Source organism: Candidatus Weimeria sp. HCP3S3_B5, assembly GCF_052064335.1.
Taxonomy (GTDB): domain Bacteria; phylum Bacillota; class Clostridia; order Lachnospirales; family Lachnospiraceae; genus Weimeria.
The window spans coordinates 1-57671 of the sequence record NZ_JBQHVU010000017.1; the positions used below are offsets into that span (position 1 = coordinate 1).

Sequence of the window (57671 nt, forward strand, 5' to 3'; positions counted from 1 at the left end):
AAAAAAGCGTGCCGCAAAATGCAACACGCTCTGGTAGGAATATTTAGTTAACTCAGATAATAAAATGCAGTTTTTGTGACGCCGGAGGGAATTTTAATTTGGCGTATGACACTAATGGCAGGTCAGTTTTATTTGTGAATCACCTTATTTACACTGAAAATTGACCCATCTGGATCAGATCTTTTCACACTTATTTAATTCGGTTGAAGCCACGCCCCTTTATGGGGCGTGGTGATTGACTACTTATTCGCTCAACAGAGCTGTGACTTTATCGGATAATTCTGCAACCTTTTCAGATATAGTCTTATCCGTATCTTCTATCCTAGATTTTGGTGCTACCAGTTTTATTCTTTTCAATCTCTTTAGTATTGCCATTCTTCCGTAAAAGAATCTCCACCTTTGCATGTTTATCTGCGCCGCAAACCAAACCAATTCAGAAAAAGTCATCTTATACTTTGGTATCAAAACTCTTACAGCACTGCCACCATTTCCACGAGCCATAAATCTCCATGGTTGAACACTAGCTCTTCCAAAACAAGTTACAGTTATAGCACCATTTTCAAATACTTCTCCGTCAACATCTGCCACCAATCTAACGATACTATTCAATGGGTCTCCTGAAGAAATATAAGGGCAAGAGCCATCGCTATAATTACTCTCACCACTAGATTTTCCGCCTTTAACATGAAAGAATTTTTCAATACTGCCCTCTTTCCCATAAGGCATATCGGGAAGTTCTGGCAGTTCTGGAAAGTCTGGTATTACTTCATCCGATATGTCCTCAATACTCACAGCGGCTTTAAGTATTGATTTCACGATATCTTCCCTATATTTTTCCTGTTCCTCCTCCGGAAAATCTGGTTGAGGTAAATATTGTTCAGGACAAAATTCTGCACCCTCCTTTAAAATTTCTCCTGCTTCTATTACCGTTACTAAATTCGATGAAGTCTTCCTTCCTGTTCTAAACTTTTTGAACTCTGATAAAACCTCTCCTAATTGCGAACCAGAAGTCTCAACTCTTTTGCCCTTTAGTTTTTTATACCCATCATTCCATATTTTAGCCATGAAAACTTTATCGGTTGTCTCCTGAGGTCTCTTTGCCCATGCTATCATGATCGTTGTATCTACCGCAGTTGGATAAAACAAATCTCCTGGCAAACTAATCATCCCCAATAGTGTATGTTTCTTTAGAAAGCTATTTCTCCATAAAGAATTATCATCATCTGCAAATATCCCCGATTTTACAACAACAGCCATTAGTCCTAAAGTTTGAAGTGTATCCATAGCTGCATCTATAAAATCTCTTTCCGGTTCATCTTCCTGAGAAAACGGAGGATTCAACAACGCCTTTGTAAACCTACCAGATACTGCTTTTTTACTTTTATCATCAAAGCAACTCGCATTTTCAATATTACTTTTTCCATCCCCCCTAAAAAACATATTCAATGTCGCAAGAGCCCACACCGTAGGGTTTGTGTCAAATCCATATAAAGATTCTCTGATAACGTTATGTGGGATTCCCATTTCTTTATATGTTGAAAGCATTCTGTCAAAAGCTGCCACTAAGAAACCACCAGACCCACATGCAATATCAATTACTTTATCTTTAGCAGTTACATCAATCAGCTCTGCACAATACTTCGTAATATGTCTCGGCGTAAACACAATTCCCAAAGAATTATTGTCATAACCATAACGGATAAATGCCTCGTAAAGCAATCCCAAAAAATCAGTGTCAGTCTGAAGAATAGATCTAATATTCAGCATTTTGAGAATATATATAATCTTTCCCATTCTAGGAGCTAATCTTGAATAATCAGCTTCTGACATCTTTAATGTTTCTATCAGTTGCTTCTTTTTTGTTCCCTCAAAATGATCGGTGGAGTTAATCGCGTCCGCAACCAACTGATTTATGGAATTTAATTCATTGCCTGCTGTTAAATCTATTTCTCCTTGATACATTGCAGTTATTACTGCACCCAACACTTTAGGCCTTAATGACGGTTCGATTTTAGCTGACCTTAATATTGACGAAAGTTCTATAGCAGTTGCGATATAATCCGAAACATTTGGTATAGACACTTCTGTTGTTCCATTATTTGTAATTATTGCATTATCTACTTCCGCTACACTTGGAAAACTTGTAAGAACAAATCCACGCGCAGATAAATCTATCCAGTCCTTACCATTGAAATACTTTGTAACAAACAAATACCCGTTATCTTCTTCGCCTGCAACACCAACTGCAATATTTACTTTATATTTTCCATGTTTGTTTATGGCATCCGCATATCCTATTGCTTCGTTTACTGCATTGTCTATTTTATTCTTTTCATTTTTAGCCTCAACAACTACTATTGGCTGATAATTTTTACATACTAAAAAATCAGGCTTTGTCTTTCCAAGCCCTGAATCTGTAAAATAATCTTCTATCTCTTGCTCTTCGAGAAATTGTCCCCCTTTCTGTGGATGCCTGACATCCCATCCTTTTTGAGCAGCAACTTTTCTCACAAGATATCGACATCTCGATTCAGCTCTTTTACTTCTCGCCATTATATCTTCTCCTTTTTCGTTTTCGGCATTACCAAATCGCCTTCCGCTACCTGTCATCCGACTTGTACCATGCGGGAGTCGGAAGCAGGGTTATCCCATAATCGTTGTAGGCGTCGATACGGTTGCCGAGCATAAGGTTCCATATCTTACGGCAGCAGCCGAAGGTCTTTGCAAATAAGATTTTCTGGTCGGCTGTAGGGTACAGCCTGTAAACATATGCTTTGTTCATAATGATATTATAACATATCTGAGCCAATAAGAAAACGAACATTCTGTTCTTATCTGCTTCAGATAAGCACTATTTACGGGCTTTCATCTCGGGAACAAGTTCCCGAGAATTCCCGCCCGATTACTTAAACACAAATTTCTCTGCTGATAGGTCTTTGTTTGTTTAGAGCCACCTTAATTTTTTAAGATGAAAAAAGAAAAACTTTTTGAAAGAATTTCAAAAAAACTATTTACAGAAATCAGATTTATGAGATAATAATTATAGTAAAAAGTAAACAAAGTTTCATGTTTTAAGATAAGGAGAAAATATATATGACAAAGAAGAAATCTACAAAGAGGATTAAAGTAATGGCGATTGTGATGGCACTGTCTGTTATTGTGTGTGGTGTCGCCGTAGGGGTTGCTGCGAGTACGAAATCTGATTATAGTGGTTATTACATTCCGACTGCCGATGGGCAGGATATTGGCAAAGGTATTCCTTATGAGGAAGATACTGATATCAAAAAATTTCTGGACAAAGATAGGCAGTTCAATAGATATGCCTATCAAGAGGTCATGGAATATAGCCATATAAACGCAATTGCTTTATATGAATTACACGCTAAATGGGTTTATGATAAAAGTGATCAGATATATAAAATTTCTTTTACGCCTGACCCTAAAAATGCAGCAACGTATTCCATACTACAATATAATTCAAAATGCCATTATCTGAAAAAGTTTTTAAATAGAGATAATCTTACGCCAGAACAGATAGAGAAGATAAAGAACTTCAAGTATCCTGAAGGCTTCTGAATAACTAAAGTCACGGGTGTCAGCCCGCATGAGCATAAAAAGAACCATCCTTTTCTCGATTGAGAATTGGATGGTTCTTTTTTATTAAACTATCAGACGTTTGGAAGAAGTGACCAGACTGACTGCTATCTATTCACCATCAGCAGCTTCATTATCATCGTCATCATCATACTGACTGCCATCATCTGCATCGTCGATTGCACCACTGTAATCTATATCATCTATACCCTCGTCTTGTTCGATATTATAATCGTTATCGTACAGCTCGGGCTCTTCAGATATATCTATCAGTGTTTCATCATAGTCATCATCTTCAGTCTCAGTAACCTCCGATACTTTATTTATGTCGGTTACGATCTTATCAACCATCATTCCGCCATTTTCCTTGTCTTTTACAACCTGATAATAGCTATCATTTATTCTGATAATACCATAATGCACTTTTCCATTTGATGATACATAATACGGCACTATGATAATATTCTTCTGATCCTTCTTGAATTTATCATCCTCACGTACATTTTTTACAGATGTTATAGTCGGAATCAGATATGATTCAATATCTTCATTTCTTTTGAAGGCAGTCTGATGATTGTCTTCATGTGAGATATCGATATCTTGACTATTTTTATCGTCTTTATCTGGTTCGAAAAAACTATGCTGCTGGGTCAGCAGGGGAATATCTCCCAGGAGATAGTTGTCTATATCAGCCTCAGAGCTGTCTTTATCAAGCCATATTGTCCTTTCTTTTACATTGTTGATATTGTAGTCTTTCTTGTTAAAGTGTACCTCTCCTGTATCATTAAGAGTCCTCATGAATGCTACATATCCGGATACACCATCTTTATTTCTGTTGTTCCATTTCAGACGGAGCACTGACTGTCTTATCTGCTGAAGCGTGGTATCCTGATTTTCGGTGGTATAGTATCCTCTTTCGAGCATATAGCCGTCAACATACCTGTCACCGTTCTTATACTTACCATAGCCTGCTACAGTAGGATCGTTGTTCAGCTCCTCAAAATCGAAATCTCTGTTGTTGACATCATATATGCCTACATAGGTGATAGAGACAGATTTAGAGTCAAGACAGACAGCAGTAGGATCTTTCTGTTTGTCGCTGAATTTAGCCCTGCATCCGGTATTTGTTCCCTTGCTGTCGTCATTTCCGTCAACATGTTTCTTTGATTCAGCCTGCTCCTGCGACAGCTCTGAACGACCAGACTTATAATACACAGCTCTTACAACATATACATATTCACCAGTCTTTGCATCGTCAGGCATTATATCTCTGAACAGTATGTAGTTCTGCTTCTTCTGGCTCTGATTATTACCACTTGATGCACTATCTTTTTCTCCAGACTGACTGCCTTTATTCGTGCCTTCTGTCTGTTCTTTTTTATCCTCATCATCTTTTACTGTATAGGTGACTTCAGACATATCAGATGCAGTGATATTCGGATCGTAGTCATAACTTGGCTTTCCAGAGAACACAGGTGTTGCGTCTTCGTCCTTGCTATCTCTTACAGTATCGTCGTCATTTACATATTTACCGTTGAGCTTACGCCATCTGTAAATATCGTAATGGTCTACTTTACCGTCAGCAGGTTTTCTCCACATAAGGAAGTTTACTTTGCCGTTGGACTCGGAACGGATTTTGGTTATGCTTTCAACGTCGCTCTTTATCTTGTCACTCTTCTGACCTTTTTCCTTTTTATTCAGAGCTTTGCTGTAGTCATTACTGTAATTTGATGCATTGATACGTCCGAAGTCATATTCGCTGCCTTTTTTCTTTTTGCTGTTCTCTACAACTTCATTGGCATCAGCCTTCTCACCGCTGCTGTAAGTGTCATAGCTCTCATGCAGATCGAGTCCGTTAGACGAATTCTTTTTGTCATATGTAGCAGGTCTTTCAAGGAAAGCTGTCCTCTGACGTACAATCTCATGGCTTGAACCAGTATATACCGACCTTTCAGGAGCGGATTTATACTCGTCCAGAGCTTTTGAACTGATTGCCATGTCACCGGATCTGCTGTTCTTTACTCTCTGCTTCACCGAATCAGAACCATCAATAAGATTTACCAGATCTTCAAGCTGAGTGCTGGTCTCAGGTATAAGCTTATAATATGTGCTGTCAGCATCCTGAGCACCTGCTCTGTCACTTCTGTCATCCGCATCGTAAGGTCTTCTGCTATATTCCTTATGCCCGGCATACAGCTCACCATAAGCTATAGCCTGTACTCTTACATCATAAAGAGTATAGTCGGTCATATCCTTATCGTTAAGTTCATATCCGTACTTGTCCGTAAGGGTTGACTTATCTTCTGAAAGTTCATCATCGATAACATTTTCAAGACTGGCTTTCAGATATCCTTTATAATCGCCAGTCCTTTCAAGTTTTCCTTTTACGTATGCAGTGTTAGCTTCCTTGCCCTTGAGTGGACTTTCATTCAGCTCGTTCTTGTCATACTTGACAGTTTTTGCATAAGTAATCTCGTACTCATCGGCATTGGTTACAGGTTTCCAGTAAACAGTCAGTGAACGGTTGCCTTTGACAACCTTTACATCTTTGACTTCCGGTAAATATCCTGCTTCTGCATAATCGCTTACTACGGAATGGGTAGCTGCCTTGTCAATGGCTGCCTGTCCTGCTGCTCCGTCTGCCGGGGTTTCATGACCAACAGCTATAACCCGATACTGATATACGCCGCCATTTTTAACTGGTATATCAGAAGGAGAATCTTTTTTATCAAGCCTGTCAAGGAACACGGCTTCGTCATGCTCCATATAATAATATTTGTTCTGATTATTCTCATCTTTTGAAGAAGTATCAGTGATTCCATCAGGCATATCAGGAGCACTGTAGTTTACTCCATTATAATTCTGATTTTCCTTGTCATCTTCATCTACGAGTACAGAATATGCATCTTTGTTGATTTTTGCAATATTTACCCAGCCACCAGTGCCGTTTGTTGCACTGTACTTTCTTCTCTGGATGTAATATCTGTCAGCAAGACCATCAGTTGTAAAGTGAACCTTTACTGCATAAAACACCTTTATCCTTAAGTCTCTTTACGTAATATTTGATCTGATCGACCTTACAGTCCAGATTTTCGGCAATCTTACTCTGAGAAACTGATGGTTTGATTCTCATCTGATCAATGATGCCTATTTCAATAGCTGATAGTTCCACATCACCTTGGGTAGTCTCCCCATCCATCTCGGCATCCAGCGGTACAATTAGATTAAGAGCAGGTATCTCCCGACTTTAGTCGGGAGATGAATGCGACAGATACTGCAAAATTTCATTTTGAATACTGATTCTGGATATATTTTTCAACTACATCTTTACTCATGCTGCCAAGAGTGCTCATAAAGTAACTATGGCTCCAGAGATGCCCACCCCAAAACCTGGATTTCTTTATTTCTGGGTGTGCTTTAAAGAACAGTCTTGCGCTGCCACCCTTTAAGGCCTTGACTATATCCGTGGGTGCGTATTTTGGTTTAAATGATATCAGCATGTGTATGTGATCCGGCATGACCTCCATAGTTTCGATCTCGACATCATTAAGGCTGGCTATATGCATTAAGATATCTTTCATTTCATCCACAAGCTCCGGGGTAGTAAAAGCCTTCTGCCTGTATTTCGTCACCCATATCAGGTGAAAATGAAAATTGTACACATAATTCCGTTCATAATGAGCACCTTCAACCCGTGGTTTGCGTTTCATATGTGTTACCTCCTAGTACGATAATTATAGCATATAATACTTTATTTTCAATCTCATATGTGTTATAATATCATCATAGAAAGGAGGCACTTCTTATGAAGGCTATGAAAGATTATAAATATCATGCCGGTATCGTACTGCGGATATATCCGTCAGACTGCCAGAAGCATCTGATAGCTGTAAATTCAGGCTGCCAGAGATATGTGTATAATCACCTCGTAGCTGTCAATAATGAGATATACCGCCTTTCCAAAACAGCAGAGTTCGTACCTTGCGACAGACAGCGTATAGACTACCTCAAAAGTGTACGGCACCATTCAGATATAGCGAACCAGGCACCGTTCCTTTATGGCAGCGAAGTCGATAAATATGTCATCGACAATGCGATCATAAATTACCAGACCGCATGGAAGAACCAGAAGGAACGTCATCTTGGAGCGCCTGTATTCCATAAGAAAGGCTATGCCCAGTCGTACCAGACTAACTGCCATTATAGTAAAAATGGCACGGGCAGCGTTCGTTTTCTGGATGAAAGCCACCTGATATTACCCATCCTGAAACGTATCCGTTTTGCAGGCTCGAAGAAGCGTATCTGGCAGATACTTGACCGCAGCCATGAAACTACGGATAACTTTATCCGTATAGGCACAGTCACGATATCACGTGACTCATGCGGCGAATATTATGTATCACTGGCACTTGCAAGTGACACCCCGTTCAGGGAGTGCCGTAAAAAAGCAACAAACAGTCCGATTGGCATAGATATGAACCTGTCAAACTTCTGCACGATGTCTGATGGAACTGTAGTTCCAAATCCGAAGTACAGGAAATCTGTTCAGTCAAAAATAGCCAAAGTGCAGCGGAAGGCATCCCGGCGCATGGGGCGGGCAAAAGCTGACGGGAAAGCACTAAAAGACGCAAAGAATTATCAGAAAGCCCGCAGACAGCTGGCACTTCTGCACAGACATTATACCAGACAGAGAGATGACTTTATAGGATGTACCTCTAACGATGCAGTCAAAAACCACGACTTCATCGCAGTGGAGCATCTTAACATAAAGGGCCTTCTTAAGAACCATAATCTGGCAATGGCGATATCCGATGCGGGATGGTATAAGTTTCAGACGGCAGTATCGCAGAAAGCTGTATCTGAAGGGATACCATTCATCCGTGTACCAGCAAGGAACACCACTCAGAAGTGCAGTCACTGCGGACACGTCTGTCACGGCGATGAAAAGATCGTTCTCGGCCAGGATAAATGGGTCTGTCCTGAATGCGGCACCCATAACCTGCGGGACGTAAACGCAGCGATAAACATACTCAAACTCGGGCTTCAGATACTGTCGGAAACCTGAAACAGTTATATCAGCTGGTTTGGCAACTCACCAGCTTAACTGTCCTCTAAGTGGCGGATCGACACTTTATATCCTGCGGGGTATCTAGCGAGTCTGCTGTATCTGGATAAGTTGTGGTATGTGATCATGTATCTTAAGTACCTGAGTTACACCCCACAAGCCCCCGGCTTTAGTCGGGACGTAGTTGACAACAAAGTGATCATCCTGATACCTCCATGTCACTTTTCATCAGAGTCGTCATGCCTGTTTCTTGACGGTTCTTCCTTCAGACTCCTGACTATCATGACCAGAACAAGCGGCCACAGAATCATCAACTGTAGATAAGCCAGAATTTCATATTATCAGAATGATGTCTTCCTGAAAACTTTTTCCTGATCCATGCCGCCGTATACCACCCTGGCAATCTGAATCTCATTATTTTCAAAATCCGCTATATAATATGCAATATAATTTTTTACAAGAAATTTGCGTACATCATCACGAATGATATACTCATTATTCACAGGTATTCCGCTTTTTGGCGATTTACAGATTTCTACAGCTTTTATGTCGAATTCATCAAAAAAAGCATCTGCAGCATCCGGATTTGATAAATTGAATGAAATATAATCATATATTTCTGCCATGTCTTCTTTAGCAGCATCAGACAGCCGATATGTGAATATTCCGGTCTGCATGCGTCCTCCTTATTTCGTCAAGGGCTTCTCTACCATCTGTCGTATGTCCCTGCTCAATATCCCGGAGACCCTTGTTTACAATAGAAGCCTCTCTGATCTTCCCCATCGTCCGTTCGTAATAATCCATGCTCATGACGACAAGGCTCCCGTATCCGTTTTTAGTTATATAAACAGGCCCGTCCGTCTCGTTGCACCTGCGTTCAATCTCTGTTGTATTCTTCAGATCTTTCATTGGTATAATAGGCATATTGCTTTCCTCCTTGTGGCTATATCATACACTATATTCAGCCATAATTCAACCCAGGATTTTGCTACTACATAATATTTGGCCGTTTGACAACCTTATCTTATACATGATATATTAAGAGTAGTATTTCGAGGAGGATAATATATATGTCACTTACTTATCTTGAATGGAACTGTCCGATGTGCGGGAAGAAGATGGTCTTATGTCAAGATTTAATACAAGTTAAAATGAGAAATTTTCCACATTAATTTGCTCCACTACGGATCTTATAGAATCCATATTTAATCATGCGATCAATGATCGCCGTAATGTCCTCTACATGCAATAATATAGAGCACCTCACCCTCAACATAATATACTATCCTATCAGCTTCATTGATGTGACGGCTCCACCATCCACTCAGATTTCCTTTAAGAGGTTCAGGGCTTCCCATTGCAGCTTCATTCATCATCCTCTAAAAGCTCATGCTCTGAAAAATGTGCCTTGCCATTATCTATGTCATTCCTGATTTCTTCAAGGTAATTAATATTTTCGTTAGAGTAGAATGGATCCGCTGTTACTGCAAACGGTATACGTCTCTCGCGGCCTACAGTCTTTGCAAATATTGTAAATGCAGCTGTCATTGTAATACCCATATCATGACATGCTGATTCCATATTTTTCTTGACAACCGGATCGAGCTTAAAATTTACGTTAACTGCTGTCTGCGACATAAATATCATCTCCTTCTGCTTTCTATAATAGCATCCAATAAAGCAAATGTAAAGTCATTTTCTTTATTATTCTGCTATGGATTTATACAGAAATCCTGATTTCTCAACATCCCAACTTACCTTTGGTATGGCACCTCATCCGGATGCCGCCTGCATAGCTCAATGCCATGATCCAGTGCCTCTTTTGCCTTATCCACATCTGAGAGTAATGACAGATTCAGAAGTTCTGTAAGCAGAGACAATATCTTCGCCTGAAAAATCTTATAGCATCCGCCTGAAAAGCGGGTGCTATATAAAGACACGTGTGACTGAATTTTCACTTGACAAATACAAAAATCGATCGACTGACTAAGTGGTCTTATGTCAAGATTTAATACAAGTTAAAATGAGAAATTTTCCACATTAACTTGCAATTTTTCTCTTCCTTATCATTTAACAATGATATCGCCGTTATCGGCTTCAAGCGTCATGTCCTTTGCGCCGTCGCCTGCTATTAATCCATTTCCCGAGTCGAGAGTTCCCTGATAGATTCCGTCGCCTATTCTGATATCTCCGTTTCCTCCGCTCAGATGATATCTGTAAGCCGAGCATCCATCAGAAGGGCTTATTATCAGATCACCGTTTTCACTTGAAAGATCCGAGGTTTCAAAGCTGATCCTTTCCGCGGTGATATCCCCGTTATCTGAGGAAGCCACAAGAGAGGCGCCAAGAATATTTCGCATGACTATATCCCCGTTATCTGAGGAAACAGTCAGCTTATCGGCAGACAGAGAAGGTGAAGGAGCAACTGTTATGTCTCCGTTTTCGGCTTTTACCGATATCTCAGTAAGCCTGACAAGCTTCTTCGGAACCGTCACTGTAAGAAGACCCTTCGGTTTTTTCTCCGAAGAAGGATCAGTGACCACAAGGGTTTTCTTATCAACCTCATATGAAGGGAAGAGTGACCCGTCACCCCTATAGGTAATCGAATATTTCTCACCGGAGCGCACACAAACATCTGCTTCCTTTAAATTTATATCAATGCCGGAAAACGGCCCGGTTTCTTTTCTTATTGACTTATCCCCCTCAGAGTGGTATCCGAAGAAGAAGTCACCGTCCGATACCGTAAGAGACGGAAGCCCAAAACGGATGAAGATCCCATAGCAGACAGCCGCTATTGTAAGAAGCGTAAGAACAAGTAAAAACACCCTTCTTTTTTTCATTACAGATTATCTCCTTTCTTTCTCCCTCACAGATTCCGTATCAGATTATAAGCTACAGCCGCGATCGGCCAGATGATCCAGGTGATATCCCATCTGAATGTAAGAAAGCTTATGATAAGATAGACGCAGCTTACTGTCGGCCAGTATACCGGCATGACTGCATCGAGAAACCGATTACCATAATGCACTTTCTTCTGTTCTTTATAGTAATAGCCACCCATCTTCTGACTGCTGTTAAGACCAAGGAGCGTGATATAGCTCTTTTCCCGGCCGGCAGCTGCGACAAGGATCCAAACTGCGATCCCAACCATGAAGAGAAGAATCGTGACTCCGATTCCTGAATTCACTGGATCATCGTCAATGTAATCAAGGACTATAAGAGGGATATAGCAGGAGCAGAACAAGAGTACGGCTATGGTCCGCTGCAGAACGAAAGAGCCGTGAGAGTTCCTCAATCCGTCATTTACCATTCCTGCCGTCGAGTAGTCGATACTGCACGGCATCCGCCTTATAAACGACCACCTGCCCATCCTGAGTGCGCTGTAAGTCAGCAGAGCAACTGCGGCTGCTATTGAACAAAACAGAAATACAAGACCGGCTGTCATCGCACCTTTGGCTGATGATGCATGATATGTCGCTGCCAGGATAGGTCCTGATGAACAGATAATTGCAAGGAAAATCCCGAACCCACGCAACAATCCGCAGAACGAAGCATCGTAAATATATGAGTGCACCTCGTCCTCAGTTATCTGTCGGATATTATCCGCATACACATTGTCGCCATGAAGGATATGACTGATGCCAAGCGCATCTGACAGCTCTTCGAGATTGCCGAATTCTGCTATTACCTGTGCCACAGCTTCATTATCTGATTTCCCGGCTTCTATAAGCTCCGAATACTTGTCCTCCATCATCTGTCCCAGCTCGCACTTCGCCCTGATCACTTCCTGTGTGTTCGGGAGCCTCGCAAACATCGATTCAAGATAATTATGAATAGTTTCCATTATTAGTCCTTTCTTATGAAATGCTCGATCACGCGTTTAGTAAGTTCCCATTCGCTGCACTTCTCACTATAATACTGATGTCCCTTCTCTGTAATCCTGTAATATGTCCGCCTCTTGCCATTATCCGCGTATCCGGGAAACGATTCGAGATATCCGTTCTTCTCCATCCTGGTAAACGCGGAATACAGGGTCGTTTCCTTAATGATATAACAGTCATCTGTCATATCCCGGATCCTCTTCGAGATCTCATATCCATAGGATGGGGAATCAAGTAGCAGACTCAGAATGATGGTATCATTATACCCTCGGATTACATCACTGCTGATTTCCAATCAATGTCCTCCTTTTTATATATTGCCTGTCGTACTACGTCAGTAGTATTACGACTGTCGTAGTATCATTGCAAAAAAATCATACTACATCAGTCGTAGTATGTCAAGTTAATAAAAGATATCCTGTCTTTGCAATGAGCAGAATTCCCCTTTGAAAATTAACTCCCAGCGTGTATACTATATGAGTGACCGTCTTCAATGATACCGGTCCTGTCAAGGAATGAAAGAATATGAACCGAAAAGTATGTTACTATTCACGGCAGGCTTCTGTGGGGGTTCACGACGGACGCACTTGTGCGGACGTTTGAATACCCACAGAAGCCTGCCTGTGAAGCAGGAACCTCCCCAGCAACCGCAGACTTTTAGCATCGAAGATGCGGCAAACGCGCGTAAGCGCGGTTGGTCTGCGGTCTGATTGGGGAGGTGCCGTGAATAGTAACAAAGTATCAGGGATTATGCTTACCATAGGATGCGCCGCCCTGATCACAGCAAGGCCTCAGAAGAATAATAATGCAGCAGATGATGAATGAAAAAACGAAATACAGACTTGCCGAATCCATGAAACAGCTCGTGAAAAAGAAGCGCATAGACGCCATCACAGTAGCTGAGATCATACAGCTCGCTGACGTCTCAAGGCCTACTTTTTACAGGCATTTCCGTGACAAATACGATCTCGTGAACTGGTTCTTCCAAAAGCTCTGCGACAGGTCATTCATGCAGATGGGCGTCTCTCTTACTATAACCGAGGCCCTGAACCGGAAGTTTGAGTTCCTTCGTGGCGAGAAGGACTTTTTTGCGGCGGCCTTTTCGTGCCGGTCGCAGAATAACCTGATGGACTACGACTACCATTGCATCTACCAGTTCTACTCCGACTTCATTAAAAAAGGCGGTGAAGCTGACTTCACTCCGGAGATCCGTTTTCTGCTCGAGATGTACTGCCACGGCTCGATAATCATGACGGCGCAGTGGGCAGTGAGCGGAATGACGACTCCACCTGATAAGATGGCCGCTTTTCTCGTGGAGGCTCTTCCTCCGAAGCTCAGGGAAAAGTTCATAAGTCTCAGCTGATGTTACAAAAACCCCGGAATGTTACATTTGAAACGTTTCGGGGCTTTTGTTATTTGAAAAATCGGCCAGTACGGATACAATGAAAATGTAAGGAAATTTTCAGCTGTTAAAAGGAGGAAATTCTGGAACGCCATGCGCGATTCTTGATCATGAAATGGACCAATGAACTGGAATCAGATCCGAATGCAAAGCCATGGGATGTATTCGAGAGTCTATTCCGCCATATAAAAAATCACCGGACTTTTTATGAAGTTCTTCATAAAACCGGAAAAGACTCCATTTTGCGGACATCTCTACGCGAGAAAATCGGAATGACAGGTAAACTCTCCAGTGAGGAGGCTTATGATAAGGTATTCTTTGCGGATGGGATCAGTGGATGGATTGAGGAATGGATAGAAAGAGGCATGCAGGAAACACCAGTAGAATTGAGCACAGCACTCTATCACTATTTCAATGAAGTCTTATCAAATCTCGGTAAGATATTCACATATGGCTAACAAGGAAGCTGTCTTCGTTAAGCTCGAACTTCGTCTTCGACTCGTTCTCGCTAATCTCAGACAGCGGCCTCGCTTGTGGCTTGAGCTGCGCTTTTGGCTTGCTCTCGCCTACAAGCTTTCGGCCTCACAGAACGACCTCGCATAGGATTCAGACTTCGCTATCGCTCGTCTTCATCTCTATGCTTTCGGCCTATATGAAGCGACAGCCAGTCCATATCTGACGGCGTCGTTATCTTTCTGTTATACTCATCTCCGGCAAGCGGATGAGCCTTTATTCCAGCTCCCTTTTCCATCACCATCACATCATCTGTGATCTCTGCCAGATCATACCCCTTGCTTTCCAATGAGGCATAAGCATTCAGGATATCATCCCTGAAGAAGGCCTGAGGCGTCTGCATGCCAAAAAGCCTGCTCCTGTCAAGAGCCGGAAGAAGCTCCCCGTCAGGAGCAAGCATCCTTATAGTATCCTTTACAGGAATCACCGGAACGACTGACCGGTATTTTTTTACTGCATCAATAGTATCAGCAATAAGCCTCTGTGAAATAAGAGGCCTGGCACCATCATGGATAAGTACGATATCCCCCTCGGAAGCATTTATCCCATTAAGGACTGAAGCAGCCCTGCAGGCTCCTCCGACCGTGATGCTTCTGCACTTGCTGATATGGTATTTTTCTACTATCTGGCTGCACAGATCCATATACTGCCGGCTGCTCACAAGGACGATCTGGTCAACAGGGCTTTTTTCAAAGGCGATCAGACAATAGGCTATCAAAGGCTTCCCCCCTACCTCGATAAACTGCTTGGGCTGATCCGTCCCCATCCTGCTGCCCTTACCGGCAGCAAGGATAACAGCACTTATACCCTTCATTATCTCCTCTTCCTGTAGACTACTACGACAATACCGCAGGCAATGAGCAGCACCGGTATGAATATACCGAAGAAAAAGCCATAGACCTTTATTACCTTTGCAGATACGGTAAGGGTTTCCTGACTTATGGACTTGGCAGGTATATTAAGTGACTTGCCGCTCTCTTCCGGAAGTATGTATGAGAATACATCTGAAAAAAGTGTCTCATTTCTTCCAGATACGACCTGGTTCATCGAATCGGTAAAGGCATAAGCAGATCCGAAGGCCGCTACCCATCCCTTGCCCTTCTTTGAGATCAGCCCCAGAGAATACCTGCCCTGAGTGTCATTGCCCTCCTTCTTTATCTTTGCCTGACTGTCAGAAACGGCAGCAGTCAGATCATCAGAAGACTGGCTGTTCTTTGCTATGGCCTTTTTACCTGTGACTGCCAGGTTCATGTATTTAAAGCCCTTATCTCCTGTCTTTGACAGACCTACCGAATAAGGTATAATGACCTGAAGAGTCCCGGTCACATCACTTGTGGCCTTTGTAGACTTCACCTCAGGAAGCAGCAGATAAGGACTCTGATAATAGTAATTCTCATCTGTCTCTGCGATTGCTCCGTCTGTTGTCGCTATCCCCTGATCCTTTAAGAATTTCCTCAAGTTCGTAAGAGATGAATTCTTCATTACATCAAGGGCTACGAAGACTCTGCCTCCTCCGCTCACATAGCTCTCAAGCTTCTTTACGTCATCATCGGAGAGATCGCTCTGAGGCCCGAAAATAAGCACTGCGGATGCATCGGAAGGTATCTTGTCATTCTTAAGCAGATTTAGATCTGCTGTCTCAGCATTAATCTTCTCAAGGGCTCTCTTAAATGTGGCATCGAGCTCAGGCTCACCATGCCCGCTTAAAAGATATATCCTTGACAGATCCTTAGCATCAAGATAATATATGGCCCCGCTGACCTGGCCCTCGATATCATAGCCCGATATCTTCTGCGAATAGGTAGTATAGTCAACAGATGACTTATAGAGATCATCTACCGGAATGACCTTGCTCCTCTTACCAGAAACAACGATAAGGCTTCCTGTGGAAAGATCCTCAGATGTATACCTTGATGCAAAGGTAGGATTCTTGTCAGGATCTACATACTTGACCTTTATATGGTCCGAGGCAGCCTGATACTGCTCCAGAGTCTTCTTCAGAGTGATCTCGTAATCATAGGTAAGAGATGACTCCTTTGCCATACAGTAGATAGTCACATCCTTATCAAGGCTCTTAAGAAGCTTCTTTGACTTGTCATTCAGTGTATAGTACTTCTCAGCAGTCATGTCAAATACAGCTGCCTTTGCCGGAACCTTTGCCATAGCAAAATTCCCAAGCACTGCTACTGCTGCGACAGCCACTAAGGTGACAAATGAGAATGCTGACAGGGAAAGCTGCTTTCTCGATACATTGTATCTTCTCTTCAGTATGATCTGGGTCGTAAGCACAAGGCAGACCATTATCACACTAAGGAAATATACCACGTGCCTTAGTGAGAGGCTTCCGGAAAGGAAGTCAGAAAGAGGCGTTATGAAGTCATACCATTTAAAGACCTTTGCCAGTGGTCCTGTCAGTGAAAAGGTGCTTGCAAAGGATTGTGATATATATCCTGCGAAGATCAGAAGAAATGATACTACTGCAGAAACTATAAGGTTTCCGGACAGAGACGATGCAAATAGTCCTATGGCAAGAAGAGCAAGTCCGTATAGGAGCATACCAAGAAGTGCCGTATAGTTTTCCCTTAAGGAAACCTTTCCGAACAGGCGCAGCACCAGAGGAGAAACAGCCATTACAGCTATAACGCAGAAATAACAGCAGGCAAGTGCTGCATATTTTCCAAGGACTATCCTTCCTACAGAGACAGGTGATGTAAGTGTAAGCTGATCCACCTTGTCCCTTCTTTCAGCGGCAAAGACCCTCATAGTGATAACCGGAACCGTTATCAGAAAAATAAAGGACATACCGTTAAGAGCATAGGATATGGTAGGGATCCCCTGATATAGGTTGTAGACAGAAAAATACAGGCCGAATACAACGAGATTCAGTCCCACGAATATATATCCTGTCATGCTGCGGAAAAATGAAAGAAATTCTCTCTTAAATATGGCGTTCATCTGTCCTTCCCTTCTCCTTCCTGTCCGTCTGTATCAGTTGATGCATGATCGAGCTCGGTCACGTCCTTTTCAAGTTCCTCTATATTGTCTTCATCGATTATATCCTCCTCGTCCTCATAGCGTGAGGCCTGCCCCTCATCAGTGACAGTAGCCTCCTCATCGCCATCAGTCAGTTCAAGGAATACATCCTCCAGAGATTCATCATGCTCTTCCAGCAGATGCTCTGTATTGTCAGAAAGCACCAGTCTTCCCTTTGATATGATAAGCACATGGTCACATACCTCCTCTACCTCGGAAAGTATATGTGAGCTTAGTATGACGAGATGATCCTTCTTAAGGGATAGTATCATTTCCCTCATATTTACTATCTGTCTCGGATCAAGTCCGGCAGTCGGCTCATCGAGAATGATAAGCTCGGGATCACCGATAATGGCTGATGCAAACCCGACTCTCTGTCTGTAGCCCTTTGATAAGTTTTTTATAAGGCGTTTTTCTACATCAGCTATACCGCATCGCTCAATGGTCTCTGATACAGCATCCTTGCGACAGTCCCTCTTTACCCCCTTAAGCTCAGCATCGAATTTCATGAATTCAGCTACTGTCATATCATTGTAGAGAGGAGGGATCTCAGGCATATATCCGATAAGGACCTTCTTCCTGTTCTTAGGAAGCGTAAGATCCTTATCATCCAAAATGATAGATCCTGAGCTTGGCGCTATATATCCTGTAAGCATGTTCATAGTCGTGCTCTTCCCTGCGCCGTTGGGCCCTAACAGACCCAGTATCTCACCCTTATTCCCTGTGAAATCAAGAGAATCGACGACTGTTCTCTTTCCGTACCTCTTTGTAAGTTTTTCTACCTTTAGCATATTTCTCCTTTACAATCTTAAAAGCACAGTCTCAATTCTAGATCAAAACTGTGCCTTTTAATTGCTTAAATTATGAACTTTTTGTGTTTTACCTGTTCAGAGGACTCACACGGTAAATAATGTCGTCTCTTGATGGTCCATTTGATACCATGGTAATAGGATAGCCTATCTGCTGCTCTATGAAGTTCACATAGTCCTGTGCCTCCTCTGGCAGATCAGAGAACTCACGGATGCCCCTGATATCGCATTTCCAGCCTGGAAGTGTCTTATAAACAGGCTTTGCCCTCTTTAGGTCTTTTGTCACAGGGAAGTCTGTCGTCTCCTTACCGTCGATCTCATATGCAACGCATACAGGGATCTCATCTAAGTATCCGAGATCATCGAGGACAGTAAATGCGACGTCTGTTGCCCCCTGTAGCCTGCAGCCGTACTTGGATGCCACGCAGTCATACCAGCCTACTCTTCTCGGACGTCCAGTCGTAGCTCCGTATTCTCCGCCGTCTCCTCCGTGATTCCTAAGAGTCTCTGCTTCATCCCCGAATATCTCTGAGACGAATTCTCCTGCTCCTACCGCAGATGAATAAGCCTTGGATACAACGACTATCTGCTTTATCTCATATGGAGGGATTCCGGCTCCTATACTTCCAAATCCGGCGATAGGCGACGAGGAGGTGACCATAGGATAGATCCCGAAATCAGGATCCTTCATAGTGCCAAGCTGTCCCTCAAGCAGGATGGTCTTGTCTTCCTTTATCTCTCCCTCGAGAAACTTAGGAACGTCGCAAAGGTAGGGCCTTATCCTGTCTCTTCTCTCCTTTATCCAGGCAAGAAGGCCCTTTCTGTCAATCGGATCTGTATGATAGAGGTTTACAAGAAGTGCATCCTTTATATCAGCTATATGATCTATCTTCTCGAGCAATGCGTCATCATCCTGATAGAACTCATTTATCTGCCAGCCGATCTTCGCATATTTGTCTGAATAGAACGGAGCTATTCCTGACTTGGTAGAACCGAAGGACTTTCCGGCAAGACGGGCCTCCTCCAAGGTATCGAAGAGGATATGATAGGGCATAAGTACCTGGACCCTGTCGCTTACTATGATCTTCGGCTCAGGAACTCCCTTTGATTCGATATCGCCTATCTCATGTAAGAACTTGTCAATATCAAATGCAACGCCATTTCCTATTACATTTGTGATGTTTGGATGAAAAACTCCCGATGGGAGAAGGTGAAGAGCGAACTTTCCATACTGATTGACGATCGTATGTCCGGCATTGGCGCCGCCCTGAAAACGTATCACCACATCTGCCTGATCAGCCAGGGTATCTGTGATCTTTCCCTTGCCCTCGTCGCCCCAGTTTGCTCCTACAACTGCCTTAACCATATGTACCTCCTGTAAATAATTGTTGCTTATGGTCCTGCTCATGCAGTCCCCATGTCATATGATCGTGCCAGGCCTTCTCCGTTGCAAAAGACGGGATCCGCAAATATTACGGCACATATAAACGCCCTTAGGCGGTTATATCTCTTTCAGGAAACTCTTCGAAGTCGTACATGCAAGAGTCCCCGGTCCCGTATGGACCGTAATCACGGTCGATAATTCCTGAATCTTTATCTGCCTGTCAGGGAATACTGATAGTATCTCATCACGGAACTGCTCCGCCGCCTCCAGATTATTGGAGTGTGCGACAGAGATCACACAGCCACTGCCGTCAGGATCACCGAATCTCTGATGGGTATCCTTTGCTATCGCTTCTATCATGATCTGCTTGGCCTGCTTTACTGTACGGGCCATTGCGAACTTATCGAGCTTTGCTCCCTGTATGGTAAGTATAGGCTTAATATGTAAAAGTGATCCTATAGCTGCCGCTGCAGGAGTCACCCTTCCGCCCTGCTTCAGATACTTGAGCGTATCGACCATTATATAGATCGATGAATCGCCTGCCGTATCCTCAAGATATTTCTTGATCTGCGCTCCGTCCCTGCCCTGATCTGCAAGAGCCTTTGCCTCAAGGACAGACAAACGCATGGTAACAGATATCCTGCGGTTGTCGACTACGAATACCTTTCCAGCATAATCATCATCCTCGGAAAGCATCTGGGCTGTCTGACAGGACGACGAAAGTCCCGATGAAAGCGGTATATAGACTACCTGATCGTACCTTGACAGAAGATCATTCCACTGATCAAGTAGATCTCCTACGATCACCATAGAGGTATGGATCTCATGGCCTGCTGCCTGAAGCTCATAGAACCTCTTGTGGTCTATGTCCACTCCCTCTCTGTATAGCTTGTCATCTATATAGAATGGGTTTGGGATCGAGTAAACTCCGAGCTGTTCAGCCTCATCAGGCAATATTCCGCTGTTTGTGTCAGTAAGGATCGCTACGCTCATATTTTCTCCTTTTCTTTTCTTCACACGAGATATGATTATATCACATATCAAGTATAAATGTAAAGATTCGGTCTGCTACCTGATCCTTTCCCATTATAGGCAGCTCCTTTGTCTCTTCCCTCGTGATAAGGGTAACGACATTAGTATCGCAGCCGAATCCGGCTCCTTTTTCTCTCAGGCTGTTGGCAACGATAAGGTCACAGTGCTTTCTTTCAAGCTTGCTCCTTGAGTTCTCGATAAGATTCTCAGTCTCCATGGAAAATCCGACTATTATCTGGCCTTCTTTTCTGTGCTCACCTATATATGAGAGTATGTCAGGATTGGACGCAAGCCTTATGCTGTCAGGCATAGTCACCTTATGGATCTTTTCATCAGCACATTTCTCCGGCCTCATATCAGCAACTGCCGCTGTCATTATGACTATATCTGCCTGGTCTGATCTCTCTGTCATTTCGTCAAACATCTGCTCGGCGCTTCTTACATTTATGATCCTTACTCCCATAGGAGGCTTAAGACTAACAGGTCCGCTCACAAGGGTCACATCAGCTCCCCTCAGTGCCGCCGCCCGTGCCAGGGCATAGCCCATTCTTCCTGTGCTGTGGTTTGTGATAAAGCGGACCGGATCTATATCCTCCTGGGTAGGACCGGCTGAAATCAGCACACGTTTCCCGTCAAGATCGTGATCTCTTGCTGCCAGAAGCATAATCCTTTCCTCTATATCCTCAACCGGAGCCAGCTTACCCCTTCCTGTATCCCCGCAGGCCAGATAACCCGAATCTGTCTCTTCCACATCTATACCATAGTGCTCAAGTCTCTTTATATTATCCTGAGTGATAGGATTATCATACATTCTGGTGTTCATCGCAGGATAAACTATCTTCCTGCAGGTCGATGCCAGAAAGGTCGTGGTCAGCATATCATCTGCTATGCCTGCTGCCGCCTTTGCTATAAAGTCAGCCGAGGCCGGTGCCACAACAAAGAGATCTGCCCGCTTTGCCAGAGAGACATGCTCCACATTGAACTGGAAATTCCTGTCAAAGGTATCGACAAGGCACTTGTTGCCGGAAAGGGTCTCGAACGTGATCGGATTTATGAAATTAAGGGCATTCCTTGTCATTATGACATTCACATCGGCCCCCTGCTTCTTAAGGAAGCTTACTATATCACAAGCCTTGTAGGCAGCGATCGAACCTGTGACTCCTATTACTATGCATTTTCCCTTCATCATCTTATGACTCCTCAAGCCTTGCAAGCTTCTTCGATTGATCTGCTGTAATAAGGGCATCGAGTATCTCTGTCAGATCCCCGTTCATAACGTCGTCAAGTCTGTACAGGGTAAGCCCTATCCTGTGGTCGGTAACCCTTCCCTGAGGGAAGTTATAGGTCCTTATCTTTTCAGACCGGTCTCCCGTTCCTATCTGCGAGAGTCTCTCGTCCTTTTCCTTGGCCTGCTTCTCCTGAAGCTTCAGATCGTAGAGCTTTGCACGCAGAAGAGCGAAGGCCTTGTTCTTGTTCTGAAGCTGGGACTTCTCTGTCTGTGAATAGATGACTATTCCTGTAGGATAATGGGTAAGTCTTACGGCCGAATCAGTCGTATTTACACACTGGCCTCCGTTACCGGATGCTCTCATCACATCTATCCTTATATCCTTCTCATCTATCTCTACATCCACCTCCTCTGCCTCAGGCATTACCGCAACAGTGGCTGTAGATGTATGGATCCTTCCTCCCGATTCGGTCACAGGAACCCTCTGAACACGGTGGACTCCGGACTCGTACTTAAGGATAGAATAGGCTCCCTTTCCACTTACAGTAAAGTTCACCTGCTTCATTCCTCCTATTCCTGTCTCCTCGCACTCTATTATCTCTGTCCGCCAGCCTCTCGACTCAGCGAACTTGATATACATCCTGTAGAGATCAGACGCAAACAGGGCAGCCTCGTCTCCACCGGCTCCGGCCCTTATCTCCATTATCACATCCTTTTCATCATTGGGATCCTTTGGCAGAAGAAGGATCTTAAGCTTCTTAGCAAGCTCCTCTATCCTCTGCTCGCTCTCTGCCTGCTCCTCCTTTGCAAGCTCGCGCATCTCCTCGTCCTTTTCCTCCTCCAGGACGGCAAGAGCCTCCTCCTTGTCATTTCTAGCCTTTTTGTATTCCTCATAGGTATCGACCAGCGGCTTTATGCTGTTGGCCTCCTTCATCAGCTTCTGGTATGCCGCTCCATCCGAGGCGATCTCCGGCTGGGACACCTTATGCATGATCTCGTCATATCTGATCTGAAGCGTTTCTATATTTTCAAACATGGTCTTCTCCTAATCTCCTGTTCCTCGGGCTTATTTTACACTTCAAGCGGCCTTTAGACAACCCGCTAGAGCTCATCCTCAAACCAGCCTATAATCTTATTCAGATTATTATCCGAATGCTCGGCCTCTCTGGAAAAAATATACATTGCCTCCTCCGGACCAGGCCCGCCATCCGCCTCTCCTATCATCATGACCCATCTTAAGGTATATACACAAAGCATGGCTCTGGCGTAGATCTGCCCATCATAGATGCTTCCGCAGAAATAGGTATAGAGCAGGGATTCAAGGATCCTTTCGCAGATAAGCTTGCTCCTTCCCTGAGGATACATGGCGCTTCTCCATTCGTTTGAGCGATCATCCCGGCTCCTCCAGTAGGATAGGGTATTCAAAAGTACCCGTCTCCAGGAGGGATGCATTTCCTCAAGCTCCATAAGAAGCGAAAAGCTTTCTATCATATAGTCATGGGAGAAGATATAGCCGTTTCTCCTGCCTTCTCTTTTTTCTAAAGCCTCATTATAATCGATCTGATCCATTGAGGCCAGATCTCCGTAGTCATACATAGCCTGCAGCTTAAATGCTGCTTTTGCTATCATATCCATCCTTTCTTCCAGACAGATATCGTCCTTTCTTAGCAGGGCAAGCATCTGTTCTCTCTGAAAACCAAGCTTGTCGAAAAGGAAATAGTCAAAATCCCCGTAATCATCACAGTCATCATCCTCTTTATCCTCTGTCTCTGTAAAACCCAGATGGTCCCCGGCCTTAAAGACCATCCTTACCACCTCCGGACATGACAGGGAAAGTGAGTATTCTCTGATATCAGGAAACTCCTCTATATGTCTTGGATAGAGACGGCAGGTATCACATAGATAGTCCTCTCCAAGCGTACTCTGAAGTCTGCAGAGCCCGTTATCCATAAGCATGCTGCAGCTGCTTCCCTTCTGCCTGAAAAGGCCATTGTCCTTATCTATGCCTGCCATAAGCTCCTGGCTGAATTCTCCCTTATATGAGCTGTACCCTTCAAGGCTTTTATCATCTATTACTATCTGCCAGCCCCTGCAGCAGTTGTCCGGACATCTGTCAGCAATACAGCAGAAGCTGTCAAAGTCATTCTGTTTTCTTCTTAGCATCTGTCTTCTCCTGATCAAATCAAATCCCGGTTCGTATGATGACCACACGGTCATTTCCGGCCAGATCCTTTATAGTCCTTATATCAGTAAAGCCATGTCCCCGGGCTATCTCTTCCACCTGATCTGCCTGGTCAAAGCCTATCTCAAGCATTATGGCTCCTCCTGGACAAAGGAAGTCCCGCGAATCTCCTATTATCCTACGATAGAAGAGCAGGCCGTCAGATGAGCCGTCAAGGGCATTAAGAGGCTCATGATCCTTAACCTCCGGCATCAGTCCTGCTATATCGCCGGTTCTTATATAAGGCGGATTAGATACTATAAGATCGAAAGCTTTCCCCTCAGGCAGAGCGCCAAAAAGATCGCCCTGAAAGAAGCTTACTGATGCCAAATTAAGAGCAGCATTCTTTCTCGCCAGATCAAGTGCAGCCTCCGAAATATCACAGGCCGTGACATATGAATCAGAAAGCTTATCTATGCTTATAGCTATACAGCCGCTTCCTGTACATAGATCAAGTACCTTAGGGCGTTCACTGAAATGCTCTATATACCCTAATGCACACTCTGATAAGGTCTCTGTATCCTGTCTGGGGCAAAGTACATCCTTATTAACAAGAAAGCGCAGACCCATAAACTCGGTATAGCCTGTGATCTGCTGCAGAGGTATCCGTTCTGCCCTCTGTCTTAGCATCTCCTCATAGCTTTCATGAACACGAGGGTCCACCTGCTCCCCTTTCATCAGAAGGAAATGTGAATGATCGATGGCGGCAGCCTCCTCCAGAAGCAGCCTTGCATCAAGGGCTGCATCAGGAACGGCTGCCTTTTCAAGCATATCAGTGCCGTATTTTAATTCACTGCTGTAATTCATGATCTCTAATAAACTTCTCCGGATCAAATACTGCTCTTACCGATGCTATTCCTACCTCAATCATGGAATCATCCGGCTCCCTTGTCGTAAGTCTCTGTATCCAGAGGCCCGGAGCTGCGAGAGCATCTACAAGTCTCCCCTCCGACCTTCCGGCTGCCCGGAGGAATTCATAAGAAATCCCTGCTATAAGAGGCATAAGCAGCAGCCTGAATAGCAGCTTTAAAAAAGTATTATCTGTACGTATGAACATAAAGAGCACAACGCTTATCAGAAATACTATGAAGATAAAGCTTGTCCCGCATCTCTTATGGAAACGGCTGCTTTTTCTTACATTTTCTACATTAAGCAAAAGATCGTGTTCTATGCAGTTAATGCATTTATGCTCTGCCCCATGATACATAAAGGTCCGCTTTATATCTGACGTCTTTCCTATCAGCCATATATATAGAAGAAAGATCACTATACGGATGATACCCTCGAGAAGGGTAATGACCCATTTCCTGCTGATATAGGATCTGGCAAGACCTGAAAGAAACATAGGAAGATAAAGAAAGACCGCTATTGCTACAGCAAATGAAAATATAAGCGTGATCCCTATTTCTGCCTTCTGACCCGCCTGGCTTTTCTTTTTATCCTCCTCGTCAAAAAAGGAGGCCGACCTGAACAGGCTTCCCATCCCTGTTATAAGAGAATTAAAAAATGAATAAATGCCTCTTATAACAGGGGTTTTCTTTACCCAGTCCGGCTCTGGGCTTATATCTATATCCTCGGTATGGATGCTGCCGTCTGATAGACGCACGGCCAGCGCGCCCCGGGTGCCGTTTATCATCTCGACGCCTTCCATTATAGCCTGTCCGCCAATTCCGCTGTATGCCATAAAACCTCACATGATGACAAATGAGCTTTCTCATTGTCATATACAAAAACAACCGGGGAGGATTCCCCGGCTGATGATTATTTATTGTCGATTCCGTACTTCTTATTGAACTTCTCGATACGGCCTCTGGCCTTATTAGCCTTCTGCTGGCCTGTATAGAACGGATGACACTTGGAGCAGATCTCGACGTGAATCGACTCCTTTGTAGAACCTGTAACGAATGTATTTCCGCAGTTGCAGGTAACAGTTGCCTGATAGTATTCAGGCTGAATAGATTTTCTCATCTTACACCTCACTACTTAAGCATATATGATAAAAGCATTCAATTGTACATCCCTAAACAACTATGTATTTATCACATCTAAGAACATTAAGGTAGTTCTTTTCACTAGGCTCGCACGGCGCTACGCTTGTGCTTGCCAATCTCAAAGAACGACCTCGTTTCGGATTCGACCATCGTCTTCGACTCGGTCTCATTTCGAAACTTTCGGTCAGTCTACTGCTACGATCTCACGCTTATTGTAAGTACCGCAGTTCTTGCAGACCCTGTGCGGCATCATGAGCTGACCACACTTAGGACATGGGACAAGTGTAGGAGCGCTCATCTTCCAGTTTGCTCTTCTCCTGTCTCTTCTTCCTTTTGAAGATTTGTTCTTCGGGCAGATTGACATACGTTACACCTCCTTAATTCTGAACTAAAGCTGCGCATAGTTATATCCGCAACATTTAGTATTATACAGGTTCATCCTATACTTGTCAACTACAAAATTCACTCAGTTGCAAGCCTTACTGTCTCTCTTGCTATGGCAAGCTCCTCATTGGTAGGGATCACATATACCTTTACCATTGAATTGTCTGTAGAGATCTTTCTTTCCTCTCCTGCGACCTCATTTGCCTTGCTGTCTATCTCTACTCCTATGAAGCCTAAGTATCTGCAGATCTCCTGACGGACAAAGCCGTTATTCTCTCCGACTCCTGCCGTGAAGGCAATCAGATCGACTCCGTTCATTGCAGCAGCATATGCTCCTATGTACTTGGCTACCCTGTAGACAAACATATCAACAGCAAGCTTTGCTCTCTTGTCTCCCTTGTCCTGAGCCGCAAGAAGATCCCTGAAGTCTGATGAGACACCTGAGATTCCAAGCACTCCTGACTTCTTGTTGAGAAGTGTCATAACCCCGTCGAAATCGAGTCCTTCCTTCTTTGCTATATATTGAACTGCAGTAGGATCTATATCACCTGAACGTGTACCCATTACCAGTCCCTCGAGAGGAGAAAGTCCCATTGATGTATCTACCGACTTTCCGTTAAGAACGGCTGAAACAGATGCTCCGTTTCCTAAATGACATACTATTATCTTTGAATTGGCAAGCTCGATACCGGCTACCTCTGCTGCTCTCTTGCTTACAAAGCTGTGGGAGGTACCGTGGAAGCCATAGCGCCTTACTCCGTACTTCTGATAGCACTCATAAGGAACCGCATACATATAAGCCTTTGCAGGCATCGTCTGATGAAAGGCTGTGTCAAAGACACCGACCATAGGAACTCCTGGCATAAGCTCCCTGCAGGCGTTGATCCCTATGATATTGGCCGGATTGTGGAGAGGAGCAAGCTCATTGCATTCCTCGACCTTTCTTAGCATCTCATCTGTTATAAGTGCGCTCTCTGTAAACTTCTCGCCTCCATGCACGATACGGTGTCCTACTGCTCCAATCTCGCTCAGGCTTGAAAGAACTCCGTTTTCCTTATCAACTAATGCGTCAAGTACCATCCTGACTGCTTCCTTGTGGGTAGGCATGGCTGACTCTGTAATGATCTTTTCAGATCCGGCCGGCTGATAGACGAGTCTTCCGTCGATTCCGATCCTCTCGCAGAGTCCCTTTGCGAGGACCTTCTCTGTTTCAGAGTCTATGACCTGATACTTAAGGGATGAGCTTCCACAGTTGATCACTAAAACCTTCATTTTTTCTTCTCCTTATTTTCATTCGCGGGCTGATCCCCGCAGCTTTTCTATTATACAACTGTATTTATGATTCTTCAAGATGATAAGTTTATATTGCCTTAAGCCTTCTTACATGCTATGCTTCTATCATATCAAGCCAATACTGAAAGGAAAATTATGCCTGTAACAGGAATTGTAGCTGAATTCAACCCCCTCCATTCGGGTCATGAGCTTCTGATAAGCTATGCAAGAAAGGACCTGGGTTCAGATTCAGTCGTAATAGCAGAAGGAGCTGATTTCACACAAAGAGGCGGCATAGCCTTACTTGACCGCTACAGCCGGGCAGAATGCGCTGTCTGTGCCGGAGCTGATCTCATCGCAGGGATACCTGCAATAGCCTCATGCTCAAGCGCAGAGATCTTTGCTTCATGCGGAGTTTCACTTCTATATGCCTGTGGCTGCGATACCATACTATGCGGCTATGAAGGCTCTTCTTCCCCTGAGGAAAGTGATGCAGCTCTAATAAAGCTTATAGCCTCCATACTTACTGATGAGCCCTCCCAATACAAAAAGGTCCTGCAGAAAGGCCTTCGTACTGGGCTTAGCTTCCCTAAGGCCAGAGAGGAAGCCATCCTTTCATGCCTTCCCGGGCATGATGATATAAGGGGACTGCTGTCAAGCCCCAACAATATCCTTGCCATAGAATACCAGAAGGCAATCACGAAGCTTGCACCATCTCTTAAGCTTGTGCTAAAAAAAAGGAAGGGGCAGGGCTACAATGACAGCATAAACGACGGCGAGTTCGTATCAGCCTCATATATAAGGAGACAGCTTTCCTGCGGGAATCTGTCTGCCGTAAAAAAGCATTTGAGCAGCTTTACCTATAAGGCAATAGAAAATGGCCTTGACGAAAATCTCCTGCTTTCTGACCGCGATCTTGACCTTCCCCTCCAGCTGGCTCTTTTGAGGGAGAAGTATAAGGGGCTTTCCTTCTCTCGCTTCCTTGATGTATCAGATGACTTATCAAACAGGATAGAAAGGCTGCTTCCCCGCTATCAGAGCTTTAATAGCTTTACAGACCTTCTCAAGAATAAAAGTCTTACCGCCTCCAGGATCAGGCGGGCCCTTATCCATATACTCCTGGGGATAACAGACCATGACCTGGACCTGCTTAAGCGATGCGACTTCAGGCCTTATCTCTGGATACTTCAGGCATCAGAAAAGGGACGGTCCATGCTTTCCCATATAAAAAAGACCCAAGGCATCCCTCTCTTCATGTCGGTAAACGAGCTTGGGTCATATAAGGACATGATACTAAAGAAGGACCTTGAGGTCAGAGATATATACAGAGCCATTCAGATAAGTAAAAGCGGTATACTGATACCTGACGAGAATTCCCGCAGGATCACTTGTGGTAAGGCTCATGATTTATGATTCGAAAGGATCTGTAGATCTGCTCTAAGAGCACTACCCTCATCAGCTGGTGAGGAAAGGTCATCCTTGAAAAGGAAAGCAGGAAGTCTGCCCTTTTTATGACCTGATCCGATAGTCCAAGCGATCCTCCGATCACGAAGACCAGATGGCTTTTCCCGGACAGGGCTGATCTGTCGATAAAGGTGGCCAGCTCCTCGGACGACATGGGCTTTCCGTTTATAGCAAGAGCTATCACATATGAAGAATCTGGAATAAGCTTAAGGAGACGGATACCCTCCGTCTCCTTTATCTTTTCTGTCAAAGCAGGGGAAGCATTCTCCGGAGCAGGCTCATCCTTTACCTCTCTTATAGAAAGTCTGGCATATCTGCCAAGCCGCTTAGTATATTCTCCTATTGCATCCCGGAAGAATTTTTCCTTCACCCTGCCGACACAGGCTATCGTTATATTCATAGCCTATCAGTGATGGAAAAGCCTGATCCCGGTAAATGACATTACCATTCCGTACTTGTCGCATGTAGCTATTACATTGTCATCACGGATGGATCCGCCCGGCTCTGCAACATAGCGCACGCCTGACTTATGGGCTCTTTCTATATTGTCTCCGAACGGGAAGAAGGCGTCTGAGCCTAAGCATACATCTGTATTCTTATCAAGCCAGGCCCTCTTCTCCTCTCTTGTAAATACAGAAGGCTTCTCTGTAAATACCCTCTCCCAGGCTCCGTCCGCGAGCAGATCCTCGTATTCATCACCTATATAGAGATCTATAGCATTGTCTCTGTCTGCCCTGTGAACATCGTCCCTGAAAGGAAGCTCAAGGACCTTAGGGCACTGACGCAGCCACCAGTTGTCAGCCTTGCTACCTGCAAGTCTGGTGCAGTGGATCCTTGACTGCTGTCCGGCTCCTATACCTATAGCCTGACCGTTCTTTACATAGCAGACTGAATTACTCTGTGTATACTTGAGTGTGATCATTGAAATAGCAAGATCTCTCTTTGCCTCATCGGTAAGGTCCTTATTCTTTGTCACTATATTATCAAAGAAATCCGGGCCTATATGAAGCTCATTTCTTCCCTGCTCGAAGGTAACTCCGAATACCTGCTTCTTTTCTATCTGAGCAGGCACATAGGAAGGATCTATCTGGATCACATTGTAATTGCCCTTCTTCTTGGCTTTCAGGATAGAAAGAGCCTCCGGCTCGTATCCTGGAGCTATCACTCCGTCGGATACCTCTCTTTTTATTATCATGGCTGTAGGAACATCGCAGACATCAGAGAGCGAGATGAAATCACCAAAGGACGACATACGGTCTGCTCCCCTTGCTCTTGCATATGCATTGGCAAGAGGTGAGAACTCAATATCCATATCATCGACCCAGTAGATCCTCTTTTCTACATCTGTGAGAGGAAGTCCTGTTGCAGCTCCGGCAGGAGATACATGCTTGAATGAGGTCGCGCAGGCAAGTCCTGTAGCCTTCTTCATCTCAGAAACCAGCTGCCAGCCGTTTAGGGCATCAAGGAAGTTGATATAGCCCGGTCTTCCGTTAAGCACAGTAACAGGAAGACAAGAGCCATCCTCCATATAGATCCTTGACGGCTTCTGATTAGGATTACAGCCATATTTTAATGCAAATTCTTTCATCTTTTTTCCTTTCAATTGTTTTTGTTTACGATACGCATCTCATATCTCTTTGTCTTTAGATCTATGAATCTGACAAAAAGAGAAACCTTATTGTCTGGATTCAGATTGTCCCAGACAAGGGATGTGAACTCGTCAATATCTCCGTTTATCTCTACTGGCGTCGGCTCTCCCTCAAAGGAAGGAAGCGGGTTGCCGTCTCCCATATATGTATGGATGAAGCGTCCCTCCCCTGCACGAGGCTTATCATATGAGAAGGTATATCTGTCGGTGCAGGACGGATCCATAAGATCGCTCTTAAGGATAGACATCTGGTAGGAAAATTCTCCGTTCTCTATAAGCATATCGGCAGAAATTCTGGGTGTGAAGTTCGGCTGATCAGGCTCGAATTCCCTTGACCTTAAGGACTGCTCGAATGTAAGTCCCTTGTTAAGGCCATCAAATATAGTATCAGTCTGATCTCCATTGGTGACTATAGTATGGTTTCCTGTGACTCTTACAGGAGCATAGATTATAAGAGAGGGATCTGAAAGCTTTGATGGATCAAAGGCCTGTGTCCTTATTCCCTGATCCTCGCCCTCAACGAAGATACGATTCCTTGAATTCACCGATCTCCCCATAATGAAGTAGGCGCATACCGCATACTTACTATCCTCTGATCTTCCTACAACAATACCTCTTCCGGGATATACATTTCCGGAAAGCTCCTTTGCCAGTGACAGCTTTTTCACTTTTACCTCCATTCTGACAGAACAAAAAGGGGTGCGAAACCGCACCCCGCAGGATCATCTTGGTATGAATATATATTTCAGTACAAAAAGTATTGCTAGAACATACATAAGTACCGTTACCTTCTTCTTTTCCTTCATGAAGCAGTTGCAAACGGTATTAATGATGACGTATGAAATGATACCGATTGAGATTCCCTCTGAGATGCTGTAGAAGAGCGGCATTGCTATTGTAGCAAGATATGCCGGGATCGCTTCACGGTAATCATTGAAGTCGATCTTTAAGATCGATGAAAGCATAAGGAATCCTACGAATACCAGTGCCGGTGAAGTAGCAAATCCAGGAATAGCCGTAAAGATCGGTGAGAAGAACATAGCTACAAGGAACATGATTCCTGTGACTACTGAGGTAAGTCCTGTACGTCCGCCTGCTCCTACACCCGATGCTGACTCAACATAGGTGGTCGTAGTAGATGTACCGAAAACAGCTCCTACTGAGGTAGCGCAGGCATCAGCCATAAGAGCTCCCTTTATGTGAGGAAGCTTTCCGTTCTTATCAAGGAATCCGGCCTTCTCTGAGCATCCAACAAGTGTTCCGATCGTATCGAAGATATCTACGAAGAGGAATGAGAAGATGACAACGATGAAGTTTACTATTCCCTTGTCATTCATGGTCTTGAAGCCATTAAAACACTGTCCAAATGTATTTCCAAACTTGGAGAAGTCAGTAAAAACTCCTGACGGAAGTACTGAATAGAATCCGTTCTTTGGATCAGGTACATATATGCCTGCTGCCTGGAAGATCATTCCAAGTATCCAGGTCGCGATGATTCCGATAAGGACTGCTCCTGTGATCCCCCTGATATAAAGGATCGCGATTATCATAAGTCCTATAAGGGCAAGAAGTGCAAATGACCCTGCCTGATGCCAGTTGGCCCTGAAATCCACATAGGTCACATAGGTGGAATCGGAATTAGCTATAAGCTTTCCGTCCTGAAGACCTATAAAGGCTACAAAAAGTCCGATACCAGCTGAAACGCCCTTCTTTAATGTAGATGGAATAGCATTGAAGATAGCCTCCCTGACATTTGTAAGAGAAAGAACTATGAAAACTACACCCTCTATGAATACAGCTGCAAGTGCCTCCTTCCAGGTGTAGCCCATATTCCCGCACACTGTGAATGCAAAGAATGCATTAAGTCCCATTCCCGGTGCAAGTGCAAACGGGTAGTTAGCCATAAAGGCCATACACAGGGTTCCGAAGCATGATGCCAGACAGGTCGCAATAAGGATCGCTGTCTTGTCCATGCCGGCAGCCGAGAGTATGTTAGGATTTACTGCAAGGATGTAGGCCATAGTCATGAATGTGGTGAAACCGGCCATGACCTCGGTTTTCGTGTTCGTTCCCATTTCTTTCATGTGGAACAATCTTTCGATAGCAGGGCTGCTCTGCTTTGCTGCTGAATTTCCAGCCATATAAAAGCTCCTTCTGATATTACTTAAAGGTTTAAAAGTTCCGTTAGAATTATATGTTACAGATTATTTTATGTAAAGATGAAAATATATTCATCTATACAATTTCCTTTATATGTATCAGACTCAGTTGCCCTTTTCCTCCTCGAAAAGAGATCTTGTAAGCTTATAGATGTCGTTGGCCTTTTTCTGTACCCGAAAGCATCTCTGGAGAGCTATATTGTACTCGTTCTTGTCCGGAGACTGGGCAAAGGCCTTATAGATACGTGCATACTGTACTGGCTGTAATCCTGCAGGCCTGACGGCTGAACGGATCTTTTTCTTTACTGAATCAGACAGATCAGCATGTCCTGAAAGCTCTACGCTTACTCTCTTCTTCTCTTCCTTCTTATCCTGCTTCTTCTCCTCAGCCTTCTTTTCCTGCTTTTTCTCAGGCTTCTTTTCCTGCTTTTTCTGTACCAGAGGCTTTTCCTTTGCCCCTACGACCTCTGCCTTTTCTGCAGCAAAGGCTGCTCTTGCCTTACTTAGCACATCTACAGAAAGCTGAATCGGATTCTCCTTTTCCTTATTCTGCTTCTCGGTTACAAGATCGACCGGATTTCTGCCATCCTGTGCGGAATAAATAAAGAAAACCGCATCGCTTCCGGCAGTGTCCTGGATCTCCTTCAGACCCTTAGCGCCAACAGAGGCATAGTCTACAATAAAAACACTCATTGGAAATCTCCTTTTCTAAAAAATCTTTATATACTATAGCCTATATTGGAAAAAAAAGGAAGTAGAGATTAGAGATTAGGGATTAAGGACTAGGCCCTTCCCCTCCCCATCGAAATGATAGACCTTTTCCGACAGCACCTCATCCGGGCGGACTACGGAACCGTTCACATCCTTTAGCATCTGCTTAAGGTCACTCTGGCTTATACAGAGCGAATCCGGTATCAGAAGGACCTCGTGGATTGATGAGGGGATCACCGAGAAGCCACCTCCAAGCCTATTGGCGAAGTCTAAAAGAGCATTGTGATAAAGCATTGTGGCTGCTCCCAGGTGACGCCTTGTGTTTGTCATCACATAGAAGGTCTGCCTGAATTCATCAGTCGACAGGCCCAATACATCCTCTATGCTGTCTATGCTTAAAGGGAAAAGCTCCATGGCACTTTCTATGGCAGCATCCAATAGCTCATCCCTTGTGATGCCCCAGTCGCTTAGCATATTTTCACTAATGGTAAAGGATACGAATTCATCGCCCTCTGCTCTTACTACATATACGAAAACGATCATCATATCAAGATATGGGAGATGGACTACATTAGACACCCAGTCACGATTCCCCTCGCCGCTGATAAGCTTCGGAACTATATGGCTTTTTGCACATTCAAAGTCAGATAAGTCCTCTTCGCTTATATCATCAGATGATATCCATCTGATACAGTCCTTTATATTCTCTACTATCTCCGGAATAGAAGTCCCGCCTCTGTACTTCTGATAGAAATAGGATGGATAGAATACATTAGGCGCCTTCCTTCCGGGCATTGTTATGAAGTAGGCGTCTATTATCCTCCCATCACATCCGCTTATCTGCGAAACAGAGGTCTCTCCAAGACCTTCCAGCTCCAGATCGAGAGTATCATATAAACGATCCCTGAATGCTTCGTATTCAACCTGTTTTTCCATATTGCCTCCTTTTCATAAAGAGGCAGAGATTCAGAAATATAATCTTTATATCATGACAAGGAGTCCTCTGTCAAGGAATCCCTATCGACCTTCTCGACTATATAAAGCCTTGAGGCAAAGTCTCCCATTACCCTTACACGCTCATTGTAGCCTGTTCCTGTAAATGCAGGAGGCAGGTTTATCCCGGCATTCATAAGAAGCGAGCCTGATACATTTTCTTCTAGCAGCTCGCAGTGGATCTTTACGAAATGGGCTATGGCCCCCTCGGCTAGAGATCCTGGCTTCACATGGACAGGAGATACCTGGTTTATCATGGATCCGAAAGTCCTTACATCGATATCCACAGGAAGATTATAAACATGATATCTGCCGCAAGGGTCAAGTCCCCTGAACTTCAGGTTCTCATATCTGATTCCTGGCTTTATCTCCTTTACAAGTACCATTCCTACCGATCTGGACCCGTCCTTATCGGTCACGACCCATTTTACAGTATTATCCTCATCGCTCATACGATAGAAGTCACCGCCCTGCATGGTGGTCCTCAGCTTCTTGTAGAGATCTACATAGCCTGAGAGCTCATGTATCTCCTGACTGCTCATATCAAGCGGATTCATCTCCATACCGAAGCTTGTAAATGCTGCCACATTAAACCTGGTATCAAGAGGCGTGACCCTTAGAGTCTGGTGATTAGGGCAGGCACTCACATGGCCAGTGACGCAGCTCATTGGATAGCCCATGCTGTAGCCCTGCTGTATGGTAAGACGGCTTATGGCATCGGAATTATCCGATCCCCATATCTGAGGGAAATAAGACAGTATTCCAAGGTCAAACCTGTTGCCGCCTGAGGCACAGCCCTCGAAAAGTATATGAGGATACTTTTTCACAAGGCCATCCATTATATGATAAAGTCCCAGTATATAGCGGTGGTATAGCTCCCCGCTGCTTCTTTCCTTAAGATACGGCGAATAGACATCTGAAAAAATACGGTTATAATCCCATTTCACATAGTCTATGGAAGCCGAGGAGAAGATAGCACACATGGCCTTGTAAACATAGTCTGCGACCTCAGGATTAGAAAGATCCAGTATTCTCTGATGGCGTCCCTCTGACTGCTCACTGTCAGGAGTCTGTATGGTCCAGTCCGGATGAGCCCTGTAGAGATCAGAATCCACATTTACCATCTCCGGCTCTACCCATATACCAAAGTACATTCCAAGACCGTGTATACGGTCGCACAGACAGGACAGACCATGAGGAAGCTTCTTTAGGTTTACCTTCCAGTCACCGAGCGAGCTTCTGTCATCATTCCTATTGCCGAACCAGCCATCGTCCATTACGAAAAGCTCAGCTCCGAGCTCCCTGCCCTTTTTTGCAAATGACAGAAGCTTTTTTTCATTGATATCAAAGTAGGCAGCCTCCCAGGAATTAAGGAGGACAGGGCGGGGCTTTTTCGCCCATTCTCCGGTCAGGATATGCTCCCTTACGAAATCCGCCATAATGATAGAAAGCCTTGAAAAGCCCTGATCACTAAAGGCCATAAGGCACTCAGGAGCATTAAATACTTCCCCGTCCACTAGCTCAAAGGAGAAGCCCTCAGGAGAGATACCGGTAAGTATCCTGGTCTTTCCATAGGTACTTACCGATACACTCTCATAATGGTTTCCGCTGTAGATCAGGTTGCTTGCCATGCATCTGCCATATTCCTCTGTAGCGTCAGGAGATGCTACTATAAAGAAGGGATTGGCCCTTGATGAGGATGAGCCAGCAATAGTAGATATGGAATAATTGCCTGAGCTTACTATGGTGTCATTCCTGTTCATCTCACGGGTCCAGGCACCGGTAAAGGATATGACCCTGCATGAGCTTGCGAATATATCGAGCTGGCCTGAAAGAAGCCGTTCCAGCCTTACCTTCTTTCCAGATCTGTTCTCGAAGGAAACACTTCTTGCTATGACATCTGAATCAGAAAAAACGGAGAAGTACAGCTTCAGCACATATCCATTATTCTTATCAGTCATAATAAGAGTAAGTGTCTGGGACAAAGCTCCCTCTGAATCATGGGATGATGGAAGACCCTCTATCTCATTCTTCCCGTCACTTATCAAAGAGCCTGTCAGGACAAAGTCCAAAGTCGAGTTGCCATCACAAGAGACAGCCTCTATCATGGGCTCCCTCAGATCTCCCTTACCATATGTCCCTACAAGAAGCCTTACATCCTCAAGAGTATAGGGATTGGGATCTGAATTATAATCGATGGAATTGCCCGGAGGAAACTCATTCTTTTCAGAAAGTGACTCTGCCTCACAGGCGCTTTCTATAGCTATCCTCTTCCCGTAATAGGCTGTTTCTATCTGCCCGGTGGGAAGAGTAAGAAGGACCAGACTTGTCTCTGGCGTATCAATAACAAAGGCTTCTCTTTTACCCTCAAGCTTTCTTATCATTTTTCCTCCTGATCAATAGCCCGCTTCCTTAAGGATCTTCTGGACCTTTTTCTCGTTGTAGAAGAAAAGGATCACAACTCCGGCCAGGCAGAAGGCCGATGCAGTAAAGGCTGCTATCCTGTATCCTCTTCCACTCTCAAGGCCTATTGTCCCCAATGAAGTAAATAAAAGTATGGCAAGTGACTGTCCCAGCTTCATCGAGAAGGTACGGGCAGCAAAGAACATGCCGTCATGATTTTCTCCTGTAGTATATGCGTCTGACTTTGCTATATCAGCAACTATGGTCTGAGGTATTATTCCTAGTATTGCCATAGGAAAGCAGGCTGTAATCACTACAAGGATTCCGCTTGCTATGCCTGGCAGACCGAATTTACCTGAAAGTCCTGTGATGATAAAGACAAGGCACATCATAATAAAGGCTGTCATAACAAGTCTCTTCTTTGCGAAGTGCTTCATCAGGAGATTGACAGGCACATAGCAGAGAACCGAGAGAAGAGTCATGGCTATATAAAGTATAGTGGAATAGCTCTCAGGCAGCTTCATAAGCACTGTTACATAGTGCAGAAGTCCTGTCTGGAACATAGTGATGCCGACCCAGTAACAGATATCGCTTAGGACGAAGACTCCGAAGCTTTTGTTGCTGAAGCATTTGATAAGCGATGAAAATGCCGAGCCCTCTGACGGCTTTGCGTCGATATAGTCTGTCTCCTTTATTGTAAAGGCAGGCACCAGAGCGCATATGCAGGCTATAATGGCCATTACAATAAATACTGTCCTCATGGCCCATACACGGCTTCCTATTGCCGGAGTGATGGCACTCCATATGGTAGGCGCCATATAGCCCATTGCCGAACCAATAATAAAGGTAAAGGATATTGCAGTAGAAATATCAGCAAGTGTCCTCTGGTCCCTTGAGAGCTCTGCAATAAGAGCATTATATGGAGTACAGTAAACTGTCATGAAAAGATAGAAAAGAAGCATCATGACAAGGACCCATACGGCATTTATTACTCCATTGCTTCCAAGCTTGTCTGCGACCGGATTTCCTGCTGTTGGACATATGTAGACCATAATAGTGATAAGGGCCAGAGGAATGGCTGCTCTTTTCATAAACGGTATTCGTCTGCCCTTTGGATTTCTGCTCCTGTCGGAAAGATTCCCGATCCAGGGATCCGTTATGGCATCAAATACCCTTCCTATGGCATATATGCCACCTATTATAGTGAATACTCCGAATATGACTCTGCCCTGAGGTATGAAATATATCATACCCTGCTTTACAGAGACATTATCAGGCTGATAGAATGACTCTATGAAATTTGTAAGGATTGCGCTCATAAGCGACCATCCCAGCTGACCAATGGCAAAAAGCCATATCACCTTTTTTGTAACAGGCTTAAGTTCCCTTTTTTCTGACATTTTATAACCTCCTTACGCCCCTTAATCCATTTCCTTTACAGCAAGCCTCACACAGTTATATGCCCCGTCATATATACCAAGTGTACGGTTTTGCTTAATGTTTTCGCACATATCTCCTATTATGCTTCCATCCTCTATCATAAGAGAAAGCATGGAGAGCACCTGAGCAGTCTCCCTTACCTCAAATGTACCGTCGCCTATCTCTGCCGAATGAATAGCACCCCACATCTCATGCTTTCCTACCCTTCTGATGAAAAGCTTTGGCACAGGATAAAAGGCAAGCTCAGATGGCTTCGTGACAAGACAGTCAGAGCATCTGATCAGAAGATTGGTGATATAGACAGCCTCAAAAATATCCTTATGATAAAAGGCATGGATACCTGTAATATCATTGTCAAGAGAATGCTTTGCAAAGGTACTGGCCTCGCCGAAATCATTGAAATGTCTGACTGAATTTTCCTCAAGGCCTGAGATCCTTTTTGCCATTTCCTCCCAGACATTCTTGTAATCGCCTACATTTACCATAAGGGCTGCCCTGCCCTCCTCTACAAGAGGAAGCAGGAAACGTATTATTGCCTCGAATATATCGGCCTGAGCTCCTGCTCCTCCTATGGAAAGAAGAAAACGTACTGGCTTTTTCTTCTCTATACGGTCAAGTCTTCTGGCGCAGTCAGCATCAATATTAGAGACAAGCTCATGATCTATATAATGTCCTGTATAGAATATCTGATCCGACGGTATCGGCTTCAGAGGCTTATCACCATAGAATCCGTTCAGGGTCCTGTAGCCCAGATATGCGTTATGGGTCTGAACAGTATGGATGGCGCCCTCGGCAAGATGCAGGGCCATAGGCCAGTTGTCCGGTATAGCCTCTATTACCCTCTTCATACCTCTGTGGACTGCAGCCTGGGCCGGCCAGGCATGGGTCGCTATGACAGGTATCTGCTCAGGGATATTCTGATAGACAGGAGCTAATAGCCTGCTGGTCTCCTGATCGGATGCATTATAGGTAAGCTTCTTGAAACCGGTATAGTTTAGCGGCTCCCAGATCAGCCTGTTGAAAATGGGATTCTTAGAAAGCCTCGATCCCTTTGAATAAAGATCATTCTGCTTTGATATGATCTTGGTCGCGGCAGTCTTTGGAAAAGAATTAAGATCCAGCCAGTAGGGCGTATATCCGAGAGCATGAGCCGCACTGGCCATTGCCATAGAGATACGGTAATGGCCGAATCCCATCCTTATGTTTGATACTATGATCCCCTTCTTAGTATCAAGCTCCTCTTCATTGTCGCCCTCGAGCCTTATATCAACGACTCCGAGCCGGTCATAGAGTGTTCTGTTTTTCCGAAGCCTTATCTGATAAGAGACATCGCCATCATCAGGACAGCTCCTCCTGTATCCCCCAGCTGCCCTTAAGGACTTCCGCGCCTCCCGCGGAGTAAGGGCATTTCCAAAGATCATTTCCAATTATGTAACCTCCTATGCTCTGATACCACTTATCATGATATCAGCCAGTCCTTCCAGTGCTTCCCCATAATGGATTCCATACTCATCAAGTTCACCTGTCGATAAGAACCTCTCGACAGCAGCATCATAGATCATCTGAAAGAGATTCAGATCCACCTCACAGAAGCTTCCGTTGGCGATACCCTCACGGATGACCCCGAGTGTCTGGTCCCAGCCGCTCTCGAGCCTTTCCTTTACTGATTCATAGGCCTTCGGATACTTGTCCTTGTAATCGAGAAATACAGGGAAATCAACTCCCTTGAAGGTCTCAGGCATGACTGAAAGCAACCTTTTAAGCTTCTCTTTAGAGTCAAGGCTCGCATCCGCTACTATCTCATCCTCGCTCTCCTTTATCTGATCGAAAACGAGATTCACCAGATCATTGATAAGATGCTTCTTATCACGGAAGACCGTATATATGGTCTTCTTGCTCATGGAGATCTCCCTGGCCAGATCGTCCATGGTAAACTTGATACCCTTTTTCTTGTAAACGCTTACAGCCCCATTAAGTATTTTTTCTCTTAACATGATTGCCTCCTGATAACAGATTCTCTTTTTCCTGGAAAACGGAAACTAAATATATATGCTTCCGTTTCCTATATGATAACAAAAACCCCCTCATATGTCATTTAGTAATTTTTAACAAAAGTTGATGCTGATTTTTGTGCAATCTGCACTAATCCCACCTCTGAGCCGAATAAAGTCCCCTTCTTCCGCTGCATATGAAGGCGACAGCCGAGGCCGCAAGGAAATAAGGTGCAGAGCCTGCTCCGAAGATCTCTATGCCTATGACAAAGGCTGCCATAGGGCAGTTGGTGACTCCGCAGAAAAGGCTTACCATGCCTACTCCGCAGGCAAGCTCAGGATATACTCCGAACAGATTGCTAAATACTGAACCTAATGCTGCGCCAATATAGAGCGCCGGGACTATCTCTCCTCCCCTGTAGCCTGCCCAGACAGATATCAGGGTGAATACTATCTTCAGTATGAACTGATATGGCATTGCACCACCCTTCATAAAGACAGGGATCATCTCTACTCCGGCTCCGTTATATTCCTGGCCCCTGAAAAGAAGAGATAGCATGAGAAGAGCCACTCCGCAGAAGAAGCCTCTTAAATATGGGTCGCTTATTATCTCGGCTGACCTTTTCATTCCCTTCCTGATCAGAGTAACAAAGGCAAGGGAAATAAGGCCGCAGACAGCTGCTATCACGGATACATATACTATCCTGATGCCGGAAAATGGAATCTCTGCAGCCAGCTCCATGCTAAGGTTCGGCGCTCCTATCCAAGCTGCAGTAAACCTGGCTGTATAGGAAGACAGAAGGACTGAAAAAAGCCATCTGGGATTGGTTCGTCCTACCACAGCTATCTCAAGTGCAAATACAGCCGCTGCCATAGGAGTTCCAAAAAGCGCCGAAAAGCAGGCTCCCATTCCCATGACGACGCACATATTTTTCTCATCGTCACTAAGTCTTAAGGCTCTGGCCAGATTATAGCCCACGCTTCCCCCCAGCTGTAAGGCCGCTCCCTCTCGGCCTACAGATGCACCGCAGAGATGAGAAAAGACCGTCGTAACGAAGATAGATGCAGTCATCTTTATGGAAACCGGTTTGGTCGAATAAACGGCCTCTATGACCCTGTTGGTGCCCCCGTCAGCCTCCTTTTCGAACCAGTTGTAGAAGAAATTGATAAGAACGGCTCCTATAGGAAGCAGGAGCAGGAAGGCCGGATGAGCTCTCCTGATATCCGTCGCTTTCTTTATACAGAGATAGAAGGCTCCTCCGGCCAGTCCCAGGATCACTCCAATGGAAAGCGAAAGGGCTATTAACCTGATCGCTTTTATGATTTTTTTTTGCATTTCCTTATTATTAAACATTAAAACAGCTTCCGCCTATAAACTCACGGATCAGAGAGGTATTAGCTATGTTTTCGGTAGGCATAGGGAGGAAATAGTCAAGAAGCTTTAATAATCTCTTGGCCTCGGTATGCTCCCTGCAGTCAGAGGGAATCCCATAGAGAAGCGGCTCAGCATAGATCTTAAGGACTGCCATCTCATAGATAAGGGCTGAGTTGAACATTGCATCCGCAGACTCCTGGAAGGGGAATATATTCTTCTTCTCGCCTCTGTGGACCGAATCCCACATGGCTATGGTCTCCCTTGCCGTGGTACCCCGGGTTCTGGCATCCCTTACGATACGCCTTATAAGCCGACCGTCCGTCGTAGACAGCGGGTTGTGCTCATCTATTGCAAGCTGGGTCAGGGCTGATATATAGATCTTGTACTTTGACTCCTTTGGAAGGGAGTAGCTTAGCTTGTCATTAAGTCCGTGTATCCCCTCAAGGACCAGGACATCGTTATCAGAAAGCTGCATCCTTATCCCTTCAGGAGCCCTCTTCTGGGCCACGAAATCGAAGATAGGAAGAGTGACCTGCTCGCCCTTTAAGAGCCTTGTCATATCTGAATTGAACTGCTCTATATCAAGGCATTCAAGAGCCTCGAAATCCCTCTGCCCGTTCTCATCGACAGGCATCAGATCATGGTCCAGATAATAGTTGTCAAGAGAGACCGCATGAGGACTGAGCCCCCTGGCTTTAAGCTGGATAGAAAGCCTTTTCGAGAAGGTAGTCTTTCCTGAAGATGAAGGGCCTGCTATCATCACGAATTTCCTGTTGCTGTCCTGGGCTATCTCACTTGCAAGAGCGCCTATCCTCTCCTCCATGAAGGCCTCCTGCATAAGGATTATCTCCTTGGTCCGGCCACCTGCTATTGCATCGTTTAAGGCACCAACCGTATCTATATCCATGGCTAAAGCCCATTCCCTGGTACGCTTTAAGACCGAAAAAAGCTTGACTGGTGGATCAAATGCTTCTATCCCTCCCTCATTATCCGGGAACCGCAGCACAAAGCCCTGGTCAAAGGGCTCTATGTCAAAGGACTTAAGATATCCTGTGGACGGAACCATATAGCCGTAGAAATAGTCGTGGATACCGTCTATCTCATAGATATTTGTGCTGGAATTGGACCTGTAGTGCAGAAGCTTTTCCTTATCAGGCATTCCGCCCCTTGCGAAGAGCTCAGTGGCCTCTACAGTTGGATAGGTTCTCTTGGTGATGGGAAGATCAAGTGTAACTATCTCCTTCATCTTTCTCTTAAGCTCCGAAAGAAGCTTCTTAGTCGCCTTCCTTCCCTCTCCGAATGTACAGTAATATCCGTCGCCTAATGAAAACTGAACGAAGACCGTAGGCTTTTCTTCAGGAAAAAGCTCATGGAGAGCCTTATGCATAAGGAAGACAAGACTCCTCCTGTAGGCCCTCTGTCCGTCCTTATTGGCAGATGAAAGGAAATCAATAGTCCCGTCCTCCCTTACATCCTGGGTCAGCTCAGTCAGCTTACCATTATATATGGCCAGATATGCCTTTTCATAGTCCTCTCCGTATACCTTCTTGGCAAGGTCTGAAAGCTTCTGGTCTCTGGGAACCCTCTGTGGCTCTCCTCCGTTTATCCTTATCTCACAAAAATCCTGCATAGACTCTCTTCTCCTTTTAGTTCCTTGTATCTGGGCTCATTGCTGTCCAGATTTTCTGTTATAGATTCTATTACATCTATCCTGTTCTCAAGCTGGCCTTTAAGGGCCTTATCCCTGTGGGCAAGAAGATAAGGCCCGTATTTCATCGAAAACGGGCTTATCTCTCCCCATCCTGCTGCTCTGCCATCGGGTATGGTCTTTATTATCTGATAGTATTTTCCGGAATCGACAAGAGCCCTTTCCTCCGACAGGGAAAAGCCGTGATCATAAAGCCAGTATCTGACCATGGCAGCATCCGACTGGGGAGAAAGTATAAGCTCACCTGTCTTACCCGCTATCTCAAGCCCCTTCTCAAGAATTGAGACTATAAGCGAACCTCCCATACCGCATATTACTATAGAATCAGGGACGGTATCAAGCTCTGTAAGGCCGTCTGATTGCAGGATATCTATCCTGTCAGAAAGACCGTTTTCTACAATATGCTGTCTGGCCCTTTCAAGCGGTCCCCTGTTTACGTCTATAGCTATGGCTCTTCTTGCCCTGCCGTCAGCTACCAGCGCTATCGACAAAAAGGCGTGATCGCATCCAACGTCTGCGACCACGCCTCCAACAGTCACCAGATCATATACACAGGACAGCCTCTCTGATAACTCCTTCTTCATTACTCGAGATAATCCTTCAACTTCTTGCTCCTGCTAGGGTGACGAAGCTTGCGAAGAGCCTTTGCCTCTATCTGTCTGATACGCTCACGGGTGACATTGAATTCCTTGCCGACCTCCTCAAGGGTCCTGGCCCTGCCGTCCTTTAGGCCGAACCTTAAGATAAGTACCTTCTTCTCCCTTGGGGTAAGGGTATCAAGGACATCATTCAGCTGCTCCCTTAAGAGGGTGTATGTAGCTGCATCAGCAGGCACCGGCATATTGTCATCAGGGATGAAGTCCCCCAGATGGGAGTCTTCCTCCTCACCTATAGGAGTCTCCAGTGATACCGGCTCCTGGGAGATCTTCTGGATCTCCCTTACCCTCTCGACAGGCAGATCCATCTCCTCTGCTATCTCCTCAGGGGTCGGCTCACGGCCAAGCTCCTGAAGCAGCTGACGCTGTACGCGGATAAGCTTGTTTATGGTCTCTACCATATGGACAGGGATCCTTATGGTACGGGCCTGATCTGCTATGGCACGGGTTATGGCCTGACGGATCCACCAGGTAGCATAGGTAGAGAACTTATAGCCTTTCTTGTAGTCAAACTTCTCGACAGCCTTAATAAGACCCAGATTACCCTCCTGGATCAGGTCGAGGAAAAGCATACCTCTTCCAATATACTTCTTGGCAATAGATACCACCAGTCTAAGGTTGGCCTCAGCCAGCTTCTTCCTTGCAGCAGTGCGGACCTGGGGATCATCTGATTCCATCTTCTTTGCAAGCTCTATCTCCTGATCTGCGGTAAGAAGAGGAACCTTTCCTATCTCCTTTAGATACATCCTTACAGGATCCTCGATTGAAACGCCCTCCGGAACAGAAAGATCGATATTCTCGAGGTCCACATCGTCCTCATCTGAAGGAACGAAGTCATCATCCGGTTCAGGAATGTCATCATCAACGCCCACATCATCACGCAGGACATCGACATTATTGCTCTCGAGGAAATCGAGGATCTTCTCGAACTGCTTGTCATTTAGATTGAGCCCGCTGAAATACTCGGTGATCTCGTTATACTCGAGTACGTTCTTTTTCTTCTTTGCGAGGCTTAAAAGCTCCTGAAGCTTGGTCGTAAAGATCTTCTCCTTCTCCTCTGTTGACATTCCTCCCTTCTCCTTATTGTCAGTCCTTTTCGCCGTTGTTGTCTTTGTGGACTTAGCCATTTATGGTTCCTCCTTCATGCATCGGCAATTCTAAGCTTTGCTATCTTATCCAGTGATTCCTTCTGCTTCCTTATCAGATCATAACGTCCGTTATCGGCCGGATCAAGAGAATCTATCCGCTTATCATAGCTTCTCCTTACTACCCGTGAAAGGGTAAGGATAAAAGCCTTCGTCTTCTCTTCCTTCGGAGTATCCTGAAGCGACCTTATATTTTCATGGAAGATCCATGAAGCCCTGTTCTGATCTTCTACCTCATCAAAAGAATCTATTATGACAGCGGGATTTGCTATCCCGTTTTTCTCTATCTGTTCATACAGCTGTGCTGCTATCTCTCTTAGTATTCCCTGATCAAAATCCTCTGGCAAAAGATATTCCTTCACTGTTGAAAAAAGGTCAGGTCTGTCTGCTATCCATGAAAGAAGTCTCATCTGATCCGGATCATCCTTTTGCCTGTCCCTAGAAGGTGCTGACTCGCTACGACGCTTAGCCGCATCAGGCTTTATGATCTGGTCAGCTGAAAGCTTCCTGATCAGGGATTTCATCGCTTCCTTCGGGATATCAAACTCCCTGCAGACAGTATCTGTATAATTCTCTCTTTCGAGCTCTATCTTAAAGGTGAGGAGCTTTTTCGCAGTCTCTGTCTCAAAAGTCGTATGCTCTGCCGGATCTCTAAGATCGTATTTCTTCTCGAGCTGTCTTATCTCGAATATGAAAAAATTCTCAGCACTATCTATCCGCCTCTGATACTCGTCGGCTCCCTTAGCCTTTATGAACTCATCCGGGTCCTTATATGGGGTCATATTTATGACTCTCATATTGATCCCCTTTGACTGAAACATTGGTATGGCACGAAGAATGGCATTTACTCCTGCTCCGTCACTGTCATAGGACAGATAAACATTCTTCGTGATATGTGATATAACCTCGACCTGCTGGGGTGTAAGAGAGGTCCCAAGCGAAGCCACAGCGCAGTCAAAGCCTGCCTGATGAAGGGCTATCACATCCATATATCCCTCGCAGAGGATTAGATACCCCCTCCTGGTCCGTCTGGCCAGATGAAGTCCGTAGAGCTCCCTGCTCTTATGGAAGATATCGGTCTCAGGTGAGTTTAAGTACTTGGGCTTTTCGTCTCCGAAGACCCGTCCTCCGAAGGCAACGACCCTCGAGTACTGGTCCATGACCGGAAACATGGCTCTGTTTATGAACTTGTCCCTTATACCGTATTGCTCAGAGAAAGTGAATAAACCGCTCTCACGGAGTATATCGTCAGAATATCCCTTTTTCTTTAGATATAAATACAGATCATCAGAATGAGGATCCGAATATCCGAGCCCGAACCTAAGCATTGTATCATCGCTTAAGCCCCTGTCCTTAAAATATTCAAGACAGGCCTCACCTCTGTCGCTGTGGAGGAGACTGTAAAAATAGACCGCTGCATCCTTATTTGCTGCAAGCAGCTGCTTCCTCCTTTCGTTCCATCTCTTCTGCTCTCCGCTTAACTCCTTTGACTGTATGGTGATACCGGCTCTATTGGCCAGGGTCTCTACTGCCTCAGGAAAGGACAGATGGAGATAGTTCTCCATGAACTGATAGACAGTCCCGCTTGCTCCGCAGCCAAAGCAGTGATACATCTGCCTCGAGGGAGAGACCGAAAATGACGGTGTCTTCTCTCCGTGGAAAGGACAGAGTCCGAAATAGTTGCTGCCACTCTTCTTCAGAGGGACATATTCCTTTATCACATCGACTATGTCGTTTGCCCTGCGGACCTCTTCAATTGTCTCCTGGTCATAATAGCTCAAAAACCATCTACCTCCCAGGCCTTAGGAATAAAGAACTCCGAAAACTTTGTCCTGCAGTAGCTGTCCGTCATCCCGGCTATATAATCGCAGATGATCCTCTCCTGCATATCCTGTTTTCTTTCTATACTATTGTAATACTTCTCAGGCAGGGCCTTAGGATTCTCATTGTAGTATTCGAAGAGCATGCGAATCATCCTCTTGGCCTTTATCTCCTCGCCCTTGGCCCTTGGGTTTCTATATACATTGGCGAAAAGGAAGCTCCTTAAGTCCATGGCTGCCTCCCTTATCTCATCGGACATCCTGATCTCCTGACTTCCCTCGCTTGTAGTTATGACATCATGGATCATAGTATTAAGCCTTGCCTTGGCATTCATACCAAGCGTCCTTCTGATCTCTGTCGGGATGTCCTCCTCTCTTATGATCTCGCCTCTTATAGCGTCATCGACATCGGCGTAGATATAGGCTATCTTATCAGATAAGCGGACGACTGCTCCCTCTGGAGTCGCAGGATGTCCCTCGGTCTGGTGGTTTCTGATCCCGTCTCTTACCTCCCAGGTGAGATTCAAGCCCTTACCGTCCTTTTCAAGCTTCTCGACTATCCTTACAGACTGCTCAGAGTGACTGAAGCCTCCACTGGTACACTTATCGAGCACATCCTCTCCGGCATGGCCAAAGGGGGTGTGTCCCAGATCATGTCCTAAGGCAATGGCCTCTATCAGGCTCTCGTTAAGCCTTAAGGCCCTTCCTATGGTCCTGGCATTCTGAGCAACCTCAAGGGTATGGCTCATCCTGGTCCTGTAATGGTCTCCCATAGGGTAAAGGAAGACCTGTGTCTTGTTCATAAGTCTCCTGAAGGCCTTGCAATGCAGTATCCGATCCCTGTCTCTCTGGAAGACCGGTCTGATATCGCACTGCTCCTCAGCTACCTTCCTTCCCCTTGAATTTACCGAAAGCGTAGCATATGGGGAGAGCTCCTCCTTTTCCATCTGCTCGATGGTCTCACGAATCAGCATGCCATTCTCCTCTCCGGCGCCTGCGCCTCAAAAAAAGCCATTGCTTTTTATTATAGCACATAATTAAGAAAAGCAACAAGCCTATTTTTTCGGGCAGATTATCTTATCAAGCCCGTCAAGAGCCTTCTCCACCACATGGTCTATCTTTGTCCCAAGAGAGCCTGCAGCAGGCCTGTCCTCCTTTGGCCTTAAGGTCACGGCGGATCAAGGGCAATATCCTTATGACATTATACAGAGAAACTCTGTGACAGACAATGAGATCAGATCCAGGTCATCCTGAATTGGATACAACACTATTCAATAAAAAAGAGCCCTAAGGCTCTTATTTTTGAAATATAATCCTTATTTTCTGCCTCATTTCAGGGCCTTCTCCACATTACTCCATAGGTAACCTTAGCAATGTCATCATATGAGAGCTTATCGAGAGCCAACAAATACTATCTTTTTCAAATTATCCATCTCCTTATTTTATGCTTAATATGACTTCTGTCTCTGATCCACTTAACACACTTTCAAGCTCTTCGATACTCGACGCTTCCACCTTACCTATTTTCGTATATGACCATGAATTAGCGCCATAAAAGAATACTATCTGATTTCCATTGTATAACATTACATCCCCAGCCTCAGTTGTAATCTGATTGTCGTTACGTGGTAGAGTCTTTCCCAACTGACAGACCTTCTCAAAACCTCCGTAATTTGATGCTGAAATAGTCAAATCCCCATCCGCAAGCATTTCTCTTAAAGCCTTGGCAGTTTCATTATCTTCCAGATTCACAATAAATGAACTACTACCTACTGTTACACGAATCTGATTATCAGCCAATGTGCTTTCATCCGCCATTTTCATCTCAGTCTGCTCCTTTGACTCATTTGTATCTGTTTGAACACCGGATTTCATCTGCCCAATATTATCTTCTTGAACATCACCGGTATTATTTGCATTACACCCGGTTAACAACAAAAAGAAGACCACCAGTGTTGCTGCAATTCTTTTCGACATCATTTTAATTCACCATATAACTTGTCAGAAACCGGTTGGCACCATTCCGTTGTTCCATCCTCTGCCACCTATACATATGAGCATTTGCTTTTCGATTTTTACTTTAAATACTCATGAAAGAAACTCTCTAGCTTATCAAACGGAATATAATCCTTATCTCCACCATCATAGAGATCTGTATGTACTGCACCAGGAATGATATAAAGCTCTTTATTATCTCCATTAAGCAGCATGAAAGCATCCTTACTCATATAGCAGGAATGAGCCTTCTCGCCATGGATCATAAGAACCGCATTATCAATCTCTCCTGCATAATGGAACTGGCGCATATTGGAAAGTGATATCATTCCGGTAATTGCCCAGCCATCATTTGAATTAAGACTTCTCTTATGATAACCTCTTTTAGTCTTGTAATAATCATAGTAATCCTTTACAAAGAACGGAGCGTCCGAAGGCAATGGATCGACAACTCCTCCTGCCAAAGCGTATGTACCGTTTCTAAAGTCCTCCGTTCTCTGAGCATTCACAGCCTTTCTGGCCTTCACTCTTGCCTCTTTATTATCATCAGCATCAAAGTATCCATTCGCTGCAACTCTTGTCATATCATACATTGTTGATGTAACCGTAGCCTTAATCCTTGTATCAAGGCAGGCGGTCTGAAGGGCTACACCTCCCCAGCCACAGATACCTATGATTCCGATTCGCTCAGGGTCAACATTATCCTGAACAGACAAGAAATCTACCGCTGCCTGAAAATCCTCAACGTTTAAATCCGGTGAGGTCATATACCTTGGAAAACCACCTGACTCTCCGGTAAAAGAAGGATCAAAGGCAATCGTCAGAAAACCTCTTTCTGCCATTGTCTGTGCATAAAGACCTGATGACTGCTCCTTAACAGCACCATAAGGACCTGACACTGCAATCGCAGGAAGTTTTCCTGTAGCATTCTTTGGTATGTACATATCAGCTGCCAGGGTGATTCCAAAATGATTTGCAAATGTTACCTTCTTGTGATCTACTTTTTCACTCTTTGGAAATACCTTATCCCATTCCGTTACTAAATTAAGTTCTTCTGTTTTCATCATCGCTTGATACCTCCGTTATTCTTGTTCATTTCACTTTCGATTTTTCTAAGCATAAAATCCATGCAATCAATTTTTCTTCCGCATTCATGATATTCATCCATTATGCGGCAACGCTCTTTTTTCAAGAGTCGAAACATGTTTTCCATGCTTCCAGCTTCATATTGCTTAAGGATATTTTCTGATGTATCTTCGTGACATCCTGTATCCATAAGGCACTGTTTCAGTTTTTCTTTATCCATGAGATTTCCTCACTCAATTGTACCGTTCACCTGACATATTTATTATACGAGCTTGTAAATACTCCTGCTAATGGTTATAATGAATATCATGTTATTCCTTTTTGGCATATCATATAGTAACGAGAAATACGAAGTATTTCGAGTGCACTGATCATGGAAGGAAAATTCTATGGAAATTAGAACCTTAAGATATTTTTTAGCAGTGGCAAGAGAAGAAAATATGAGTAGAGCAGCCCAGCTTCTGCATGTAACTCAGCCTACCCTGTCAAAACAGCTTAAATCGCTGGAGGACGAACTTGGGAAAAAGCTTTTCACAAGACATGCTTTTAGTATCCAGCTTACTGATGAAGGAATTCTGCTACGCAATCGTGCCGAGGATCTTGTCAGCATGGCTGATAAAATCGAGCAGGAATTTGTTTCTCTGGATGATATAGCTGGTGGAGAGCTCTATCTTGGTCTTGCTGAATCCTACCAGCTTCGATATCTGGCAAAATCTATAAAAGATTTTAAACAACACTATCCGAACCTTCATTATCATATCACAAGCGGTGATACAGAGCAGCTCTCTGAAAAAGTCGATAAAGGCTTACTTGATTTTGTAGTACTGGTAGAACAACCGGATATCCGCAAATACGAATATATCGAATTTCCTCAAGCAGACACCTGGGGACTTATCATTCCGGATACCGATCCCCTGGCAAAGAAAAAAGCCATCCGTTTGGATGACCTTGTAGGCTTGCCGTTATTCTGTTCTGATCAGGCATGGAATGGAGATATTAGAAACTGGGCTGGAAGCAGATTTTCAGAGCTTCGGTTAGAAGGTTCCTTCCGCCTTTCTTACAATGGATCAATTTTTGCCATGGAAGGCTTAGGATATCTTCTCACCTACGAACATCTTGTAAATACGTCAAAAGACAGCGGCCTTGTATTCAGACCACTGTCTCCGAAGCTTGAAAATAGAATATATATAGCATGGAATAGATATCAGGCGTTTACACCTATCGCTGATAGATTTCTAGCTCATCTCAAGGATTCTTTCCAATAGTAATATAATACTATCATTATGGTTCCCTTGCTGTTCAGTTATATCCTTCCCAAAAAAGCAGGCAAACCGCAGTTGAATTAACTTTTGAAAAGTTTTGCGGTTTATAATCGCAAAACTTATTGGATTTTAATGAGAATTGCGGTATACTATCTACAAACGGAGGTGGTCACGATGATTTACAGACCTTTGTATGTAGAGAAGATTATGGCTTATGTGGATACGCCATTTGTAAAAATCCTCACGGGAGTGCGCCGCTGCGGAAAGTCAACGATCCTGAAAATGATTATGGAGAGATTGAAAACACAGCGGAATATTCCGGATGAGTGCATTGTCAGCTGCCGCTATGACTCGATGGAATATGATGATATGACAGCAAAACAGATGTACGCGCAGCTTAAGGAGCGTCTTTCGCCCGATGGAAAAACCTATCTATTTCTTGATGAGGTTCAAGAAATCAATGGCTGGGAAAAGGTCGTCAATTCACTGGCGTCGGACTTTGATGTTGACCTGTATGTGACAGGCTCCAACTCCCGTATGATGTCCTCTGAGATCTCGACCTATCTGACGGGACGGTATGTGTCTTTTAGAATCTTCACCTTGTCCTTTGGCGAGTACCTGATGTTCAAAAGCCAATATACCGAGGTTGGAGAGCCGAAGGCAGAGCTTGCCAACTATGTGCGCTTGGGTGGTTTCCCGGCAACGCATTTGCAGGAGTTCTCTCAGGACGAGGTCTACACCATCGTGCGGGATATTTACAACTCCACGATCTTCTCGGATATTGTCAAGCGCAATCAGGTGAGAAAGATTGACCAGTTGGAGCGGGTGGTCAAGTACACTTTCAACAATGTGGGCAATACCTTCTCGGCAAAGTCCATTTCGGATTATCTGAAAGCGGAGCACCGTTCGCTGGACAACGAAACTGTTTACAGTTACTTGGAAAAGCTGGAAAAGGCATATCTTCTTCACCGATGCTCCCGCTTTGATTTGCATGGTAAGGAAATCCTGAAAACGCAAGAGAAATTCTATCTTGCCGATACCGCCCTACGGTACAGCGTTCTTGGCTATAACGCTGACAGCGTGGCATCCAGCCTTGAGAATGTCGTGTACTTGGAGCTTTGCCGCAGAGGCTATACCGTCAATGTCGGCAAGTCCGGCAGTGGCGAAATCGACTTTGTTGCAGTACGGCAAAATGAAAAGCTCTATGTGCAGGTCACACAGGAGCTTCGTTCTCCGAAAACGGAAAAACGGGAGTATGAGCGTTTGCTGGAGATCCACGATAACTACCCCAAATATGTTCTGGCAACGGATGAGTTCTCAGGCGGAAACTATAAGGGCATCAAGACGATGCACATAGCGGACTTCCTGTTAAGCTCTGAATATTAAACAGACATTGGCTTAACAGCAGAAACCGCTGTCAAGCCGCATCAATTATCATAGAAGATCTGAATTTACAGAAAAAGCAGGTCACAAATGACCTGCCTTTTCTCTTCTATTCAATTACTAATCCCAGAGGTCAGGATCGAACTCGTCTACTTTTACTTTGAAGGACCGCTCTGCTCCATTTACCTTTAGCGTAACCGTCGCTGTCCCACCTGAGATGCGCTTCAATTGAATATAACCATTTTCCATCTTTGCTGTTACAACATTAGGATCTGAACTGGTAACCTGATAAGGGCCTGAATAATACTTATTATCAAGAAATACATCTACAGAGTCATAATCATACTCTTCATCACCATAAAATCTCAAAACATACGAATGATTCTCTTCTTTGTAATCATCCCATGGAAATTCGATCCTGTTTGCTTTGGAAGGGTCAACCACTTCGATCTGGAATCTTGCAAATACATTATCATATTCCTGAGTCAGGTAATTATATTGGACCAGTGTAGCATAACGTATGCCGGGATTCTTTCCTTTAATCTCACCGACCCAATTACCATCCTCATTCGTTACAAACTCTAATACATCATCCGATGTCAAAGAGTTACTATTGGCAGCTTGTATTGCCTCTTCATCTGTAAATTCCTTGTCATCCCAAAAGAGAGCGGCTTTTCCACACGTGCCATAAAGATAATCGTACACATTATCCGTCTGTCCCTGACAAATTTGCAACGGATGACTACCGTAATACTCAGGATCTTTTAAAATAAGAAAAAATGTTCCAACTTCACGAGTCTTATTCTCATAGGTCTCTTTGATAGTAATCTCTGCCTCACCGCTATTTTTTACTTCTGTAACCTTTCCATTCTCATCCATGACAAGATCTTTACTATCTGTATAAAACGTGTATTTTGCCTTCGGATTTTTGAAGAAGATCAAATCATCAAATTCAGACACATCTGCTGGATTCTGTGTTGAAATCCATCCCGGCTGCGCCCCGACACAAAAATCGCGGTCCCAATCCGAACCCCAAACGCCATAAGCAGTCTTTGCATTACGTACTTGAAACGTCAATGTGTCTAATTTCTTCGTCTTTCCCTTATATGTCTGCTTTACCGTGATCTTTGCTTTACCTAAGGATACTCCTTTGACCACTCCTTTGGATGATACAGTTGCTACAGACTTTTTATTACTGCTGTACGTGATCTTTGCCTTAGACGGTACCCCGCTAACTTTAATCTGAGTCGTCGCGTTGATTCCAATACCATTCCCAAACGTATCCGAATCCCCAGGATAATGAACCTCTGCCTCTGCCTGTGCCACGACTGCTGTCTGCGGTAATACCACGGGTGTTGCCAGCACGAGCGAAAGTGCCAGCGCAATAGTTGAAAGTGTTTTTTTCATTATCAAATTCTCCTTTCATAGACTCGGAAATAAGATTTCCTGTAAATATATTCTACCCGCCATTCATCCCATCACCTAAAGGTAATGGGTTTTCTGGCGGAGACTTTATAAAAAAGCAGCCGTATGGCTGCTATATCCTATAGATGTCTCCCGTGGTACCAGAGTACCGTCGGATCGAATTCCTGCAGGGTCTTTACCGAGGTATATCCCATCAGCTGCTTTAGCTGCTGGTTCATCTGATTAAGCTTATCCTCGACGGCTGAAGCTCCTGATGTCAGTAGGGACGGCAGGATAGCTCTGCCGGTAGATACTGCATCGGCGCCGAGTGCCAGAAGCTTGTATGCGTCTCGTCCGTCATCGACGCTGCAGTCGGCGAAAACTATCATCTGTCCCGAGACTTTCTTTATCTCAGGAAGCACCATGGCAGGCGGCACGGCAAAAGGCAACCTGCCGTGATGGTGGCTGACTACGATCGCATCTGCTCCGGCCGCTTTGCAGAGAAGGGCATCCCTCGCACTCAGGACTCCCTTCGCCACGAAATGACAATTGAGTCCATGCGCGTATGAGACCAGAGATTTAAGCTCCTCTTCGCTTAGGGTGCCCATCACCTCGCCGTCCACGACATCCGCCTCTCCATCGGCTCCTATGCTGTGGTCGATATCTATACCGACTGCCAGCGCCTGATGCGATGCTGCGAATGACATCTGCGACCTGATCATATCATGGTCGGCAAAAGGCTTAATGATGCGGATCGTATCGGCACAGATGTCCGCTATCTTCTCGTACTCCTCGTCCGGCTCATCGCCGACCCAGTTCACGAGTTCCAGCTCCTTCGCGGCCTTGGCGTACTCCTCCATCGGCTGACTGCCGGTCCCGACCTTATTCAGGTGTGAAAAAGCCGGCATCATGATAGGCGATGAGAACTGTCTGCCCCACAGCTCATATGTCAGGTCAGCTATTCCCGTCCCAATGCTTCTCTCCTCTATCCAGATCTCATCCAGATATCTTCTGGTGATAAAGCTCGCATTCGACGCATCCCTGGGAAGTGCCGGTATCATGCCCTCAGGTCCCGGCCAGGTGGCTTCTTTCTCTGCCATGTATTACCTCCTTTTGCTATCAAGAAATCTATGCAGTACCCCTATATGCTGTCAGCAGAATCAGAATAGTTTCACTATCTGCTGTCGGCAGAAACTAAATAGTTTCACTATCTACTGTCAACAGAATCTGAACAGACTCACTACCTGCTGCCGGCAGAATCTGTATTGTACCTCTATCTGCTAGTTACAGCTCTACGAAAGAATCTTCTCGTAGGCGATATCGCCCCTCTCATAGCCGTAGTCGCCGAGCTTCAGCTCCTTGAATCCGTATTTCTCGTAGATATGAATCGCCGGCTTCAGCTGACTGTTCGATATGATAAAAAGCCTCTTCGCCCCGTGATCCTCTGCCCACTGCATCGCAGCAGCAAATACTGCACTGCCGCTTCCGCTGTGCTATCGGTGCTTATTCGAGCAGAGCTTGCAGATCTCCCAGGTGGTAACGTTCATCGGCTTGGTCATGCAGGCGGCAAGCACAGTATCCTCCTCTATCGCGAAGTATATCATTCCACCTTCTCTTATCTCATCGTCTATGTGAGCGAAGGTCTCATAATCCTCTTCCTCCAGATGTCCGAAATACTCCTCGATCCAGTCTGTGTTATACTCTATGAAGGCGTCCCTGTATCTAGGGTCGTACTGCACTATCTCCACTGCTGATCCTCCCGGGGCTATAGTGATCTCTACTCGCCCGATTCTGTGCCCCCTTTGCTATTATAGACAAATGCAGTGAGGAATTCAAAAAACATCATAGCAATCTACAATAGCTGCCTGTAGTCGGCATCCCAAAAACCGCCTCACTTATGCAACCGCATATTCTCTTATAAAAAGGCTGCGAAGTCATCCGATTATAAGCGCACTGATAAGAGTAAGCGCCGGGATGCCTCCCTGCATCAGTATAATCTTAGGATTCGATGTGATGCTTCCATATGCTGCCACCAGTATTATATAGACCATCAGACAAATCAGTGCGGTCCTGCTTATAAAAACAAATACAGCCAGTAAAATCAGGACACTGAGAAGGCCGTTATAGACGCCCTGATTCTTAAAAAGTGTATTTACGGAATCTCTTTGTAATTCATCGGTGCTCATACCGAAAACCCTGGATGTCCGCGCAGACGACGTAGCTATGGTCTCAAGGACAAAAATAAAAATAAACTCAGCTGCCACTAAGCAAGCCAAAACCTTTGTAATAATACTCATATAGATCTGTTACTCCTTTTTTGCTTTCATCTAGGCTTCCTACGCCCCGCGATGTCTCTTCCACTCCAGCCGGATGATATAGAAAGCCATGATCCCGATCAGATATCCCATCACATCGAACGGTATATCCGTGATATCGAACTCCCGTCCCGGCACGGCTATTTTACTCAGCTGATCGCATATCGACACTACCGCACAGAATACCACGGCCACCAGATACGGATGTCTCCTGACCCACACCAGGCAGCAGCAGACAGCCGCTCCTCCCATCGCCAGATACTCGAAGCTGTGTGCAAACTTGCGCACCAGAAAAAATGATATCGACCAGTCCGCCTGAGTATGATTTAGCCTGTTATTAATCCCAGCCACCACCCTGACAAAACGCATGGTAAGCGCTGAAGAAGCTTCCCCCGGCTGCAGTGTAAAGGCGGCTATCAGGAAGATAACCAGGACCGCAGGTATTATAGAAATGATTTTTTTAGCCAATTATTAGTCCAGTTCCTTAATCTCATCTACAGTCAGTCCGGTTGCTCTTGCAATGTCTTCGTAGGTGAATTTCTTCATATCTAGCATATTGTTAGCTATTTGCAGTGTATTTTCTCTAGCAGTTTCATTTCTCATGTCTTCCATAGCCTTGCACATAACCGTCACTCCTCGATCATAGATGATATTACAAAAGGATGCATCGCCTAACCACACCCCGCCTTGAGGTGATTGCCATCAAGATGACCTTGTCAGCCAAAAAACATCAAGCAGACTTCTTCGAGTCCAGCTCCTTAATCTCATCTACAGTCAATCCGGTTGCTCTTGCAATGTCTTCGTAGGTGAATTTCTTCATGCCTAGCATATTGTTGGCTATTTGCAGTGTATTTTCTCTAGCAGATTCTCTAGCTGCTTCTCTAGCAGCTTCATTTCTCATATC

The 57671-nt window shown here is 44.7% G+C and carries 58 protein-coding genes and 1 pseudogene (1 of these 59 running past the window's edge); 7 read left to right on the top strand and 52 right to left on the bottom strand.

Going from position 1 to position 57671, the window contains the following annotated elements; translation table 11 throughout:
- Positions 1-243: 243 nt before the first annotated feature.
- A complete protein-coding gene (locus ACTNCK_RS08720; RefSeq protein WP_441082128.1) occupies positions 244-2610 on the bottom strand; it encodes an HsdM family class I SAM-dependent methyltransferase in 2367 nt (788 codons plus the stop codon).
- Entirely contained in the window at positions 2600-2782 is a 183-nt protein-coding gene (locus ACTNCK_RS08725) for a helix-turn-helix domain-containing protein (RefSeq protein ID WP_441082129.1), read from the bottom strand. Before ACTNCK_RS08725 ends, ACTNCK_RS08720 begins: the two co-directional genes overlap by 11 nt.
- A 311-nt stretch (positions 2783-3093) precedes the next feature.
- Here ACTNCK_RS08725 and ACTNCK_RS08730 point away from each other — a divergent pair, with 311 nt between their 5' ends.
- Positions 3094-3576, top strand: coding sequence for a hypothetical protein (locus ACTNCK_RS08730; RefSeq protein ID WP_441082130.1), 483 nt, complete (start codon positions 3094-3096; stop codon positions 3574-3576).
- 129 nt (positions 3577-3705) lie between these two features.
- Here ACTNCK_RS08730 and ACTNCK_RS08735 read toward each other — a convergent pair whose 3' ends face one another.
- The gene (locus ACTNCK_RS08735) at positions 3706-6627 is read right to left on the bottom strand and encodes a hypothetical protein (protein ID WP_441082131.1); all 2922 of its coding nucleotides are present in this window, start codon (positions 6625-6627) and stop codon (positions 3706-3708) included.
- Between the two features lie 251 nt (positions 6628-6878).
- The gene (tnpA, locus tag ACTNCK_RS08740; protein ID WP_441082132.1) at positions 6879-7304 is read right to left on the bottom strand and encodes an IS200/IS605 family transposase; all 426 of its coding nucleotides are present in this window, start codon (positions 7302-7304) and stop codon (positions 6879-6881) included.
- 95 nt (positions 7305-7399) lie between these two features.
- Between tnpA and ACTNCK_RS08745 the strand changes: the two genes are divergently transcribed.
- Positions 7400-8659, top strand: a complete 1260-nt coding sequence (locus ACTNCK_RS08745) for an RNA-guided endonuclease InsQ/TnpB family protein (protein ID WP_441082133.1) — start codon at positions 7400-7402, stop codon at positions 8657-8659.
- 341 nt (positions 8660-9000) lie between these two features.
- Here the strand turns inward: ACTNCK_RS08745 and ACTNCK_RS08750 are convergent, their stop codons facing one another.
- The 8 genes from ACTNCK_RS08750 to ACTNCK_RS08785 form a co-directional block, all read right to left on the bottom strand.
- A complete protein-coding gene (locus tag ACTNCK_RS08750; protein WP_441082134.1) occupies positions 9001-9336 on the bottom strand; it encodes a type II toxin-antitoxin system RelE/ParE family toxin in 336 nt (111 codons plus the stop codon).
- Positions 9302-9583, bottom strand: coding sequence for a type II toxin-antitoxin system prevent-host-death family antitoxin (locus ACTNCK_RS08755; RefSeq protein WP_441082135.1), 282 nt, complete (start codon positions 9581-9583; stop codon positions 9302-9304). Before ACTNCK_RS08755 ends, ACTNCK_RS08750 begins: the two co-directional genes overlap by 35 nt.
- Positions 9584-9876: 293 nt before the next feature.
- Positions 9877-10035: a type II toxin-antitoxin system YoeB family toxin gene (locus ACTNCK_RS08760; protein ID WP_441082136.1), complete on the bottom strand. Its 159-nt coding sequence runs from the start codon at positions 10033-10035 to the stop codon at positions 9877-9879.
- Positions 10025-10297 (bottom strand): type II toxin-antitoxin system RelB/DinJ family antitoxin, encoded by a 273-nt coding sequence (locus ACTNCK_RS08765; protein WP_441082137.1) that lies wholly within the window; start codon positions 10295-10297, stop codon positions 10025-10027. Before ACTNCK_RS08765 ends, ACTNCK_RS08760 begins: the two co-directional genes overlap by 11 nt.
- 116 nt (positions 10298-10413) lie before the next feature.
- Positions 10414-10539, bottom strand: coding sequence for a hypothetical protein (locus tag ACTNCK_RS08770; RefSeq protein WP_441082138.1), 126 nt, complete (start codon positions 10537-10539; stop codon positions 10414-10416).
- 186 nt (positions 10540-10725) lie between these two features.
- Positions 10726-11499: a DUF4097 family beta strand repeat-containing protein gene (locus tag ACTNCK_RS08775; protein ID WP_441082139.1), complete on the bottom strand. Its 774-nt coding sequence runs from the start codon at positions 11497-11499 to the stop codon at positions 10726-10728.
- Between the two features lie 26 nt (positions 11500-11525).
- Positions 11526-12503: a permease prefix domain 1-containing protein gene (locus tag ACTNCK_RS08780; protein ID WP_441082140.1), complete on the bottom strand. Its 978-nt coding sequence runs from the start codon at positions 12501-12503 to the stop codon at positions 11526-11528.
- Between the two features lie 2 nt (positions 12504-12505).
- Positions 12506-12835, bottom strand: coding sequence for a PadR family transcriptional regulator (locus tag ACTNCK_RS08785; RefSeq protein WP_441082141.1), 330 nt, complete (start codon positions 12833-12835; stop codon positions 12506-12508).
- Between the two features lie 519 nt (positions 12836-13354).
- Between ACTNCK_RS08785 and ACTNCK_RS08790 the strand changes: the two genes are divergently transcribed.
- Complete coding sequence (locus ACTNCK_RS08790; protein WP_441082143.1) at positions 13355-13903, top strand: TetR/AcrR family transcriptional regulator C-terminal domain-containing protein; 549 nt, start codon at positions 13355-13357, stop codon at positions 13901-13903.
- A 149-nt stretch (positions 13904-14052) separates the two neighbouring features.
- The gene (locus ACTNCK_RS08795) at positions 14053-14400 is read left to right on the top strand and encodes a TetR-like C-terminal domain-containing protein (RefSeq protein WP_441082144.1); all 348 of its coding nucleotides are present in this window, start codon (positions 14053-14055) and stop codon (positions 14398-14400) included.
- A 158-nt stretch (positions 14401-14558) separates the two neighbouring features.
- Here the strand turns inward: ACTNCK_RS08795 and ispD are convergent, their stop codons facing one another.
- From ispD to ACTNCK_RS08860, 13 genes are all read right to left on the bottom strand, one after another.
- On the bottom strand, positions 14559-15269 hold the full coding sequence (gene ispD, locus ACTNCK_RS08800; RefSeq protein WP_441082145.1) for a 2-C-methyl-D-erythritol 4-phosphate cytidylyltransferase: 711 nt from the start codon (positions 15267-15269) through the stop codon (positions 14559-14561).
- Entirely contained in the window at positions 15269-17410 is a 2142-nt protein-coding gene (locus tag ACTNCK_RS08805; protein ID WP_441082146.1) for a DUF7088 domain-containing protein, read from the bottom strand. The genes ispD and ACTNCK_RS08805 overlap by 1 nt, the downstream gene beginning before the upstream one ends.
- Positions 17407-18279 carry an ABC transporter ATP-binding protein gene (locus ACTNCK_RS08810; protein WP_441082147.1) on the bottom strand — a complete coding sequence of 291 codons (873 nt, stop codon included), beginning with the start codon at positions 18277-18279 and terminating at the stop codon, positions 17407-17409. The genes ACTNCK_RS08805 and ACTNCK_RS08810 overlap by 4 nt, the downstream gene beginning before the upstream one ends.
- Positions 18280-18367: 88 nt before the next feature.
- Positions 18368-19663: an adenylosuccinate synthase gene (locus tag ACTNCK_RS08815; protein WP_441082148.1), complete on the bottom strand. Its 1296-nt coding sequence runs from the start codon at positions 19661-19663 to the stop codon at positions 18368-18370.
- Positions 19664-19798: 135 nt separating this feature from the next.
- Positions 19799-20674 (bottom strand): DegV family protein, encoded by an 876-nt coding sequence (locus tag ACTNCK_RS08820; RefSeq protein WP_441082149.1) that lies wholly within the window; start codon positions 20672-20674, stop codon positions 19799-19801.
- Positions 20675-20714: 40 nt separating this feature from the next.
- The gene (coaBC, locus tag ACTNCK_RS08825) at positions 20715-21902 is read right to left on the bottom strand and encodes a bifunctional phosphopantothenoylcysteine decarboxylase/phosphopantothenate--cysteine ligase CoaBC (RefSeq protein ID WP_441082150.1); all 1188 of its coding nucleotides are present in this window, start codon (positions 21900-21902) and stop codon (positions 20715-20717) included.
- A gap of 1 nt (position 21903) precedes the next feature.
- Positions 21904-22977 (bottom strand): peptide chain release factor 1, encoded by a 1074-nt coding sequence (prfA, locus tag ACTNCK_RS08830; RefSeq protein ID WP_441082151.1) that lies wholly within the window; start codon positions 22975-22977, stop codon positions 21904-21906.
- Between the two features lie 65 nt (positions 22978-23042).
- A complete protein-coding gene (fliB, locus tag ACTNCK_RS08835; protein ID WP_441082152.1) occupies positions 23043-24104 on the bottom strand; it encodes a flagellin lysine-N-methylase in 1062 nt (353 codons plus the stop codon).
- Between the two features lie 19 nt (positions 24105-24123).
- Entirely contained in the window at positions 24124-24969 is an 846-nt protein-coding gene (gene prmC, locus ACTNCK_RS08840) for a peptide chain release factor N(5)-glutamine methyltransferase (RefSeq protein WP_441082153.1), read from the bottom strand.
- Entirely contained in the window at positions 24953-25846 is an 894-nt protein-coding gene (locus ACTNCK_RS08845; RefSeq protein ID WP_441082154.1) for a DUF1385 domain-containing protein, read from the bottom strand. Before ACTNCK_RS08845 ends, prmC begins: the two co-directional genes overlap by 17 nt.
- A 77-nt stretch (positions 25847-25923) precedes the next feature.
- On the bottom strand, positions 25924-26130 hold the full coding sequence (rpmE, locus tag ACTNCK_RS08850) for a 50S ribosomal protein L31 (protein WP_441082155.1): 207 nt from the start codon (positions 26128-26130) through the stop codon (positions 25924-25926).
- Positions 26131-26337: 207 nt separating this feature from the next.
- Entirely contained in the window at positions 26338-26517 is a 180-nt protein-coding gene (gene rpmF / locus ACTNCK_RS08855) for a 50S ribosomal protein L32 (protein ID WP_441082156.1), read from the bottom strand.
- A gap of 98 nt (positions 26518-26615) precedes the next feature.
- Complete coding sequence (locus tag ACTNCK_RS08860; RefSeq protein WP_441082157.1) at positions 26616-27809, bottom strand: acetate/propionate family kinase; 1194 nt, start codon at positions 27807-27809, stop codon at positions 26616-26618.
- Between the two features lie 156 nt (positions 27810-27965).
- Between ACTNCK_RS08860 and ACTNCK_RS08865 the strand changes: the two genes are divergently transcribed.
- On the top strand, positions 27966-29222 hold the full coding sequence (locus tag ACTNCK_RS08865; protein ID WP_441082158.1) for a tRNA(Met) cytidine acetate ligase: 1257 nt from the start codon (positions 27966-27968) through the stop codon (positions 29220-29222).
- Here ACTNCK_RS08865 and rlmH read toward each other — a convergent pair.
- From rlmH to ACTNCK_RS08960, 19 genes are all read right to left on the bottom strand, one after another.
- Positions 29194-29673: a 23S rRNA (pseudouridine(1915)-N(3))-methyltransferase RlmH gene (gene rlmH / locus ACTNCK_RS08870; protein WP_441082159.1), complete on the bottom strand. Its 480-nt coding sequence runs from the start codon at positions 29671-29673 to the stop codon at positions 29194-29196. The genes ACTNCK_RS08865 and rlmH overlap by 29 nt on opposite strands.
- A gap of 6 nt (positions 29674-29679) precedes the next feature.
- Positions 29680-30861 carry a phosphoribosylaminoimidazolecarboxamide formyltransferase gene (locus ACTNCK_RS08875; protein ID WP_441082160.1) on the bottom strand — a complete coding sequence of 394 codons (1182 nt, stop codon included), beginning with the start codon at positions 30859-30861 and terminating at the stop codon, positions 29680-29682.
- An 11-nt stretch (positions 30862-30872) separates the two neighbouring features.
- On the bottom strand, positions 30873-31589 hold the full coding sequence (locus ACTNCK_RS08880; protein ID WP_441082161.1) for an IMP cyclohydrolase: 717 nt from the start codon (positions 31587-31589) through the stop codon (positions 30873-30875).
- A gap of 54 nt (positions 31590-31643) precedes the next feature.
- Positions 31644-33062, bottom strand: a complete 1419-nt coding sequence (locus ACTNCK_RS08885) for an NCS2 family permease (RefSeq protein ID WP_441082162.1) — start codon at positions 33060-33062, stop codon at positions 31644-31646.
- A 123-nt stretch (positions 33063-33185) separates the two neighbouring features.
- On the bottom strand, positions 33186-33773 hold the full coding sequence (locus ACTNCK_RS08890) for a hypothetical protein (RefSeq protein ID WP_441082163.1): 588 nt from the start codon (positions 33771-33773) through the stop codon (positions 33186-33188).
- A 75-nt stretch (positions 33774-33848) separates the two neighbouring features.
- Positions 33849-34727: a DUF5688 family protein gene (locus ACTNCK_RS08895; protein WP_441082164.1), complete on the bottom strand. Its 879-nt coding sequence runs from the start codon at positions 34725-34727 to the stop codon at positions 33849-33851.
- 50 nt (positions 34728-34777) lie between these two features.
- On the bottom strand, positions 34778-37168 hold the full coding sequence (locus ACTNCK_RS08900) for an alpha-galactosidase (protein ID WP_441082165.1): 2391 nt from the start codon (positions 37166-37168) through the stop codon (positions 34778-34780).
- Between the two features lie 12 nt (positions 37169-37180).
- Positions 37181-38587, bottom strand: coding sequence for an MFS transporter (locus ACTNCK_RS08905; RefSeq protein ID WP_441082166.1), 1407 nt, complete (start codon positions 38585-38587; stop codon positions 37181-37183).
- Positions 38588-38608: 21 nt separating this feature from the next.
- The gene (locus tag ACTNCK_RS08910; protein ID WP_441082188.1) at positions 38609-40048 is read right to left on the bottom strand and encodes a DUF6938 domain-containing protein; all 1440 of its coding nucleotides are present in this window, start codon (positions 40046-40048) and stop codon (positions 38609-38611) included.
- Positions 40049-40066: 18 nt separating this feature from the next.
- A complete protein-coding gene (locus tag ACTNCK_RS08915) occupies positions 40067-40621 on the bottom strand; it encodes a TetR/AcrR family transcriptional regulator (protein WP_441082167.1) in 555 nt (184 codons plus the stop codon).
- A 148-nt stretch (positions 40622-40769) separates the two neighbouring features.
- The gene (locus tag ACTNCK_RS08920; protein ID WP_441082168.1) at positions 40770-41954 is read right to left on the bottom strand and encodes a chloride channel protein; all 1185 of its coding nucleotides are present in this window, start codon (positions 41952-41954) and stop codon (positions 40770-40772) included.
- 10 nt (positions 41955-41964) lie between these two features.
- The gene (locus tag ACTNCK_RS08925; protein ID WP_441082169.1) at positions 41965-43623 is read right to left on the bottom strand and encodes a nucleoside kinase; all 1659 of its coding nucleotides are present in this window, start codon (positions 43621-43623) and stop codon (positions 41965-41967) included.
- Positions 43602-44285, bottom strand: coding sequence for a tRNA (adenine(22)-N(1))-methyltransferase (locus tag ACTNCK_RS08930; RefSeq protein WP_441082170.1), 684 nt, complete (start codon positions 44283-44285; stop codon positions 43602-43604). Before ACTNCK_RS08930 ends, ACTNCK_RS08925 begins: the two co-directional genes overlap by 22 nt.
- Positions 44285-45424, bottom strand: a complete 1140-nt coding sequence (rpoD, locus tag ACTNCK_RS08935) for an RNA polymerase sigma factor RpoD (protein WP_441082189.1) — start codon at positions 45422-45424, stop codon at positions 44285-44287. Before rpoD ends, ACTNCK_RS08930 begins: the two co-directional genes overlap by 1 nt.
- Positions 45425-45498: 74 nt before the next feature.
- Positions 45499-47283: a DNA primase gene (dnaG, locus tag ACTNCK_RS08940; RefSeq protein ID WP_441082171.1), complete on the bottom strand. Its 1785-nt coding sequence runs from the start codon at positions 47281-47283 to the stop codon at positions 45499-45501.
- Entirely contained in the window at positions 47280-48296 is a 1017-nt protein-coding gene (locus ACTNCK_RS08945) for a deoxyguanosinetriphosphate triphosphohydrolase (protein ID WP_441082172.1), read from the bottom strand. Before ACTNCK_RS08945 ends, dnaG begins: the two co-directional genes overlap by 4 nt.
- A gap of 463 nt (positions 48297-48759) precedes the next feature.
- Complete coding sequence (locus ACTNCK_RS08950) at positions 48760-49302, bottom strand: cyclophilin-like fold protein (protein WP_441082173.1); 543 nt, start codon at positions 49300-49302, stop codon at positions 48760-48762.
- A 95-nt stretch (positions 49303-49397) separates the two neighbouring features.
- Positions 49398-50384 carry an alpha/beta hydrolase gene (locus ACTNCK_RS08955; RefSeq protein ID WP_441082174.1) on the bottom strand — a complete coding sequence of 329 codons (987 nt, stop codon included), beginning with the start codon at positions 50382-50384 and terminating at the stop codon, positions 49398-49400.
- Positions 50381-50623: a hypothetical protein gene (locus ACTNCK_RS08960; protein WP_441082175.1), complete on the bottom strand. Its 243-nt coding sequence runs from the start codon at positions 50621-50623 to the stop codon at positions 50381-50383. Before ACTNCK_RS08960 ends, ACTNCK_RS08955 begins: the two co-directional genes overlap by 4 nt.
- A gap of 169 nt (positions 50624-50792) precedes the next feature.
- Between ACTNCK_RS08960 and ACTNCK_RS08965 the strand changes: the two genes are divergently transcribed.
- Positions 50793-51668, top strand: a complete 876-nt coding sequence (locus ACTNCK_RS08965; protein WP_441082176.1) for a LysR family transcriptional regulator — start codon at positions 50793-50795, stop codon at positions 51666-51668.
- 171 nt (positions 51669-51839) lie between these two features.
- Complete coding sequence (locus ACTNCK_RS08970) at positions 51840-53051, top strand: ATP-binding protein (protein ID WP_441082177.1); 1212 nt, start codon at positions 51840-51842, stop codon at positions 53049-53051.
- 117 nt (positions 53052-53168) lie between these two features.
- Here the strand turns inward: ACTNCK_RS08970 and ACTNCK_RS08975 are convergent, their stop codons facing one another.
- The 8 genes and pseudogenes from ACTNCK_RS08975 to ACTNCK_RS09010 all read right to left on the bottom strand — a co-directional run.
- A complete protein-coding gene (locus tag ACTNCK_RS08975) occupies positions 53169-54455 on the bottom strand; it encodes an Ig-like domain-containing protein (RefSeq protein ID WP_441082178.1) in 1287 nt (428 codons plus the stop codon).
- Between the two features lie 137 nt (positions 54456-54592).
- Positions 54593-55552: an alpha-hydroxy-acid oxidizing protein gene (locus tag ACTNCK_RS08980; RefSeq protein WP_441082179.1), complete on the bottom strand. Its 960-nt coding sequence runs from the start codon at positions 55550-55552 to the stop codon at positions 54593-54595.
- Positions 55553-55744: 192 nt separating this feature from the next.
- Positions 55745-55927 (bottom strand): annotated as a pseudogene (locus ACTNCK_RS08985) (GNAT family N-acetyltransferase); the annotation flags it as partial.
- 18 nt (positions 55928-55945) lie between these two features.
- A complete protein-coding gene (locus ACTNCK_RS08990; RefSeq protein ID WP_441082180.1) occupies positions 55946-56200 on the bottom strand; it encodes a hypothetical protein in 255 nt (84 codons plus the stop codon).
- A gap of 186 nt (positions 56201-56386) precedes the next feature.
- Positions 56387-56749: a DUF1304 domain-containing protein gene (locus ACTNCK_RS08995; protein WP_441082181.1), complete on the bottom strand. Its 363-nt coding sequence runs from the start codon at positions 56747-56749 to the stop codon at positions 56387-56389.
- A gap of 39 nt (positions 56750-56788) precedes the next feature.
- Complete coding sequence (locus ACTNCK_RS09000) at positions 56789-57235, bottom strand: VanZ family protein (RefSeq protein WP_441082182.1); 447 nt, start codon at positions 57233-57235, stop codon at positions 56789-56791.
- Between the two features lie 3 nt (positions 57236-57238).
- The gene (locus ACTNCK_RS09005; protein ID WP_441082183.1) at positions 57239-57391 is read right to left on the bottom strand and encodes a hypothetical protein; all 153 of its coding nucleotides are present in this window, start codon (positions 57389-57391) and stop codon (positions 57239-57241) included.
- 106 nt (positions 57392-57497) lie between these two features.
- Positions 57498-57671, bottom strand: partial view of a hypothetical protein gene (locus tag ACTNCK_RS09010; protein ID WP_441082184.1) — the 3' portion only. It continues 18 nt past the right edge of the window; the window shows 174 of its 192 coding nt (coding positions 19-192); its start codon lies beyond the right edge, outside the window; its stop codon occupies positions 57498-57500.

Coding starts and splice junctions, on each gene's coding strand:
- ACTNCK_RS08720 (WP_441082128.1), bottom strand. CDS start 2,610: ATGACAGGTAGCGGAAGGCGATTTGGTAATGCCGAAAACGAAAAAGGA.
- ACTNCK_RS08725 (WP_441082129.1), bottom strand. CDS start 2,782: ATGAACAAAGCATATGTTTACAGGCTGTACCCTACAGCCGACCAGAAA.
- ACTNCK_RS08730 (WP_441082130.1), top strand. CDS start 3,094: ATGACAAAGAAGAAATCTACAAAGAGGATTAAAGTAATGGCGATTGTG.
- tnpA (WP_441082132.1), bottom strand. CDS start 7,304: ATGAAACGCAAACCACGGGTTGAAGGTGCTCATTATGAACGGAATTAT.
- ACTNCK_RS08745 (WP_441082133.1), top strand. CDS start 7,400: ATGAAGGCTATGAAAGATTATAAATATCATGCCGGTATCGTACTGCGG.
- ACTNCK_RS08750 (WP_441082134.1), bottom strand. CDS start 9,336: ATGCAGACCGGAATATTCACATATCGGCTGTCTGATGCTGCTAAAGAA.
- ACTNCK_RS08755 (WP_441082135.1), bottom strand. CDS start 9,583: ATGCCTATTATACCAATGAAAGATCTGAAGAATACAACAGAGATTGAA.
- ACTNCK_RS08760 (WP_441082136.1), bottom strand. CDS start 10,035: ATGATGAATGAAGCTGCAATGGGAAGCCCTGAACCTCTTAAAGGAAAT.
- ACTNCK_RS08765 (WP_441082137.1), bottom strand. CDS start 10,297: ATGTCGCAGACAGCAGTTAACGTAAATTTTAAGCTCGATCCGGTTGTC.
- ACTNCK_RS08775 (WP_441082139.1), bottom strand. CDS start 11,499: ATGAAAAAAAGAAGGGTGTTTTTACTTGTTCTTACGCTTCTTACAATA.
- ACTNCK_RS08780 (WP_441082140.1), bottom strand. CDS start 12,503: ATGGAAACTATTCATAATTATCTTGAATCGATGTTTGCGAGGCTCCCG.
- ACTNCK_RS08790 (WP_441082143.1), top strand. CDS start 13,355: ATGATGAATGAAAAAACGAAATACAGACTTGCCGAATCCATGAAACAG.
- ACTNCK_RS08795 (WP_441082144.1), top strand. CDS start 14,053: ATGAAATGGACCAATGAACTGGAATCAGATCCGAATGCAAAGCCATGG.
- ispD (WP_441082145.1), bottom strand. CDS start 15,269: ATGAAGGGTATAAGTGCTGTTATCCTTGCTGCCGGTAAGGGCAGCAGG.
- ACTNCK_RS08805 (WP_441082146.1), bottom strand. CDS start 17,410: ATGAACGCCATATTTAAGAGAGAATTTCTTTCATTTTTCCGCAGCATG.
- ACTNCK_RS08810 (WP_441082147.1), bottom strand. CDS start 18,279: ATGCTAAAGGTAGAAAAACTTACAAAGAGGTACGGAAAGAGAACAGTC.
- ACTNCK_RS08815 (WP_441082148.1), bottom strand. CDS start 19,663: ATGGTTAAGGCAGTTGTAGGAGCAAACTGGGGCGACGAGGGCAAGGGA.
- ACTNCK_RS08820 (WP_441082149.1), bottom strand. CDS start 20,674: ATGAGCGTAGCGATCCTTACTGACACAAACAGCGGAATATTGCCTGAT.
- coaBC (WP_441082150.1), bottom strand. CDS start 21,902: ATGATGAAGGGAAAATGCATAGTAATAGGAGTCACAGGTTCGATCGCT.
- prfA (WP_441082151.1), bottom strand. CDS start 22,977: ATGTTTGAAAATATAGAAACGCTTCAGATCAGATATGACGAGATCATG.
- fliB (WP_441082152.1), bottom strand. CDS start 24,104: ATGCTAAGAAGAAAACAGAATGACTTTGACAGCTTCTGCTGTATTGCT.
- prmC (WP_441082153.1), bottom strand. CDS start 24,969: ATGAATTACAGCAGTGAATTAAAATACGGCACTGATATGCTTGAAAAG.
- ACTNCK_RS08845 (WP_441082154.1), bottom strand. CDS start 25,846: ATGGCATACAGCGGAATTGGCGGACAGGCTATAATGGAAGGCGTCGAG.
- rpmE (WP_441082155.1), bottom strand. CDS start 26,130: ATGAGAAAATCTATTCAGCCTGAATACTATCAGGCAACTGTTACCTGC.
- rpmF (WP_441082156.1), bottom strand. CDS start 26,517: ATGTCAATCTGCCCGAAGAACAAATCTTCAAAAGGAAGAAGAGACAGG.
- ACTNCK_RS08860 (WP_441082157.1), bottom strand. CDS start 27,809: ATGAAGGTTTTAGTGATCAACTGTGGAAGCTCATCCCTTAAGTATCAG.
- ACTNCK_RS08865 (WP_441082158.1), top strand. CDS start 27,966: ATGCCTGTAACAGGAATTGTAGCTGAATTCAACCCCCTCCATTCGGGT.
- rlmH (WP_441082159.1), bottom strand. CDS start 29,673: ATGAATATAACGATAGCCTGTGTCGGCAGGGTGAAGGAAAAATTCTTC.
- ACTNCK_RS08875 (WP_441082160.1), bottom strand. CDS start 30,861: ATGAAAGAATTTGCATTAAAATATGGCTGTAATCCTAATCAGAAGCCG.
- ACTNCK_RS08885 (WP_441082162.1), bottom strand. CDS start 33,062: ATGGCTGGAAATTCAGCAGCAAAGCAGAGCAGCCCTGCTATCGAAAGA.
- ACTNCK_RS08890 (WP_441082163.1), bottom strand. CDS start 33,773: ATGAGTGTTTTTATTGTAGACTATGCCTCTGTTGGCGCTAAGGGTCTG.
- ACTNCK_RS08895 (WP_441082164.1), bottom strand. CDS start 34,727: ATGGAAAAACAGGTTGAATACGAAGCATTCAGGGATCGTTTATATGAT.
- ACTNCK_RS08900 (WP_441082165.1), bottom strand. CDS start 37,168: ATGATAAGAAAGCTTGAGGGTAAAAGAGAAGCCTTTGTTATTGATACG.
- ACTNCK_RS08905 (WP_441082166.1), bottom strand. CDS start 38,587: ATGTCAGAAAAAAGGGAACTTAAGCCTGTTACAAAAAAGGTGATATGG.
- ACTNCK_RS08910 (WP_441082188.1), bottom strand. CDS start 40,048: ATGATCTTTGGAAATGCCCTTACTCCGCGGGAGGCGCGGAAGTCCTTA.
- ACTNCK_RS08915 (WP_441082167.1), bottom strand. CDS start 40,621: ATGTTAAGAGAAAAAATACTTAATGGGGCTGTAAGCGTTTACAAGAAA.
- ACTNCK_RS08920 (WP_441082168.1), bottom strand. CDS start 41,954: ATGCAAAAAAAAATCATAAAAGCGATCAGGTTAATAGCCCTTTCGCTT.
- ACTNCK_RS08925 (WP_441082169.1), bottom strand. CDS start 43,623: ATGCAGGATTTTTGTGAGATAAGGATAAACGGAGGAGAGCCACAGAGG.
- ACTNCK_RS08930 (WP_441082170.1), bottom strand. CDS start 44,285: ATGAAGAAGGAGTTATCAGAGAGGCTGTCCTGTGTATATGATCTGGTG.
- rpoD (WP_441082189.1), bottom strand. CDS start 45,424: ATGTCAACAGAGGAGAAGGAGAAGATCTTTACGACCAAGCTTCAGGAG.
- ACTNCK_RS08945 (WP_441082172.1), bottom strand. CDS start 48,296: ATGCTGATTCGTGAGACCATCGAGCAGATGGAAAAGGAGGAGCTCTCC.
- ACTNCK_RS08950 (WP_441082173.1), bottom strand. CDS start 49,302: ATGATGTCGAAAAGAATTGCAGCAACACTGGTGGTCTTCTTTTTGTTG.
- ACTNCK_RS08955 (WP_441082174.1), bottom strand. CDS start 50,384: ATGATGAAAACAGAAGAACTTAATTTAGTAACGGAATGGGATAAGGTA.
- ACTNCK_RS08960 (WP_441082175.1), bottom strand. CDS start 50,623: ATGGATAAAGAAAAACTGAAACAGTGCCTTATGGATACAGGATGTCAC.
- ACTNCK_RS08965 (WP_441082176.1), top strand. CDS start 50,793: ATGGAAATTAGAACCTTAAGATATTTTTTAGCAGTGGCAAGAGAAGAA.
- ACTNCK_RS08970 (WP_441082177.1), top strand. CDS start 51,840: ATGATTTACAGACCTTTGTATGTAGAGAAGATTATGGCTTATGTGGAT.
- ACTNCK_RS08975 (WP_441082178.1), bottom strand. CDS start 54,455: ATGAAAAAAACACTTTCAACTATTGCGCTGGCACTTTCGCTCGTGCTG.
- ACTNCK_RS08980 (WP_441082179.1), bottom strand. CDS start 55,552: ATGGCAGAGAAAGAAGCCACCTGGCCGGGACCTGAGGGCATGATACCG.
- ACTNCK_RS08995 (WP_441082181.1), bottom strand. CDS start 56,749: ATGAGTATTATTACAAAGGTTTTGGCTTGCTTAGTGGCAGCTGAGTTT.
- ACTNCK_RS09005 (WP_441082183.1), bottom strand. CDS start 57,391: ATGTGCAAGGCTATGGAAGACATGAGAAATGAAACTGCTAGAGAAAAT.